Annotated in this window: 48 protein-coding genes, 1 tRNA gene and 1 pseudogene (1 of these 50 only partly in view); 19 read left to right on the top strand and 31 right to left on the bottom strand. The window is 69.0% G+C overall.

Annotated features, from left to right (window positions below; translation table 11 throughout):
• The 3 genes from ACFFIC_RS27280 to ACFFIC_RS27270 form a co-directional block, all read left to right on the top strand.
• Positions 1-1,011, top strand: the 3' portion of a protein-coding gene (locus ACFFIC_RS27280; protein WP_377056381.1) for a glycosyltransferase. The gene continues 168 nt to the left of window position 1, outside the view; only the last 1,011 of its 1,179 coding nucleotides appear in the window; its start codon lies off the left edge, out of view; it ends in the stop codon at positions 1,009-1,011.
• Positions 1,012-1,098: 87 nt separating this feature from the next.
• Complete coding sequence (gene gmd / locus ACFFIC_RS27275; RefSeq protein WP_377056379.1) at positions 1,099-2,082, top strand: GDP-mannose 4,6-dehydratase; 984 nt, start codon at positions 1,099-1,101, stop codon at positions 2,080-2,082.
• Positions 2,083-2,091: 9 nt separating this feature from the next.
• Positions 2,092-3,063, top strand: coding sequence for an NAD-dependent epimerase/dehydratase family protein (locus ACFFIC_RS27270; protein ID WP_377056377.1), 972 nt, complete (start codon positions 2,092-2,094; stop codon positions 3,061-3,063).
• An 18-nt stretch (positions 3,064-3,081) separates the two neighbouring features.
• Here ACFFIC_RS27270 and ACFFIC_RS27265 read toward each other — a convergent pair whose 3' ends face one another.
• The 6 genes from ACFFIC_RS27265 to ACFFIC_RS27240 are packed head-to-tail and all read right to left on the bottom strand — an operon-like array spanning position 3,082 to position 8,646.
• Positions 3,082-4,443, bottom strand: coding sequence for an MFS transporter (locus ACFFIC_RS27265; protein ID WP_377056375.1), 1,362 nt, complete (start codon positions 4,441-4,443; stop codon positions 3,082-3,084).
• A 6-nt stretch (positions 4,444-4,449) separates the two neighbouring features.
• Positions 4,450-5,754 carry a 1-(5-phosphoribosyl)-5-[(5-phosphoribosylamino)methylideneamino]imidazole-4-carboxamide isomerase gene (hisA, locus tag ACFFIC_RS27260; RefSeq protein ID WP_377056373.1) on the bottom strand — a complete coding sequence of 435 codons (1,305 nt, stop codon included), beginning with the start codon at positions 5,752-5,754 and terminating at the stop codon, positions 4,450-4,452.
• Positions 5,751-6,401 (bottom strand): imidazole glycerol phosphate synthase subunit HisH, encoded by a 651-nt coding sequence (gene hisH / locus ACFFIC_RS27255; RefSeq protein WP_377056371.1) that lies wholly within the window; start codon positions 6,399-6,401, stop codon positions 5,751-5,753. The genes hisA and hisH overlap by 4 nt, the downstream gene beginning before the upstream one ends.
• Positions 6,398-6,763: a DUF2628 domain-containing protein gene (locus ACFFIC_RS27250; protein WP_377056369.1), complete on the bottom strand. Its 366-nt coding sequence runs from the start codon at positions 6,761-6,763 to the stop codon at positions 6,398-6,400. The genes hisH and ACFFIC_RS27250 overlap by 4 nt, the downstream gene beginning before the upstream one ends.
• A complete protein-coding gene (gene hisB, locus ACFFIC_RS27245; RefSeq protein WP_377056367.1) occupies positions 6,763-7,368 on the bottom strand; it encodes an imidazoleglycerol-phosphate dehydratase HisB in 606 nt (201 codons plus the stop codon). The genes ACFFIC_RS27250 and hisB overlap by 1 nt, the downstream gene beginning before the upstream one ends.
• Positions 7,369-7,425: 57 nt before the next feature.
• Positions 7,426-8,646: an energy transducer TonB gene (locus tag ACFFIC_RS27240; protein ID WP_377056365.1), complete on the bottom strand. Its 1,221-nt coding sequence runs from the start codon at positions 8,644-8,646 to the stop codon at positions 7,426-7,428.
• Positions 8,647-8,804: 158 nt separating this feature from the next.
• On the opposite strand from ACFFIC_RS27240, the gene hslV reads away from it, so the two are divergent.
• Both hslV and hslU read left to right on the top strand, forming a co-directional pair.
• Entirely contained in the window at positions 8,805-9,359 is a 555-nt protein-coding gene (gene hslV / locus ACFFIC_RS27235; protein WP_377056363.1) for an ATP-dependent protease subunit HslV, read from the top strand.
• A gap of 2 nt (positions 9,360-9,361) precedes the next feature.
• A complete protein-coding gene (gene hslU, locus ACFFIC_RS27230; protein WP_377056361.1) occupies positions 9,362-10,699 on the top strand; it encodes an ATP-dependent protease ATPase subunit HslU in 1,338 nt (445 codons plus the stop codon).
• A gap of 40 nt (positions 10,700-10,739) precedes the next feature.
• On the opposite strand, the gene ACFFIC_RS27225 is transcribed toward hslU, so the two are convergent.
• Both ACFFIC_RS27225 and ACFFIC_RS27220 read right to left on the bottom strand, forming a co-directional pair.
• On the bottom strand, positions 10,740-12,011 hold the full coding sequence (locus ACFFIC_RS27225; RefSeq protein ID WP_377056359.1) for a PepSY-associated TM helix domain-containing protein: 1,272 nt from the start codon (positions 12,009-12,011) through the stop codon (positions 10,740-10,742).
• Positions 12,012-12,186: 175 nt separating this feature from the next.
• Positions 12,187-12,636, bottom strand: a complete 450-nt coding sequence (locus tag ACFFIC_RS27220; protein WP_377056357.1) for a hypothetical protein — start codon at positions 12,634-12,636, stop codon at positions 12,187-12,189.
• An 83-nt stretch (positions 12,637-12,719) separates the two neighbouring features.
• Between ACFFIC_RS27220 and ACFFIC_RS27215 the strand changes: the two genes are divergently transcribed.
• Complete coding sequence (locus ACFFIC_RS27215) at positions 12,720-13,547, top strand: EcsC family protein (protein WP_377056355.1); 828 nt, start codon at positions 12,720-12,722, stop codon at positions 13,545-13,547.
• A gap of 10 nt (positions 13,548-13,557) precedes the next feature.
• Here the strand turns inward: ACFFIC_RS27215 and ACFFIC_RS27210 are convergent, their stop codons facing one another.
• The 4 genes from ACFFIC_RS27210 to ACFFIC_RS27195 form a co-directional block, all read right to left on the bottom strand.
• Positions 13,558-14,550: an asparaginase gene (locus tag ACFFIC_RS27210; protein ID WP_377056353.1), complete on the bottom strand. Its 993-nt coding sequence runs from the start codon at positions 14,548-14,550 to the stop codon at positions 13,558-13,560.
• Positions 14,547-15,305 (bottom strand): glycosyltransferase family 2 protein, encoded by a 759-nt coding sequence (locus ACFFIC_RS27205; RefSeq protein ID WP_377056351.1) that lies wholly within the window; start codon positions 15,303-15,305, stop codon positions 14,547-14,549. Before ACFFIC_RS27205 ends, ACFFIC_RS27210 begins: the two co-directional genes overlap by 4 nt.
• Positions 15,302-16,069 (bottom strand): lysophospholipid acyltransferase family protein, encoded by a 768-nt coding sequence (locus ACFFIC_RS27200; protein WP_377056349.1) that lies wholly within the window; start codon positions 16,067-16,069, stop codon positions 15,302-15,304. Before ACFFIC_RS27200 ends, ACFFIC_RS27205 begins: the two co-directional genes overlap by 4 nt.
• 87 nt (positions 16,070-16,156) lie before the next feature.
• Positions 16,157-17,176: a DUF2891 domain-containing protein gene (locus ACFFIC_RS27195; protein WP_377056347.1), complete on the bottom strand. Its 1,020-nt coding sequence runs from the start codon at positions 17,174-17,176 to the stop codon at positions 16,157-16,159.
• Between the two features lie 788 nt (positions 17,177-17,964).
• On the opposite strand from ACFFIC_RS27195, the gene ACFFIC_RS27190 reads away from it, so the two are divergent.
• Positions 17,965-18,543, top strand: a complete 579-nt coding sequence (locus ACFFIC_RS27190; protein ID WP_377056345.1) for a YqaA family protein — start codon at positions 17,965-17,967, stop codon at positions 18,541-18,543.
• A gap of 237 nt (positions 18,544-18,780) precedes the next feature.
• Here the strand turns inward: ACFFIC_RS27190 and ACFFIC_RS27185 are convergent, their stop codons facing one another.
• Entirely contained in the window at positions 18,781-19,434 is a 654-nt protein-coding gene (locus ACFFIC_RS27185; RefSeq protein ID WP_377056343.1) for a hypothetical protein, read from the bottom strand.
• Positions 19,435-19,767: 333 nt separating this feature from the next.
• Between ACFFIC_RS27185 and ACFFIC_RS27180 the strand changes: the two genes are divergently transcribed.
• The 8 genes from ACFFIC_RS27180 to ACFFIC_RS27145 all read left to right on the top strand — a co-directional run bounded on the left by ACFFIC_RS27180 (position 19,768) and on the right by ACFFIC_RS27145 (position 27,532).
• Positions 19,768-20,883, top strand: coding sequence for a THUMP domain-containing class I SAM-dependent RNA methyltransferase (locus tag ACFFIC_RS27180; protein ID WP_377056341.1), 1,116 nt, complete (start codon positions 19,768-19,770; stop codon positions 20,881-20,883).
• A 253-nt stretch (positions 20,884-21,136) separates the two neighbouring features.
• Positions 21,137-23,005, top strand: a complete 1,869-nt coding sequence (locus ACFFIC_RS27175) for an ABC transporter ATP-binding protein (RefSeq protein WP_377056339.1) — start codon at positions 21,137-21,139, stop codon at positions 23,003-23,005.
• Positions 23,006-23,139: 134 nt separating this feature from the next.
• On the top strand, positions 23,140-23,436 hold the full coding sequence (locus ACFFIC_RS27170) for an AtpZ/AtpI family protein (RefSeq protein WP_377056337.1): 297 nt from the start codon (positions 23,140-23,142) through the stop codon (positions 23,434-23,436).
• Positions 23,437-23,459: 23 nt separating this feature from the next.
• Positions 23,460-24,215, top strand: coding sequence for a F0F1 ATP synthase subunit A (locus ACFFIC_RS27165; RefSeq protein ID WP_140885573.1), 756 nt, complete (start codon positions 23,460-23,462; stop codon positions 24,213-24,215).
• 40 nt (positions 24,216-24,255) lie between these two features.
• Positions 24,256-24,495, top strand: coding sequence for an ATP synthase subunit C family protein (locus tag ACFFIC_RS27160; protein ID WP_209375035.1), 240 nt, complete (start codon positions 24,256-24,258; stop codon positions 24,493-24,495).
• Positions 24,496-24,563: 68 nt separating this feature from the next.
• Positions 24,564-25,340 carry a F0F1 ATP synthase subunit B family protein gene (locus tag ACFFIC_RS27155; protein WP_377056335.1) on the top strand — a complete coding sequence of 259 codons (777 nt, stop codon included), beginning with the start codon at positions 24,564-24,566 and terminating at the stop codon, positions 25,338-25,340.
• Positions 25,340-25,846: a F0F1 ATP synthase subunit B family protein gene (locus tag ACFFIC_RS27150; protein ID WP_377056333.1), complete on the top strand. Its 507-nt coding sequence runs from the start codon at positions 25,340-25,342 to the stop codon at positions 25,844-25,846. The genes ACFFIC_RS27155 and ACFFIC_RS27150 overlap by 1 nt, the downstream gene beginning before the upstream one ends.
• A gap of 108 nt (positions 25,847-25,954) precedes the next feature.
• On the top strand, positions 25,955-27,532 hold the full coding sequence (locus ACFFIC_RS27145; RefSeq protein ID WP_377056331.1) for an ABC transporter substrate-binding protein: 1,578 nt from the start codon (positions 25,955-25,957) through the stop codon (positions 27,530-27,532).
• A 39-nt stretch (positions 27,533-27,571) separates the two neighbouring features.
• On the opposite strand, the gene ACFFIC_RS27140 is transcribed toward ACFFIC_RS27145, so the two are convergent.
• Together ACFFIC_RS27140 and ACFFIC_RS27135 are read right to left on the bottom strand one after the other, a co-directional pair.
• Positions 27,572-28,675, bottom strand: coding sequence for a PA0069 family radical SAM protein (locus ACFFIC_RS27140; RefSeq protein WP_377056329.1), 1,104 nt, complete (start codon positions 28,673-28,675; stop codon positions 27,572-27,574).
• 137 nt (positions 28,676-28,812) lie between these two features.
• Positions 28,813-29,439 (bottom strand): Tat pathway signal protein, encoded by a 627-nt coding sequence (locus ACFFIC_RS27135; protein WP_377056327.1) that lies wholly within the window; start codon positions 29,437-29,439, stop codon positions 28,813-28,815.
• A gap of 414 nt (positions 29,440-29,853) precedes the next feature.
• Here ACFFIC_RS27135 and ACFFIC_RS27130 point away from each other — a divergent pair, with 414 nt between their 5' ends.
• The 3 genes from ACFFIC_RS27130 to ACFFIC_RS27120 all read left to right on the top strand — a co-directional run bounded on the left by ACFFIC_RS27130 (position 29,854) and on the right by ACFFIC_RS27120 (position 32,470).
• Positions 29,854-31,443, top strand: coding sequence for a tetratricopeptide repeat protein (locus ACFFIC_RS27130; RefSeq protein ID WP_377056325.1), 1,590 nt, complete (start codon positions 29,854-29,856; stop codon positions 31,441-31,443).
• Between the two features lie 32 nt (positions 31,444-31,475).
• A complete protein-coding gene (locus tag ACFFIC_RS27125; protein WP_377056323.1) occupies positions 31,476-32,327 on the top strand; it encodes a 4-(cytidine 5'-diphospho)-2-C-methyl-D-erythritol kinase in 852 nt (283 codons plus the stop codon).
• A 68-nt stretch (positions 32,328-32,395) separates the two neighbouring features.
• Positions 32,396-32,470: transfer RNA gene (locus ACFFIC_RS27120), tRNA-Gln, on the top strand.
• A gap of 519 nt (positions 32,471-32,989) precedes the next feature.
• Here ACFFIC_RS27120 and ACFFIC_RS27115 read toward each other — a convergent pair.
• The 13 genes from ACFFIC_RS27115 to ACFFIC_RS27055 all read right to left on the bottom strand — a co-directional run bounded on the left by ACFFIC_RS27115 (position 32,990) and on the right by ACFFIC_RS27055 (position 52,505).
• On the bottom strand, positions 32,990-34,348 hold the full coding sequence (locus ACFFIC_RS27115) for a glycosyltransferase family 4 protein (protein ID WP_377056321.1): 1,359 nt from the start codon (positions 34,346-34,348) through the stop codon (positions 32,990-32,992).
• A 33-nt stretch (positions 34,349-34,381) separates the two neighbouring features.
• Complete coding sequence (locus ACFFIC_RS27110; protein ID WP_377056319.1) at positions 34,382-35,638, bottom strand: hypothetical protein; 1,257 nt, start codon at positions 35,636-35,638, stop codon at positions 34,382-34,384.
• Between the two features lie 13 nt (positions 35,639-35,651).
• A complete protein-coding gene (locus ACFFIC_RS27105) occupies positions 35,652-37,958 on the bottom strand; it encodes a polysaccharide pyruvyl transferase family protein (protein WP_377056317.1) in 2,307 nt (768 codons plus the stop codon).
• A gap of 30 nt (positions 37,959-37,988) precedes the next feature.
• Positions 37,989-39,140 (bottom strand): polysaccharide pyruvyl transferase family protein, encoded by a 1,152-nt coding sequence (locus ACFFIC_RS27100; RefSeq protein WP_377056315.1) that lies wholly within the window; start codon positions 39,138-39,140, stop codon positions 37,989-37,991.
• Between the two features lie 17 nt (positions 39,141-39,157).
• Positions 39,158-41,050 carry a glycosyltransferase family 2 protein gene (locus tag ACFFIC_RS27095; protein WP_377056313.1) on the bottom strand — a complete coding sequence of 631 codons (1,893 nt, stop codon included), beginning with the start codon at positions 41,048-41,050 and terminating at the stop codon, positions 39,158-39,160.
• 5 nt (positions 41,051-41,055) lie between these two features.
• Positions 41,056-42,117 carry a hypothetical protein gene (locus ACFFIC_RS27090; RefSeq protein WP_377056311.1) on the bottom strand — a complete coding sequence of 354 codons (1,062 nt, stop codon included), beginning with the start codon at positions 42,115-42,117 and terminating at the stop codon, positions 41,056-41,058.
• Between the two features lie 86 nt (positions 42,118-42,203).
• Positions 42,204-43,502, bottom strand: coding sequence for a glycosyltransferase family 4 protein (locus ACFFIC_RS27085; protein WP_377056309.1), 1,299 nt, complete (start codon positions 43,500-43,502; stop codon positions 42,204-42,206).
• 350 nt (positions 43,503-43,852) lie between these two features.
• Positions 43,853-45,331, bottom strand: coding sequence for an HlyD family type I secretion periplasmic adaptor subunit (locus tag ACFFIC_RS27080; RefSeq protein ID WP_377056307.1), 1,479 nt, complete (start codon positions 45,329-45,331; stop codon positions 43,853-43,855).
• Positions 45,328-47,019, bottom strand: a complete 1,692-nt coding sequence (locus ACFFIC_RS27075) for an ATP-binding cassette domain-containing protein (protein WP_377056305.1) — start codon at positions 47,017-47,019, stop codon at positions 45,328-45,330. Before ACFFIC_RS27075 ends, ACFFIC_RS27080 begins: the two co-directional genes overlap by 4 nt.
• Positions 47,016-48,683: an ATP-binding cassette domain-containing protein gene (locus ACFFIC_RS27070; protein WP_377056303.1), complete on the bottom strand. Its 1,668-nt coding sequence runs from the start codon at positions 48,681-48,683 to the stop codon at positions 47,016-47,018. Before ACFFIC_RS27070 ends, ACFFIC_RS27075 begins: the two co-directional genes overlap by 4 nt.
• A gap of 70 nt (positions 48,684-48,753) precedes the next feature.
• Positions 48,754-49,503, bottom strand: a complete 750-nt coding sequence (locus ACFFIC_RS27065) for a hypothetical protein (RefSeq protein WP_377056301.1) — start codon at positions 49,501-49,503, stop codon at positions 48,754-48,756.
• Between the two features lie 30 nt (positions 49,504-49,533).
• Positions 49,534-50,829, bottom strand: a complete 1,296-nt coding sequence (locus ACFFIC_RS27060; protein WP_377056299.1) for a glycosyltransferase family 4 protein — start codon at positions 50,827-50,829, stop codon at positions 49,534-49,536.
• Entirely contained in the window at positions 50,826-52,505 is a 1,680-nt protein-coding gene (locus ACFFIC_RS27055) for a glycosyltransferase (RefSeq protein ID WP_377056297.1), read from the bottom strand. The genes ACFFIC_RS27060 and ACFFIC_RS27055 overlap by 4 nt, the downstream gene beginning before the upstream one ends.
• 366 nt (positions 52,506-52,871) lie before the next feature.
• Between ACFFIC_RS27055 and ACFFIC_RS27050 the strand changes: the two genes are divergently transcribed.
• Positions 52,872-53,192 (top strand): hypothetical protein, encoded by a 321-nt coding sequence (locus ACFFIC_RS27050; protein ID WP_377056295.1) that lies wholly within the window; start codon positions 52,872-52,874, stop codon positions 53,190-53,192.
• On the opposite strand, the gene ACFFIC_RS27045 is transcribed toward ACFFIC_RS27050, so the two are convergent.
• The 3 genes and pseudogenes from ACFFIC_RS27045 to ACFFIC_RS27035 all read right to left on the bottom strand — a co-directional run bounded on the left by ACFFIC_RS27045 (position 53,174) and on the right by ACFFIC_RS27035 (position 56,514).
• Positions 53,174-54,010 carry a calcium-binding protein gene (locus ACFFIC_RS27045; protein ID WP_377056293.1) on the bottom strand — a complete coding sequence of 279 codons (837 nt, stop codon included), beginning with the start codon at positions 54,008-54,010 and terminating at the stop codon, positions 53,174-53,176. The two genes, ACFFIC_RS27050 and ACFFIC_RS27045, sit on opposite strands and share 19 nt — an antisense overlap.
• 156 nt (positions 54,011-54,166) lie before the next feature.
• Complete coding sequence (locus tag ACFFIC_RS27040; protein ID WP_377056291.1) at positions 54,167-54,910, bottom strand: winged helix-turn-helix domain-containing protein; 744 nt, start codon at positions 54,908-54,910, stop codon at positions 54,167-54,169.
• Between the two features lie 1,022 nt (positions 54,911-55,932).
• Positions 55,933-56,514, bottom strand: a pseudogene (locus ACFFIC_RS27035) (transposase).
• Positions 56,515-56,835: the final 321 nt, after the last annotated feature.

The raw sequence follows: 56,835 nt of genomic DNA, 5'->3' as shown, positions 1-56,835 counted from the left end.
GCCACCCGGCGCTTGGCGGCCGGCCTGCGCGACCAGGGCTTCGCGGTGGCGGAGGCCGACCTGACGGGACCGCTGCGCCAGGGTCCGGCGGGGTTGCTCCCCGTCGTGCGGCCCGGCCCGGGAACCCTTCTCGTGCACGTGAACGGTCCGATGCTGCCCTGGGCGCTGCTTTCCCTCGGCCGCAAGGCCGTTGCGGGCAAGCGGGTGATCGGCGTCTGGAACTGGGAGCTGCCAGTGCTTCCCCCGGACTGGAACCGCGGCTTCGCGGCCTGCCACGCCATCTGGGCCGGAACCGAATTCGTTGCTGCCGCCTGCCGCCGCCCGGGTGGGCCACCCGTCTCCGTGGTGTCCTACCCGATGCCCCCGCCCACTCCCTCGCGCCTCGGCCGCGCCGATTTCAGCCTGCCCGAGAAGGCCTTCGTCGCCCTCACGGTGTTCGATGCCACCTCCTCCCTCGCCCGGAAGAACCCGCTCGGCGCCATTGAGGCCCATCACCGGGCCTTTGGCACCTCCCCGGACCATGTTCTCGTCATCAAGACTCACGGAACCGCCCATGCCGGCCCGGGCTGGGCCGAGGTTGCCGCGGCGGCGGCCGCGCGCCCGAACCTGCGCGTGATCGACGCTGCCCTGCCGCGCGCGGACCTTTGGGCGCTCATGGCGGCCAGCGATGTCCTGCTGTCCCTGCACCGTGCGGAAGGCTTCGGCTTCGCGATCGCGGAGATGATGGAACTCGGCCGCCCCGTTGTGGCGACCGGCTGGTCGGGAAACACCGATTTTATGCAAGGGCCGGGGTGCCACGCCATTGGGTATCGCCTCGTTCCCGCCCATGATCCCCAGCACACCTACGACATGCCCCAGGCCCGCTGGGCCGAGCCCGACCTGGACGAGGCCGCGGCCGCCCTCCGCCGGATCGCGTCCGATCCCGCCCTGCGGCGCCCGCCTGCCCAGCGCCTCCCCACCCCCGACTACCGCGCGGCCCTGAGCCTCCCGGACGCGGCGTCCACGGGCTGAATCGGCGATGTTGGGAAAGGTGGTCTAGCAAGGCCGCGGCAGGGCCGCTAAAGCCACCCGGCCCGAAAACCAGCGAAACTGGAATCCATGCCGCGCGCGCTTATCACCGGTGTGACCGGACAGGACGGGGCCTATCTGTCCCAGCTCCTTCTTGAGAAGGGCTACGAGGTCTTCGGGCTTCTCCGCCGTTCCTCCTCGGGCGACGTGATCGACGAGCGCCTGCGCTGGCTCGGGATCGCGGGCCAGGTTCGCATGATGGACGGGAACCTGATCGACCTGTCCTCCCTGCTGCGCATGCTGCAGGAAGTCCGGCCGGACGAGGTGTACAACCTCGGCGCCCAGTCCTTCGTGAAGACCTCCTGGAACCAGCCACTGCTGACCGGGCAGGTGACGGCGCTGGGCGCCGGCAACATCCTCGAGGCGGTTCGCATCGCCTGCCCGGAGGCGCGCTTCTACCAGGCTTCGTCCTCCGAGATGTACGGCCTGATCCAGGAGCCGGTGCAGAGCGAGACGACGCCCTTCTATCCCCGCTCCCCCTACGCGGTCGCCAAGCTCTACGCCCACTGGATGACGGTGAACTACCGCGAGAGCTTCGGCCTGCACGCCTCCTCCGGCATCCTGTTCAACCACGAGAGTCCGCTGCGCGGCATCGAGTTCGTCACCCGCAAGGTCACGGACGGCGCGGCCCGCATCAAGCTCGGCCTCGGCACCGAGCTGCTCATGGGCAACCTCGACGCCAAGCGAGACTGGGGCCATGCGCGGGACTACGTGAAGGCGATGTGGCTGATGCTGCAGCAGGAGAAGCCCGACGACTACGTGGTGGCCACCGGCCGCACGGTTACCGTGCGCGACATGTGCCGCATCGCCTTCGCGCATGTGGGCCTGGACTACGAGAACTTCGTGAAGGTCGATCCCGCCTTCATGCGCCCGGCCGAGGTCGATGTGCTGCTCGGCGATCCCTCCAAGGCCCGCGCCAAGCTGGGCTGGACCGCCGAAACCAGCCTTGAGGACATGATTAAGGAGATGGTCGAGGCCGACCTCGCCCGTCACCGCGCCCGCCAGCTTCGCTAGAGACCGCCAATGCGGCCCAAGCGCATCCTGGTGACAGGGGCCGGCGGCTTCGCCGGCCGCCACCTCCTGCCCACGCTGCGCGCCGCCTTCCCGGACGCCGCGCTGGTGGGGGCACGCCGCAGCCTGGCCGAAGGGCCGGTGCCCGACGCCGATGAGACTGTTGCGCTGGACCTCGACCAAGGCGCGAGCCTGGCGGATGCGGTGGCTTCGGTGCGGCCGGACGCCGTGCTGCACCTGGCCGCCTATGCCGATGTTGGCGCCTCGTTCCGCAACCCTCTCGCGGTGTGGCGCACCAACGTGCTCGGCACCGTCGGGCTGGGGGAGGCGGTGCTGCGAGCGGCGCCCGAGGCGCCCTTTCTGGTCGCCTCCTCGGCTGAGGTCTACGGCCTGTCCTTCCAGTCTGGCACCCCGGTGGCGGAGGATGCCCCGTTCGCCCCCGCCAATCCCTACGCCGCCAGCAAGGCCGCCGCCGACCTCGCGGTGGGCGAGATGGCGCTGCGGGGGCTGCGTGCCGTGCGGATGCGCGCCTTCACCCATACCGGCGCCGGCCAGACCGATGGCTTCGTGGTGGCGGCCTTCGCCCATCAGGTCGCGCGCATCGAGGCCGGGCAGCAGCCGCCCGTGCTCCGCACCGGCGCGCTCGACCGCTGGCGCGACTTCCTCGACGTGCGCGACGTTTGCGCCGCCTATGTGGCCGCCCTCTCGCGGGCCGACTCCCTGCCGCCGGGCATCGCGATGAACATCTGCTCGGGCACGCCCCGCCGGATCGGCGATATCCTGGAAGCCCTGCTGCGCCTCTCGGGCGTGAAGGCCGAGGTGGAGCAGGAGGCGTCCCGCATGCGCCCGACCGACGTCCGGAGCGTGCAGGGCGACCCGGCGCTGGCGCGGCAAACCCTGGGCTGGTCGCCCGTGGTGCCCTGGGAGGAAACCCTGGCCAGCGTTCTCGCTGATTGGCGCGCCAGGGTGGCCGCCGGCGAATAGCAAGCTGCCCGGGCGCGGCTACCGGGCCAGGCGCCCCAGGCTCACCGCGGCGCCACCTGCCGCGAAGCCCGCCGCCGTCAGCAGCAGCGGCACCGTGGCGGCATCGCCCCCGAACAGCCCAAAGCCCAGCGCCACCACCGCCGCCCCCAGCGTCGTGCCCAGAAGGCGCGCCTGCGCCAGCATTCCGTTCGCCGCCCCAGCCCGCGCGGTGGGACCGGCCGTCAGGATGGCGCGGTTGTTCGGGGTCTGGAAGAAGCCGAAGCCGATGCCGCAGAGCACCATGCGCCAGGCGATGTTCAGGTCCCCCGGCGCATCCGGGAGCAGGGCCAGCGCCAGCAGCCCCGCCGCGAGGCAGCCGAGGCCGATGCTGCTGAGGATGCCCGCCGGGTAGCGGTCGGACAGATAGCCCGAGAGCGGCGCTACCACGACGATCACCAGCGGCCAGGGGGTGATCAGCAGCCCTGTCCTCACCTCGTCGTAGCCAAGCCCGTGCTGGAAGAAGAAGGGCAGTGACACGTAGGCGACCGTCTGCGCCGCGTAGGACAGGATCGAGGTCACGAAGGAGAGTGAAAAAAGCCGGATGCGCAGCAGATCCAGCGGCACAAGCGGGTGCGCCCGCCCGCGCTGGTGGCGCAGCAGGACCGCCATCAGCCCCAGGCCCGCGACGACCGCGGCCAGGCCCAGCGCGAAGGAATGGCTCAGCGCATCCACGCCCAGCACCAGCAGCACGATGCCGGCTCCATTCAGCAGGGCACCGACGATGTCAAAGGGCCGCCGCTGCCGGCGGCTGGCGGGCAGGAAGGCCAGGGCCACTGTTATGGCCAGGATCCCGATCGGGATGTTGACCGCGAAAAGCCAGCGCCAGTTCGCCACGGCCAGGATGCCGGCCGCCACGCTGGGCCCGAGTGCCGTCGAAACCGCGACGGTCAGCCCGAACAGGGCGATGCCCCGCCCGATCAGCCGGCGCGGAAAGATCGTCTGCATCAGCACGCCGCCCACCACGGAGGAGCAGGCGCCGCCCAACCCCTGCAGGACGCGAGCGAAAACCAGCCAGTTGAGGTCCGCGGCCAGGGCGCAGCCCAGGGAGGCCAGGGTGAAAAGCAGCGTTCCCGCCAGATAGAGCCTCTTCGCCCCCTGCCGCTCTCCCACGGCCGCGAGCGGCAGCAGCGCGATCGCCGTGGCGAGCTGGTAGCCGTTCACCACCCAGACCGAGGCGGCGGGCGTGCCGCCCAGGTCCGCCGCGATGGTCGGCAGCGCCACATTGGCGATGGAACTGTCGAGCGTGCCGAGGAAGGTGCCGAGCAGGACCCCGGCCACCGCCCAGATCCGGCGGGGCATGGGCAGGCCGTCATCCACGGCCGTGGCGGTCTCCCGCGTCATCTGGGTTCAGACCGCCGCCAGGGCTTCGGCCGCCGTCAGCCGCCCGTCGTAAAGCGCGCGGCCGATGATGACGCCGGCGATCGTGCCCGTTGCCCGTAGGGCATCGAGGTCCGCCCGCCCCGCCACGCCGCCGCTGGCGATCACGGGGGTGGAAAGGCGCGCGGCGAGCGCCGCCGTCGCCGTGACGTTGACGCCGCCGAGCATGCCGTCACGGTCGATATCCGTGTGGATGATGGCCGCGGCTCCCGCATCCTCCAGCATCAGCCCGAGGTCGAGGGCCGTCAGCGTTCCCGTCTCGGCCCAGCCCTCCGTGGCCACGAAGCCGTCCCGCGCGTCGATCCCGATCGCCACGCGGCCCGGATGGGCGCGGCAGGCCGCGCGGGCGAAGTCCGGGTCCTTGGCCGCGGCGGAGCCCAGGATCACGCGGGCGATCCCGGCCGAGAGCCAGGCCTCCACCGTCGCCATGTCGCGGATGCCTCCGCCAAGCTGCACGGGCCGGGTGGTGGCGGAGAGGATGGCCCGCACCGCCTCGGCATTGGCCGGCCGGCCGGCGAAGGCGCCGTCCAGGTCCACAACGTGCAGCCAGGGAAAGCCCGCCTCGTCGAAGCTGCGCGCCTGGGTGGCAGGGTCGCCGTAAACCGTGGCCTGCGCCATGTCGCCGCGCTTCAGGCGCACGACCTGACCGCCCTTCAGGTCGATGGCGGGATAAGGGGTGAAATCCATGCGGAGGCCGCGCTCACTTCTCGGGGGGAACATCGCGCCCTTGGGGCGGCCGCGCACGGGCTCCAGCGCCTTGTAGTAATGGTGCCCGGCCACGGTGCGCCCGTTGATCCGCGCATAAGCCGGGTGGGTGCCCCAGCGCGTGTAGCCAAGGCCCTCGAACAGCGCGATCGCCGTTCGCTGCGTCTCGCGCACGTCGAGGTTCAGCACGCGGTGGCCCAGCGCCGCCGCGCGCTCCTCCACGCGGCTGACCATCAGCCGCGCCAACCCGTGGCCCCGCGCATAGGGCGCGATGTAGGCGTGGGTGAGCTGGGCGGACCAAGCCTGCGCCTCGTTGTAGCGCGGCGGCCGGACAAGCTGCGCGGAGCCGACAGGGTGGCCGTCCAGTCGTGCCACGAACAGCTCGCGCTCCGGCACGAGCAGCACGCCGCGGAAATGCCGCGTCAGCGCTTCACGACCCTGGGGTGTGACCCAGCCGAAGCCGCCGCCCTCGATGATGGCCGCGTCGGTGGCCTCGCAAAGATCCGCCAGGTCGGCGTCGGACAGGGAGTCGATGCGCTCGACGAGCAGCGTGTGGGTCGTCTGGGTCATGGCGTCCAGCGGAGGAAGTTCCGCAGGATCCGCAGCCCCACGGGGCCCGACTTCTCTGCATGGAACTGGGTGCCGGCCAGGTTGTCGCGCCCCACCACGGCCGCGACCTCGCCGCCATAGGCGGTGCTGGCCAGCAGCTCTGCCCGCTTGCCGCCGCGAAGGGCGTAGGAGTGCACAAAATAGGCGTGAGCGTCTTCGGGTAGCCCCGCGAGGAGCGGGTGCTCCCCCCGGGCGTCCAGGGCGTTCCAGCCCATCTGTGGCAGGGGAAGCGGACTGCCGCCTTCGCCCCGCGGGTCCATCGGCGCGATCTCGCCGGCGATCCAGCCAAGCCCGGGCGTAAGTCCGTGCTCCAGCCCGCGCTCGGCCATCAGTTGCATGCCCACGCAGATGCCCAGGAAAGGCCTGCCCCGCTCCAGCGCCGATTCCCGCAACGCCGCCTCCATCCCGGGCAACGCCGCGAGCCCGCGCGCGCAGGCCGCGAAGGCCCCCTGGCCCGGAAGCACCACGCGCTCGGCCGCGCGGACCGCCTCCGGATCGGTGGTGACCGAAAGGTCGAGTCCGATCTCTTCCTCGCGCGCCGCGCGCTCGAAGGCGCGGCGGACGGAGGCGAGGTTGCCCGAGCCTGGGTCGATGACCGCGACCTTCACGCCATGGTTCCGCGGGCCAGGGCTGGGCAAGTGGAGATCAGGCGCAACAAGGCTTCCTCCTCGTCTCGGCCCACAACCACGCCCCTGGTCGCGAAGCCGCGGCGACCCAGTGTCCAGCGACGCAGGTCGTGGGCGTGCCACCCGAGCAGCACCTGCAAGGCCAGAACTGCCCATCCTTCCCAGAGGTCGGGAAGGAACGCCAAGGCCACGGCCAGAAGCACATAACCCAGCAGCGCCAGCCAGAGCCCGTGCCACAGCAGCCAAAGTGGCCCGAACAGAAGGGCCCCGAGGGAGAAGCCCTCCCGGACCAGTCGTGTGGCGGCCTCGGTTCCGGCGCGGGCGTGAACCGTGAAGACCCGCATCAGGCTTCCAGCATGCCTTTGGTCGAGGGGATCGTGCCCTCCGCGCGGGGATCGGCCTCCACGGCCATGCGGAGCGCCCGGGCAAAGGCCTTGAACAAGCCTTCCGCGACGTGATGCGCGTTGGTGCCGGCACGCTGCGTCAGGTGAACGGTCATGGCGGAGTTCATGGTGACGGCACGAAAGAACTCCTCGAACAACTCCGTGTCCATCTCACCCACCTTGTCGCGGGTGAAGCTGGCGGACCAGGCCAGGTAAGGGCGGCCCGAGATGTCGATGGCGCATTCGGCCAGCGCCTCGTCCATCGGCACCAGCGCCTGGCCGTAGCGGCGGATGCCTCGCTTATCGGCCAGCGCCTTGCGGATCGCCTGACCGAGAACGATGCCGACGTCCTCGGTGGTGTGGTGGAAATCGATGTGCAGGTCGCCCTCGGCGCGCACGGCCAGGTCGATCATCCCGTGCCGCGCCACGGCCGTCAGCATGTGGTCGAGGAAGCCGATCCCGGTCGCGATCTCCGCGCGACCGGTGCCGTCCAGGTCCAGCTTCAGGTGGATCCGGGTCTCGGCGGTCTCGCGGGCGATCTCGGTGCGGCGGGGAAAGGCGTCCATGGCGGCTCTTTAGACCCCTCGGGGGATGGCGGCCAGCGGCCCAGCCGGCTTATCGGCTCAATGCCGCCGCAGGATATAGTTGATGGTCAGGTCGATTTCCGCGCTGTCCTCCCGGGTGCTGGTGGGAAAGGGCGGAACCGAACGGCCGCGCAGCAGGGCCTGCGCACCCGCGTCCAACCAGATCGAACCGGAACGTCCGATCAGCTGAAGGCCGGAAACGCGGCCGGTCCGGTCGACCGTGAAACGCACCACGGCAGTGCCGTCCTCTCCGGCCTCGACGGCTTGGCGCGGATAATAACCGTGCTCGCGTAGCCAGGCCATGAAGGCGGAGCGCCAGTCGGCGCCAAGATTGGCGCCCCTGATGCGAAGCTGCGCGTTGGGTGCGTCTGCCTGCGGCGAGGCGACCGCGGCCGCCGCGTCGCGGTCGCGCCGCGTGCCGGAACTTCCGGGGGCGGAGGGCGGCGAGGGCCGGCCCAGCGCGACCGGCGGCCCTTGGCTGAGGTCGAGCGCTCCCGCGAAGGGAGAAGCGGGCCGCGGCCGGGACTGCGCCTGCTGCGGCGGGGTTGGCCGGGGCGTCGGGACGGCACGGGCCTGCGCGGGCTCCGCCGGCGGCTCCGGTGCGGGGGGTGGGGGTAGGGGAAGCGCCGCCATCTCCGCTTCCCGCGGTGTTTCTGCCGGTGGCGGCGGAGGCGGCATGGAAAGCTCGGCCGGCGCGGGCTGCGAGGGAAGCGGCACCGGCGGCAGCGCGCGGGCCATCGGCGGCACGGGCTGCGGCAGGGCGAGCGCGGGGGGGGGAGGGGAAGGCGGCGCCTGTGCAAGGGGCGGCGGTGAGGGCGGCGCCGCGCTCGGCGGCGCCGGAACCGGCGGGGTGGCCTGCGGTGCGGGTGGAAGCAGAGGTGCGCCGGGTGGCGCAGGCGGCGCCTCCGCGACCCGCGGTGCCGCATCGGGCGGCGGCGGTTCGGCCACGCGCGGCATGGGCGATGGCGGAATGGGCAGCGCCCCGGTGCTCGGCGGCTCCAGAGGCGCGGGCGCACCCTCGGCAGGGGGCGCCGGAAGGTCCTCCGGCGCGCCTCCCTCGTAAACCACGTCGACGGCGGAGGGCGCCGAAGGCTCGGGCATGCGTCGCGGCGGGAGGCCCACGAACAGCCACCACAGCACCAGAAGGTGCAACAGCAGCGACAGGACAAGCCCGGGCCGGCGCCAGGCCGCGCGCCCCGCGGCACGGCGGGCCCGACCCGGCGGCAGCGGGCCGATCGCGGACAAGCCCGCCGCGCTCATGCCCCTGACACCCTCAAGCCAATCCCCTCAACGCCACCCTGGCACCGCCGTTCCGTCTGTCACCCCGCCAGATAAGGCGCCCAGCGCGGGCGCGAAACCGGCCCGATTGCAACAGGCGGGCCGGATCGCCACATGGACGCCTTCACATGGCAACCATCATGAATACCACAGAACACGATCCACTCGGCTGGCACGGCACCACCATCCTTTGCGTCCGCAGGAATGGCCAGGTGGCCATGGCCGGCGACGGCCAGGTCTCCATGGGCCAGACGGTCGTCAAGAACAACGCCCGCAAGGTCCGCCGCATCGCCGGCGGGCGGGTCATCACCGGCTTTGCGGGCGCGACCGCGGATGCCTTCACCCTGCTGGAGCGTCTGGAGGCGAAGCTCGAGCGCTTCCCCGACCAACTCGAGCGCGCGGCCGTCGAACTCGCCAAGGACTGGCGCACCGAGCGCTCGCTGCGGCGCCTGGAAGCCCTTCTGGCGGTGGCCGACAAGGACCGCTCCCTGCTCATCACCGGTCAGGGTGACGTGATGGAGCCCGAGGACGGGGTCATCGGCATCGGATCGGGGGGAAATTACGCGCTGGCCGCCGCCCGTGCCCTGATGACGGTGGAGGGCGTCACCGCGGAGGAGGTCGCCCGCCGCGCCATGACCATCGCCGCCGATATCTGCGTCTATACGAACGGGCGCTTCGTGGTGGAGACTCTCTGAAAATGCCCTTGGACAGCACAGCCGTGAACGAAGCCGTCAACCTTTCCCCGCGCGAGATCGTGTCGGAGCTGGACCGCTACATCGTCGGCCAGCACGACGCCAAGCGCGCGGTGGCCATCGCGCTCCGCAACCGCTGGCGGCGCCAGCAGCTCGCTCCTGGCCTGCGCGAGGAGGTGGTGCCCAAGAACATCCTCATGATCGGCCCGACCGGTTGCGGCAAAACCGAGATCGCCCGCCGTCTGGCCCGCCTGGCCAACGCGCCCTTCCTCAAGATCGAGGCCACGAAGTTCACCGAGGTCGGCTATGTCGGCCGTGACGTGGACAGCATCGTGCGCGACCTGGTGGAGGCCAGCATCACCCAGATGCGCGAGGGTGCCCGCGCCGAGGTCCAGGCCAAGGCCGAGCTGAACGCCGAGGAGCGCCTGATCACGGCCCTTGTCGGAGAGGGTGCCTCGGGCGAGACGCGGATGAAGTTCAGGAAGCTTCTCCGCGAGGGCGGGCTGGAAACGAAGGAGGTCGAGGTCCAGGTCGCCGAGCAGGCGGCGCCGATCGGCGCCATGGACATCCCGGGCATGCCGCCCGGTGCCCAGAACATCCAGGAGATGATGGGCAAGATGTTCGGCGGCCGCTCGCGCGCGCGCAAGATGACGGTGGCCGAGGCCCGCAGCGCCCTGCAGCGCGACGAGGCCGACAAGCTGCTCGACCAGGAGGCACTGACCCGCAACGCCGTGCTGCACGCCGAGCAGAACGGCATCGTTTTCATCGACGAGATCGACAAGGTCTGCGCCCGCACGAGCGAGGGCGGCTTCCGCGGCGGCGATGTTTCACGTGAAGGCGTGCAGCGTGACCTGCTGCCGCTGATCGAGGGCACCACCGTCAACACGAAGCATGGGCCCGTGAAGACGGACCACATCCTCTTCATCGCGTCCGGCGCCTTCCACCTCGCCAAGCCCTCCGACCTGCTGCCGGAGTTGCAGGGCCGCCTGCCGATCCGGGTGGAGCTGAAGGGCCTGACGCGCGACGACTTCCGCCGCATCCTGACCGAGCCCGAGCACGCACTGACCACGCAGTACACCGCGCTGCTGGGCACCGAGGGCGTGACGCTGGACTTCGGCGCCGACGCGATCGACGCCGTGGCCGAGATGGCCGCCGACATCAACGACCGCGTCGAGAACATCGGCGCGCGGCGGCTGGCGACGGTGCTGGAGCGGCTGCTGGAGGAGGTTTCCTTCACCGCCTCCGACCGGCGCGGCGACACGGTGCGGGTGGACGCGGCGATGGTGCGGGACAAGGTGGGAGCGCTGGCGTCGAGCACCGACCTGTCGCGCTTCATCCTTTAGGCGGCAAACCGGGGAAGGTGCTGCTCTCCCGAACGGCCCGTTACCGCGTGGGAAGGGAAGGGGGCTCCGCCGGGGAGGCCTCTGACGGGGCCGCGGCAACCGCCGCGCCCCGCCGGCGGGCCCGCATGGCCACACCCTGCCGGGCCACCCGCTTCATGCGCCGCCGGCCAAGATAGAGCAGCACTCCGGTGATGCCGAACAGGGGCATCGCCAAGCTCGCGACCATCATCAGCAACGTTCCCGCCGGCCCGAAGAAGCTGCCGCTGTGCAGGGCCAGCATGCTGCCCATCAATCGGTGCCCCAGCGGCTGTTCACCGTAGCGACGGTGTTCCACCACCTGTCCGGCCGCATCGATGGCGATGCTGTTGCGCGCGTCCTCATGCGCGGGGTCAGCGTCCACATAGGTGATGCGAAGTGGCTGTCCCGGCGATGGGACGCGAAGCTGCGCCGTGCCGTAATCCGGCCGTTCCCGCAGGAAGGCCGCCCAGGCGCTGTCGAGGTCTAAAGGCGCGGGCCGCCCTCCTTCGCCCCGCCGCCTTGCTTCCGCGCCTCCCGCCTGGGCTCCCGGCCGCGGTGGCCCGGCCTCACCGCCCGGCCGAGGTGCGCCGGTGATGTCGTAAAGGGCGCTGCGGTACCAGTCGAAGGACCAGTAGAGCCCGGTCAGCCCCGCCAGAAGATAGAGTGGAAGCACCCAGGTCCCGATCACGGCGTGCAGCCGCCACAGCAGCGCCTTGCCGCGCAGCCGCGTGTCGATCCGGAACCAGGCCTGCCAGTTCAGCACCCGGCGCGGCCAGCGCAGGTAGAGCCCGGTGAGCGAGAGCGCCACCAGGGCGATGGTCGAAACACCGACCACGATCCGCCCTTCTGCCCCGGCCAGCAGCCAGCGATGCAACTCGCGCGTCACGCGGAAGAAGCTTTCCCCAGCAGGGGTGCCGAGAAGGGAGCCATCCCGCGGATCGACCTGGCGGACGTCGCGGCGCGGGCGCCCGCCCGACGGCGCCTCCCGCGGGGCGAGAAAGGCGCGAGCCGGCCGGTCGGGCGCGGCGGAAAGGCTGAGCGACTGAACTCGCAGGCCCGAGGCCGCCTCGATCCGGCGGATCAGCTCCGCCGGCGGAAGCGGCGCTTCCTGGCGCGGCGCGACGGACAGCACCCCCGGGTTCATCGCCCGCAGGATCTCATCCTGGTAGGACAGGAGGCCTCCGGTGAAGCCGACCACCATGAGCACCATTCCGGCGGTGATGCCGATAAACCAGTGGATTTGGAACCAGACGGTTTTCCAGCTCGGCAGGCGTGCCCGTAACGCGGCGCTCATTGCAAACCTGCCGCGACAGCGCAGATCGTCCGGGAGAAGCCGATACCAGCGGAGCAGCAGAATGCGCGACAGGCCACGAGCAAGGCTCCCCAGCGTTTCAGGCGGAAGGCTTCCGGCCGTCTCGTTGCTGGTAATGCGAATCGCTCTCAATAACAAGCTTACGAAGGGCGGCTGCTCAGCCGTTCAGATGAGTGGCGAACTTGGCCATCCAGAAATTCGGAACGGCGTGTCCTGCGCCCGAACGCAGTCGGATCGTCCAGAGCGGCTCCGCCGTGTCTGCGGTCTTGATGATGAAGTTCCATCCCACGCGCTTGTCGGTGGAGTTGTAGATCGCCTCCGTTCGCCACTTGCGCACCAGTGCATAAGGGAGGAGCCGGGTGACGCGGCGGGAGGCGATGCCGAGCATCTCGTCCCTGGCGCTGAACAGAAGCGTGGTGTCGCGACCTTCCAACCGGTCCTCCAGCCCCGGGCATTCCCCCACCAGCGCCGCCACGGCCTTGCGCCGGCAGGCCCGCACATACCAGGCCCACCACCCGGCCCCGCCCAGCAGGACCATCATGCCCAGCCCCGCCACCATCACCGCTGTCGCCAATCCCCGCGCCGCCCCGCCGCGGGATAGGGCCATCACCGCAGAGGATCAACGAGCAGCCCCCAGCTTCATCCCTGGCGCTGATGCAACCCGGCACCCTGCCCGCCATTTGTTGCAGCATGAGCACCACATCCTCCGAGCAGCCTTCCACAACGCTGCCTGCCCTGCTGACCCTGCCCGAGGATGCCCAGCTCGGGCTGGCCAAGGCCGTGGCCACGCTGGAGGGCCCCTCCGTCGCCGCCCGCCTCGCCGCGATCGCCGGCACGCCGGTGGAGGCGTTGAAGGCAAGGCTGCCCCCCAATTTCCGCGATCAGGTGGACAACGCAGTCCGCCGGGCGCTGGAAAAAGCCTGGTCCACCGCCGTCGGCACCGAGCCGCGCCGCACGCCCTTCGGCATGGACGTCGCCTGGTTCCATCGCGGCGTCGCGGCGGCCAGCGGGGCCGCGGGCGGCGCCTTCGGATTGCTGGGCACGGTGGCGGAACTGCCCTTCTCCACCACCGTCCTTCTCCGCCAGATCGCCGCCGAGGCCGCGGCCGCTGGAGAGGACCCCCACATGCCCGCGACAGCCGCCGAGTGCATGGCCGTCTTTGCCATCGGCAGCCCCGCGAACACGGAAGACGACCTGGCCGAGACCGGCTATTTCGCCGCACGCATCGCGCTGGCGCAGATGCTGCCCAACGCGGCCAGCAGCCTCGTCTCCGGACTGGTGCCGGGTTTCTTGGGGGCGATCGCGGCGCGCTTCACGGGAACGGTGGGTCTCAAGCTCTCGGCCCAGGCCGTGCCGATCATTGGAGCGGCGGCTGGCGCCGCGATCAACCTCGCCTTCCTGGAACACTTCCGAAGCATCGCCCAGGCCCATTTCCTGGTGCGACGGCTGGAGCGCACCTATGGCGCCGACCGCGTGCGCGCTGCCTACGACGCCCTGCGGGATGGCAGCACGGCTTGAGGAACGTCCGTCAAGGCAGCGGCAGCGCCGCCACTTCGCCCACCACCCGGTTGTTGCTGTCCAGCACCGGTGCCTCCACCACCCGCGCCAACTCCGCCGCACGATCCCCAGGCAACAGGCCAAGCCGCCCCAGGATGGCCGCGAACACCGCCATCTTTCCGCGCGTCGCCCCGTCCGCGATCTTCACGGCGATTCCGAGGCCTTTCCCGGGCACGAAGCCCAGGACGAAGCCTTCTGCCCCTTCCTTCAGCACCACGCGCCCTTCGACGGCAGCGACGATCTGCTCCGTCGGCCGGCCCCGTCCGGACAGATGCGCGGGATGCTCGCGCATCGCGCCGAGCACTCGCTGCACCGCCGCCTCGCGCCGTGCATCCGGCACAGCCAGCGCCGCGTAGCGCGCGGCGGCGCGGGCGGCGTCCGACACCGTCATGGCCAAGGCGGGCAACCCGCACCCGTCGGTGCCGCGCGGCAGGGCGCCCGCATCCCGGCCGATGAGGCCCGAGAGGGCATCGAGCCAGTGCCGCTGCGCCGGATGATCCGGCGCCTCGTAGCCGTCCGGCCGGCCGAAGGCCTGGGCGGCCGACAGGAAGCCGCAATGCTTGCCCGAGCAGTTATGGAACACCCGACGCTTTCCGCCCGCGCGCGCGGCATCGACAAGGTCCCCCTCGCCCGCGGGGAAGGCCGGCCCGCAGACCAGCGCCGCCTCTGGGTGCCCCATCCGCCGCAACCAGTTCTCCACCATCGTCACCTGAAACGGCTCCGCCCGGTGGGACGCGCAGGCCAGGGCAAGATGGGCGGGATCGAGCCCGTCCGCAGCCCCGCTTTCGACGAGTGAAAGCGCCTGGAACGGCTTGAGCGAAGAGCGCGGAAAGGTGAGCAGGTCCGGGTCGCCCCAGGCGTGGAGCAGCCGCCCCTGCGCGTCCGCCACCACCGCCACACCATGGTGGGTGCTTTCCGCGACACCCCCGCGGCGAACCTCGACCAGGGGCTGAATGCTTGTCATGGGCGGCCTCGTCGAAGGATGAGCGCCGGCAGGCGCAGGAGAAAGCCGATCATCAGCCGCGTGTGCATGCCGGTGAGCAGCAGGTTGTCCCGGCCATAGCGGAAGTGGGAGGTGCCCCCCTCGGCCGGGCCGAGATAGCGCACCGCAGCCGGGATGTTGATGGCCGGCACCCCGCGCCAAGCCAGGCGCACCGCTGCCTCCGCGTCGAAGTCGTAGCGCCGCATCCAGGGTGTCCGGCGCATGATCTCCAGCAGCGGCGCGATGGGATAGACGCGGAAGCCGAACAGGCTGTCGCCGATCGCTTCCCCGCCCGGCGTCGACCAGAGGGTCTCCAGCCCGGCCCACCAGTTGGAGACCCGCCGGCCGCGCACACGCAGCAAGGGCGCCTCGGGCCCGAACACCGGGCAGCCGAGGATCATCGCTTCCGGACGCGCGGCGGAGGCCGCCATGAAGTCTGGGATGCGGTCCGCCGGGTGCTGGCCATCGGCATCCATGGCCAGAACATGCGTGAAGCCCTCCCGCGCCGCGGCCTCCATGGCATCCCGCAGGGCCGCCCCTTTGCCGCCATTCGCCGGGCGTTCGATCAAACGGAAGCCCGGATCGGCGATACCGCGCAGCGCCTCGGCCGAACCGTCCGTGCTGCCGTCCGCCACCACCCACACCACCGGCCAAGCGGCATGGGCAGCGGCCGCCGTCTCCATCAGGCGCGGCCCGGTGTTATAGCTGGGGATCACAACGAGATGCGTGCGGCTCAACGAAGCGGAACCTCCAGGGCGGCGGCATGGCGCCGCCGAAGGCCCTCTGCAAAAGCGGCTGCGGAGCCTTGCACCGCGCTCCGCTCCCCCAGCCGCGCACGGTAGCGCAGCGGGAAGTCTGGCCGCCGCCAAAGCGGCCAGCCTTTTCCGAGATAGCGAGTGTTGCTTTCGATCAGCACCGTCTGCACGGGCGCGCCGGCCCGGCGTGCGATCAGCGCGAAGCCAGGATGAAAAGGATTGAGCCCTCCGTCCGGGCTGCGCGTGCCTTCCGGAAACACCAGCAGGTTGGCCCCGGACCGCAGCGCCTCCGTGGCGCGGGCGATCACCCGGCGCGGATCGTCGTTCGGGATGTAGCCCGCCAGTTGCCCGCCGCCGAGCGCCGGGTTCCGCTCCAGCCCCGCCTTCATGATGCAGACGGCATCGGGCAGGTGCGACACCACCAGCATCACGTCGAGCATGGAAAGATGGTTGGGCGCGACCACCAGCCCTCGCGCCTCGCGCAGGGGGGAGAGCGCCGAAAGGTCCAGTTCCACGATCCCCAAGCGCTCCATGGCCCGGAGAAGCCATTGGAACCCTCCGGTGATGACCCGCCGGCCCAGGCGGCGCCCTGTGCGCGGGGGCAGCAGGACGGAGAGGGGACAGGCGATCAGTCCCCAAACGAGAAAGCTGCTGCCCACCAGCAGGACCGCCGCGTAGAAGGCCAGGGTATCGCGCAGCCTGCGCGGACGGTCGGGCGGCGGCAGGGGCGGTGGCGACGCTTGCACTCGGTTCCCTCTCGCAAACCGGGCCAGGGGGCCGCCACTGGTCCTGGTCCGGTTCGGGGAAGAATACACCGGGAGGCCGCGACTGCCCTACCCCTCCAGCGCCAGCACCGCGAAACTGGCCAGCCAATGCTCGCCCATGTAATGCCCGGCGACGTGTGGCAGCCCGGCATCCAGGTGAACCGCCGCCGCCGACAGCATGGCCTCCCGCCGCGCATCCCCCTGGGGCAGCGCCGCCGCCAACCGGCGCCAGCACCAGGCGCGGGACAGGTTCAGCCCATCCAGGTGCGCGATCTTGCCGTCCGTGCGGTCGGAAACCCTGGCGGGTTCGAACAGCACGGCGGGCTGGCCGCGCACCAGATCGGGCAGGAAGGCGTCGAACCAGGGGAGGAATTCGCCCGGTGGCAGCAGCCGGGCCAGGAGCGCGGCCTCCGTCAGGGTTGGCGAAAGGAAGTCGTCCCCGCCCGGCTCTCCCCAGGCTGGGCAGGCCCGGTCGGTGGCGAACAGGCGCCGCGCGTGAGGGACAAGCGCCGGGCCCATGTGGTCGGCGGCCATCAGAAGGGCGAAGGCCGTGTTGCCGTGGCTTCCCGTTCGCACCGCATAGGTGGCCAGAGGCAGGAAATCCTCGAATCGTCGGGCGAAGGCTTCGGCCAAGGGCGTGATCCGGCTTGCCCACGGCTCCCCAGGGTGCCGGCCCAGTTCGGCGGCCAAGGCCAGTAGCCAACCCCAGCCATAGGGCCGTTCGAACCCGCGGGCGCTCGGAGCCCGAAGATAGGCGCACTCACCCGCCAGGGCCTCGGCAGTCAGGCGGCGGTGAAACAGGGCCCGGATTGCCGATGCGGGTGCCATTTCAGGGAACCGGCGCAGCAACCGCGCCAGCATCCAGTGTGAATGGACGCAGGAATGCCAGTCGAAGCTGCCGAAGAACACCGGGTGCGCGGTGGATGGAGCATACCCGTCTTCCGCGGCCGCAAGCACGTGGTCGGGCTTGTGTGGGTACTCCCGCTCCACATGGCCAAGAGCGATGGTGGCCAAGCGGGCGGCGAGTGGCTCTGTCAGGTGCGGCACAGGATTCTCCGGCGAAGCAACGAGCAGACACTGCCTGGCCATTCCTTTGATCGGAACCCGTGTTCATCTGGTGCCCAGGAAGATCCGGATGGCGGGGGCCGCATTCGTCGTCTGGAAGCGGTTCTCGGGCATGCCGGAGAAGCCAGGCACGACATGGGACCCTTGCACGGTTCTTACCAACATTGCTGCAGGAGCAAGGCTTCGACGCAGGACGAGCCTGGCGCAAGGTGCGCCTCGCGATCATCCGCACAGCCACGAGATCAGGGCTGTGGAGATGACCGACCATTGGAGGGCACGGCGCGATCGTGCAGGGCCTGCTGAGCCAACTGCCGCAGGCCGAGCAAAGCCGAACCGGCAGCGGCGACAATGCCTGCGACGCCCTTTGGGGCACCATGCATCCGCGCCGCAACGGCATGCCGTGGAAGGCGCGCACCGCCGGCGCCGAGAAGCGCGACCAAGCATTCCACGCCACCAGGCATCTCGGGCCGCGGCGCTGGACACGCTGGAGCGGGTTGCCACCGCAGGAGCCTGGCCGGGACGATCATGCCACGCCTCAAGCGGCCCGGCACGCCCTCGCCCACAAACCCTGCCCGCGAGGCGCGGAAGTCCAGCACCGGGCCTTCCCCGACACCTTCGACCGCCCTGTTCAGGCCAGATATCATGGTTGCCGACCCACGGAGGCATCAAAGGCCGGACCGTCTCACCAGACTGATCTCCGCGACACCGGCATTCCAGTAGGAGCCGCTCGACGGTCGAACCCAGGCGGTTTCTTCGTCCGTTCCTCCTTCGGCCCTTGCCGCCTGCCCAGCCACATGGGATGGCCTCATCCCATGTTGCGCGCCCTGTACGACCGGATCATCGCCCTCTCCGCCCATCCCAGGGCACCGAGCCTGCTCGGTGTTGTCTCCTTTGCGGAAAGCAGCGTCTTTCCCATCCCGCCCGACGCCATGCTCATTCCGATGTGCCTGGCCCGGCCGGAGCGCGCCTATCGCTACGCTTTCATCTGCACCGTCACCTCGGTCATCGGTGGCCTTCTCGGCTACGCCATCGGCGCTCTGTTCTTCGAGGCCGTGGCCCTTCCTGTTCTTTCCGCCTACGGCCACGCCGACGCGCTGGCCACCTTCACCGGCTGGTTCGATCGCTGGGGCGCCGCCGTCATCCTCATCAAGGGCCTGACGCCCATCCCCTACAAGATCGTCACAATCGCATCCGGTGCTGCCCACTTCTCGCTCTGGATCTTCTTTCTCTGCAGCATTCTCACCCGCGGCGCCCGCTTCTTCCTTCTCGCTTTTCTGCTGCGCCGCTACGGGCCTCCGGCGCGGGAGTTCATCGAACGCCGCCTGAACCTCATCGCCGGTGTCACGGCGCTGGCGATTATCGGCGGCTTCCTGGCCTTGCGCTTCGTTTGAGGGAAGCGAAGAACAGAAAGAGAGTTCCCCGAAGTTCCTTGTTCAGATGGGCTGTCTGACGCAGGGATGGCGCGGTCGGTCCGACTTCGCCCTGTTGCTCCAGCCGCTTCCGGAAACCTCGCCCGAACCGCCTCAACCGTAGCAAAGCTCCCCCCGTGCCGGAGGGCCCTGCTCCCGGGCAGCCTCCATGCCGCGAAATGGACCCACGGGCCATCGATGCTGAACGGATGGCGCCCCTCAGTCCGCTGCAAAGCAGTAGAACAGCCCGGCGCCGCCGGTTGTGCGCAGGCCCGCCAGGTTGCAGCCGCGGGTCGCATGGGAGGAGTTCCAGGACCTCGCGGGCGCGTCGTCCTGCAGGCCCATCCGGTCGTGGTGCCCGACGATCGCCGAGCCTTCCGCCCCACCGAGCGTCCAGTTGCCGCAGGTCCGGTCCTGGTCACCCGCGAAAGCGGTGCCATCGGGCTGCGAGCCGGTCAGAACATCGTGGTTGTTCGGGTTGTCGCCGCGGCCGTTGACGATCTCGCCGCGCTCGGTCAGCGCCGTCTGCTTCGTCAACCGGTTTGCATCGCTGTGCAGCGAGGCGAGGTCCTGCGCGACCACCTCACCCCTCGCGTTGCGCCAGGGGCCACGCCCAATGCGGTCCCGCGCATTCACGGCTGGGCTGCCACTGGTGGCGGAGGTGCTAAGATAGGCACGCCAGGTGTGATTGCCCGCGCCGACCGCCAATGCGAGCGATCGGCACTGCGCGTCCGCGCCGGCCAACCCGCCGAGATTCGCGCCCTGTCCGGGATTGGTGGATGTGACGAAGAAGGTCATCTCGCTCGCCTGTTGGGCTTGGACGGCCGGAATGGCGAGAAGAAGCGTGACCGCGAGCGCGGTGGTCCGATGCATTTCTTTTTCCTCCCGTGTAGACTTGGTGGCCACGGCCGGGCCGCTAGGCAACAGCGATGCGTGAAAGGCTAGCGGTGGCAGGAGGGACTTGCCATCACTCTCGCCGGCATGGGGGGTCCGGGTAGGTCTCGGGCCATTCTGAAGATCAGAACTTGGGCAGTTGTCACGTTCGCGTCCCCCTCAATTGCCTGCCAAGGGGGGGGAACATCCATATCCTGAGGGCACCTGAGAGAACGGCGGCTATCTCCCATCATCCCTTCTACCCTCGCAAAACGGCCGGCCCGAAACCGCTGGCCGGAGACTGAAACGACACCCCCATCTGCCGCAGGCCCAATGACCCCCACTGCTGATTTTGAGATTTTCCTCACCGCCCCACCCGGTCTCGAGCCTGTCCTCCATGATGAAGTCCGCACAAAGGGATTCGGGCACGCCCGCGCCGTCCCCGGCGGCGTCACCATCCGGGGCGGCTGGCCCGAGGTCTGGCGCGCCAACCTCTGGGTTCGCGGCGCCGGCCGCGTCCTGGCCCGCATCGACCAGTTCCACGTCACCCACCTTGCCCAGCTGGACTCCCGCGCGCGCCGGGTTCCATGGGCCACCGTCCTCCGCACGGACATGCCCTTCCGGGTGGAGGCCACCTGCAGTGCCTCCCGCATCTATCACTCCGGCGCCGCCGCCCAGCGCGTGGAAACCGCCATCCGCGAAACCTTGGGCGCTCCCCAGGCTGCTGAGGGCTCCATCCTCGTGCGGGCGCGCATCGAGAATGACCTCTGCACCCTGAGCGTCGACACTTCGGGGGAGCCTCTCCACAAGCGCGGCTACAAGGAGGCCGTCAACGCCGCTCCCATGCGCGAGACCATGGCCTCCCTCTTCCTCCGTCAATGCGGCTATCTCGGCACCGAGCCTGTGCTGGACCCCATGTGCGGCTCCGGCACCTTTGTCATCGAGGCCGCCGAGATCGCCGCCCGTCTGAATCCCGGCCGCGCCAGGTCCTTCGCCTTCGAGCAGCTCGCCACCTTCGATTCCGAGGCCTGGGCCCAGATGCGCGCGGTGAAAAGCGCTCGCCCCCCGACTTTTCCCTGCTACGGCCGAGACCGGGATGCAGGCGCCATCACCATGAGCTGCGCCAATGCCGCGCGTGCCGGCGTTTCGGAGGGCACCGGATTCCATCAGTCCCCCATCAGCGAACTTACCCCGCCCGAAGGCCCGCCGGGCCTCGTGATCGCCAATCCGCCTTACGGCGCCCGCCTCGGCGAAAAGGACAAGCTGCTGCCTCTCTACCGGGCCTTCGGCCGAGTTCTGGCAACCCGCTTCGCGGGCTGGCGCGTCGGGATCATCACGAGCGAGCCGAGGCTGGCCCAAGCCACCGGATTGCCGTTCCTGCCGGTTGGTGCGCCGGTCCCGCACGGAGGCTTGCGCGTGTCGCTGTTTCGAACCGGTCCCCTGGCCTGAGCCGGGGAAGCCGCACCAGGGATACCTGCTGCATCAACAGGCAGGATTCTGGCGTGAAGCCCCCGTTTGCCTGGGGAAGCCTTCTGGGGAGATCGGGGGGGGATTTGTGGCGCGTTCACCTGTGACCGATCTGTGTCCGCCTTCACGCCGGCCGCTCTGAGGCACGCCCGCCCTCCAGTGCTGGTTTCGGTGGGACGGTGAGGCACCCGGTCCGGCGGTGGCGCTCCTCCCGCCCCAACCCCACATTCTCCGGATGCCCTTTCGCGCCTTCGAATCCTTCATCGACCCGATTGCCCCACCGGGCGTCCGGGCCGCGAGGGCCTTCGGCACCCCGGTTCCCGAAGCCCCGCCGCCCGCCACCTTGCTGGGCTTCTACTGGCACTTCGCCCGCCAGGCCCGCGCCCTGGTGGTGGCGCTTTTCGTCACGGGCATGGTCGTGGCGGTGCTGGACAGCCTGATCCCGGTGTTCATCGGCCGGGTGATCGCCCTTCTTGGCGCCCATGCGCCGGACCGCCTTTGGGCCGAGGCCGGGGGGAGCCTCGTCCTCATGGGCCTGGTTCTGCTGGTGCTCCGCCCTGGCGCGATCCTGGCCCAGAACCTCGTCACCAATCAGGGCATCAACCCCGCCTTTACCAGCCTCATCCGCTGGCAATCCCACCGCCTGGTTTCCCGCCAGGGCTGGCCCTTCTTCCAGGAGGACTTTGCCGGGCGCATCGCCAACCGCGTCATGCAGGCGGGACCCGCGCTGCGGGAATCGGTGGTTCAGAGCGTCACCGCCGTCTGGTACATCCTCGTCTATGGCTCGAGCGCCGTGCTCTGGCTGGGTGGCGCCGATTGGCGCCTGGCCATGCCCATCCTCGTCTGGTTCGTGGCCTATGCCGCCCTGCTGCGCTTCGTCGTTCCCCGCATGCGCGACCGCTCGCGCGCGGCTTCCGAGCAGCGCAGCCTGCTGACCGGCCGCATCGTGGATGCCTACACCAACATCCTTTCCATCAAGCTCTTCGCGCGGGCGGAGCGCGAGGACGCCTTCGTGCAGGACGGGGTGCTCGGCCTGACAGGCGCCTTCCAGCGCCAGTCCCGCATGGTCACCGCGAACGCTGCCCTGCTCTCCGTGCTGAACGCGGCGCTGCTGGTGGCCATGGCCGGCACCGCGATCGCCCTCTGGGCCCAGGGGCAGGTGGGGATCGCCTCGGTCGCGACCGCGCTGCCGATGGCCTGGCAGATCAGCAACATGTCGGGCTGGGTGGCCTTCAATGTCGCCGGCATCTTCGAGAACCTCGGCGTGGTGCAGGAAGCCATGCGCAGCATCGCGGCCGAGCCCACCGAGCCCGACCCGCCCCGCGCCCGTCCGCTCCGCGTCACCCGCGGCGCCATCCGCTTCGAGGGCGTGCGGTTCGGCTATGGCCGGCGCGACGCCTCGGTGCTGGACGGCTTCGACCTGGACGTCGCTCCCGGGGAGCGGGTGGGCCTTGTCGGCCAGTCCGGCGCCGGCAAGACCACCACCGTCAACCTCCTCCTCCGTTTCTTCCATCCGGAGCAGGGGCGCATCACCATCGACGGCCAGGACATCGCCGGCGTCACGCAGGAAAGCCTGCGCGCCGCGATCGGGCTGGTCACGCAGGATACGGCGTTGCTGCACCGCTCCATCCTCGACAACATCCGCTTCGGGCGCCCGGACGCTTCCCTGCCGGAGGTGGAGGAGGCCGCCCGGCGGGCCGAGGCCGCCGGCTTCATCGCGGCCTTGTCCGACTGGCGCGGCCGTTGCGGCTATGACGCCCATGCCGGGGAGCGCGGCGTGAAGCTCTCGGGCGGGCAGCGCCAGCGGGTGGCCATAGCCCGCGTGCTGCTGAAGGATGCGCCCCTTCTCGTGCTGGACGAGGCGACGAGCGCCCTCGATTCGGAGGTGGAGGCCGCGATCCAGGAGCAACTCTCGGCTTTGATGGCCGGCAAGACGGTGATCGCCATCGCCCACCGCCTCTCCACCATCGCGAGCCTCGACCGGCTCGTGGTGCTGGAGGCCGGGCGGGTCGTCGAGACCGGGTCGCACGCCGCCCTGCTGGCCCGGGGCGGGGCCTATGCCCGGCTCTGGGCGCGGCAATCGGGCGGGTTCATCGGCGCCTGAGCCCTTCGCGGGCGCGGGTGTGCCGCGCAATATGCGCGGCGGTCGGGCTTCGCCGCACCGCACGCGCTTGACACCACATGGACGTCAATTTAGGGACCCCCTGCCTTCCGGGGGGAAAACCGCGGGAGAGCAAGGTGGAACACCGGGACGGCTTCGACGACCGACTTCGGCAGGCCAGGGCCAAGCAGGGCCTGGACCCCGACCCCGCCAAGGCGGAGGGCGGGTTGCCGACGGGCTCGTGGGGAATTGGCTTCCGCGCGGGGGTCGAGGTCGTGGCGGCGCTTGTCGCGGGCGCGGGTCTGGGCTTTCTGCTCGACCGCTGGCTCGGAACCTTCCCCTGGCTCTTCCTGGTCTTCTTTCTCGTGGGTGGTGCCGCCGGGGTGCTGAACGTCTATCGGCTGTTCAAGCCCCGCCCGAACGCCAAGCCTTGATGCCGTAACGCAGGGACCGACACGTGGCCGCCGAAGGCAAGACGATCGACGCGCTGAGCCAGTTCGAGCTGGTCCCGGTCCTGGGCCCCATCGGCCGGGCCGTGGGCTTCTCCCAGTCCAACGCGCACATGTTGCTCGCTGTGGGGCTTATTACCCTGCTGTTCATGGTTGGCATGCGCCACCGGGCCGTGGTGCCGGGCCGGCTGCAGGCTGCGGCCGAAATGCTCTACGAATTCGTGGAGGGCGTGCTCATCGGCCAGGTCGGGCACGAGGGGCGCCGCTACTTCCCCTTCGTCTTCGCGCTCTTCATGTTCGTGCTGTTCGGCAACATGCTGGGCCTGCTGCCCTACGCCTTCACCTACACCTCGCACATCGCGGTCACGCTCGGCCTCGCGGTGCTGGTCTTCCTGGTGACGACGATCGTGGCGCTCGCGATCCACGGCAAGAAGTTCTTCGGCTACTTCTTTCCCGAGGGGGCGCCGCTCTGGCTTGCGCCCATCATCATCCCGGTCGAGGTCGTGTCCTACATCTCCCGGCCGATCTCCCTCTCCATCCGTCTCTTCGCGAACATGGTCGCGGGACACGTGATGCTGAAGGTCTTCGCGACCTTCATCGTGCTGATCGGCTCGCTGGGCGCCGTCGGCTTCCTGGGCGCCGCCCTGCCGCTCGCGGTGAACGTGGCCCTGATCGGCTTCGAGATCCTCGTCGCCTTCCTTCAGGCCTACGTCTTCGCGATCCTCACCAGCATCTACCTGCACGACGCCGTGCACCTGCACTAAGCGACGTGCCGGCAACATCTTCCAGACAAGGAAAGCTCAGATGAACGACCCCGCCGCCTATCTCGGCGCCTACAAGGCGCTCGGTGCCGGCCTCGCCGTGATCGCGCTGTTCGGCGTCGGCCTCGGCATCGGCAACATCTTCTCCTCGCTGATCACCAGCGTCGCCCGCAACCCGTCCGCCCGCGACGCCGTGTTCCCGATCGGCATCCTGGGCTTCGCCCTGACGGAAGCCGTTGCGCTCTTCGCGCTGCTGATCGCCTTCCTCATCCTCTTCGCCTGAGCGCAGCCGCGGCGCGGATGGGCGGGCCCTCTGGAGGCCCGCCCATCCGCTTGCCGGGGAACGGAGACATGATGCCTCGCCTGCCCTACGGTTCGTTCTGGCGCCTTGCCGCCCTCGCACTGGTGCTCTCGCAGGCTCCGGCCGCGCTGGCCCAGCACGTCACGGCGCCGGCGCCCACCGGCGCGGTCCGCACGGACGAGCCGTTGCCCGGCCAGCGACTGCCGAGCCCACCCGTGCAGGCGGACAGCGACCGCGCGAATGCGGTGCGCGAGGCCAACCGCACGGCGGCCGAGTACAACGCCGCCGCCCATGATGCCGCCGATGCCGGTGGCATGCCGCAGCTCGACTTCGCGAACCCCCTGACCATCGCCCAGGTGGTCTGGCTGTTCGTCATCTTCGGGCTGCTCGTCTTTCTCGCCTCTCACTACCTCCTGCCGCCGGTGGCCGAGGTGCTGGAAAGCCGCCGGGCCCGTATTGGCGCCGACCTGGACGCGGCGCGCGACGCCCGCGCTGAGGCAGAGGCCGCCGAGGCCGGTCAGCGCGACAGCACCGCCCGCGCCCGCGCCGAGGCCCAGGCTTCGGTCGCTGCCGCAGCCGCCGCGGCCCAGGCCGATGCCGCCAAGCGTGGCGAGGCGCTTGCCGCCAAGCTGAACGCCCAGATCGCCGAGGCCGAGACCCGTATCGGGGCGGCGCGCGACTCCGCCATGGCCGCGCTGCGCGAGGCCGCGACGGACGCGACCGAAGCGCTGGTGAAGCGTCTCTCGGGGCTTGAGGACAAGGCGGCTGTCGAGGCCGCAGTCGGCCGCGAGCTGACGGCCCGCAACATCACCTCGGGAGCGGCGTGATGCACCATTACGAGCACTTCTGGCTCGACCCGAAGTTCTGGGTCGCCGTTTCCTTTGTCATCTTCCTGCTGCTGCTCGGCCGGAACGTCTGGGCCAAGGCCATGGCCGCGCTGGACGCCCGCGCCGAAGGCGTGCGGACCGAGCTGGCCGAGGCCACTCGCCTCCGGTCCGAGGCGGAGGCCATGCGCAAGCAGGCCGAGGCCGATCGGGCCGCTGCGATTGCCGAGGCGGAAGCGATGATCACCCGTGCCCGCGCCGAGGCCGACCGTGTGGCCACGGCCGCAACCGCCGAAGCCGAGGCAAGCGCCGCCCGCCGCGAGCGGATGGCAATGGACCGCATTGCCGCCGCCGAGGCCAGTGCGCTGAGCGAGGTGCGGCAGGCCGCGGCCGAGATCGCCGCTGCGGCCGCGCGGTCGGTGATCGCCGAGAAGCTGACCGCCGAGGCGGACGCCACCATGGTGGACCAGGCCGTGGCGGACCTGCCCCGGGCGCTCCGCGCGGCCTGAGCGGCATTTCTCTTGCCGACTGACCGAACGGGGGCCGCGAGGCCCCCGTTTGCATTTGCGCCCCTTCCGACTAGCCTTCCGGCGAATTCCGAAAGGGGAGACCAAGGGATGCGACGATACCTTCTGGCCGGCGCCGCGGCGTTGATGCTCTGCGCGGGCATGGGCGCCGCCGATGCTGCGACCTTCCGCTGGGCCAATGACGGCGACGTCAACTCCATGGATCCCTATGCGCGGAACGAGACCTTCCTTCTCTCCTTCACGGCCAACATCTACGAGCCGCTGGTCCGCCGGAACCGGGAGCTGAAGATCGAGCCGGCCCTGGCCGTCTCCTGGACCCAGCCTTCCCCGACCGTGTGGCGGCTGAACCTGCGCCAGGGCGTCAAGTTCCACGATGGCTCGCCCTTCACCGCGGACGACGTGGTCTTCAGCGCCGCGCGCGTGCGTGGCCAGGGCTCGAACCTCACATCGGTGCTGTCCTCCGTGAAGGAGGTGCGCAAGATCGACGACTTCACCGTCGAGTTCGAGACCAACACCCCCGACCCGATCTTCCTCGACGAAATCACCACCTGGACGATGATGTCCAAGAAGTGGGCGGAGGCGAACAACGCCACCTCTGCGGTGGACCTCACCACCGGCCAGGAGAACTTCGCGACCCGGAACACCAACGGCACCGGTCCCTTCGTGCTGGTCAGCCGCGAACCGGATCGCCGGACGGTGCTGCGCCCAAACCCGAACTGGTGGGACAAGCCGGAGCACAACCTCGACGAGGTGGTGTTCAACGTCATCGGCAACGACGCGACCCGCATCGCTGCCTTGCTCTCGGGCGAAGTGGACATGGTCTACACCGTGCCGCCGCAGGACACGGAGCGGCTGAGCCGGGCGCCCAACGTCCGGATCCACCAGGGCCCGGAACTGCGCACCGTGTTCATCGGCATGGACCAGGCGCGCGACGAACTGCTGAAGTCCGACGTGCGCGGGCGCAACCCCTTCCGCGACGTGCGCGTGCGCCGGGCCATGCAGCAGGCGGTCGACCTTGAGGCGATCAAGGCGCGCATCATGCGCGGCCAGTCGCGCCCGACCGGGCTGATGATCGGGCCGGGCGTCAATGGCTGGACCGAGGCCGAGGACAGGGTGGTGCGGCCCAATGTGGACGCGGCCAAGCGCCTGCTGACGGAGGCCGGTTATCCCAACGGCTTCGGCGTGACCATGGACTGCCCGAACGACCGCTACGTGAACGACGAGGCGATCTGCACGGCCGTGGTTTCGATGCTGGCGCGCATCGGCGTGCGCGTGACGCTGAACGCCCAGACCCGCGCGCGCTACTTCGCGGAGATCCTGGCGCCGCGTTACCAAACCAGCCTTTACCTGCTCGGCTGGACGCCCACCACCTATGACGCGCACAACACCTTGTACAACATCATGGGCACGCGTGGCGGCACGCGCGGGGTGTTCAACTCGGGCGGCTGGAGCAATGCGCGTTTCGACGCGCTGACGGATCAGATCGGGGTAGAGCAGGATCCGGCGAAGCGCCAGCAGCTGATCAACGAGGCCATGAAGATCCATGCCGACGAGGTCGGGCACATCCCGGTGCACCAGCAGGTGGTGGTCTGGGCGGCGCGGCAGAACATCTCGCTGCAGCTGATGGCCGACAACTATTTCCCGCTGCGCTACGTGCGCGTCCAGTAAGCACGTCTTCCGGGGAAGGCTCCGCGCCTTCCCCGGGTATTACAGCAGCACCAGCTGGCGCTCCTCGGCAGCCGGCACCGCGAAGCGGGAGCAGTCGAGCGAGCCGTTCTCCCGGGCCTGGTCCATGCCCAGGCGCTTCACCGCGACCGCGAAGCGGCGCGCGAGCATGTCGGCATAGGGGCCGGTGCCGGTCTGACGCAGGCCGAAACGCGGATCATAGGTCTTTCCGGCGCGTGTCTCGCGGATGAGGGCGAGCACACGGGCGGCCCGGTCCGGCATGTGGGCGTTCAGCCAATCCTCGAACATCTGCCGGATTTCAAGCGGAAGGCGCAACAGGACGTAGCCCGCCGCGCGCGCGCCGTGGGCGTGGGCGGCGTCCAGCACCTTCTCCAGCTCGGCATCGTTCACACCAGGGATCATCGGCGCGGCCAGCACGCCCACGGGAATGCCCGCGCGGGACAGCTCGTGCATCGCCGTCAGGCGGCGCAGGGGGGTGGCCGCCCTGGGTTCCATGATGCGCGCCAGGCGGTTGTCCAGCGTGGTGACGGATAGGCAGACCTGGACGAGGTTGCGGGCCGCCATCCGGGTGAGGATGTCCATGTCGCGCAGCACGCCGGCTGACTTGGTGACGATCGTGACGGGATGGCTGAAGCGGTCCAGCACCTCCAGCACCTGCCGTGTCAGGCCAAGGGTGCGTTCCACCGGCTGGTAGGGATCGGTGTTGGAGCCCAGCGCGATCGGGCGCGGCACGTAGCCGGGCTTGCTGATCTCCTTCTCCAGCAGGCTCGCCACCTCGGGCTTGAACATAAGGCGGGACTCGAAATCGAGTCCGGGGGAGAGCCCGATCCAGGCATGCGTTGGGCGGGCATAGCAATAAATGCAGCCGTGCTCGCAGCCCTTGTAGGGGTTCACGGAGCGATCGAAGCCAATATCAGGGCTGTCGTTCCAGCTCAGCGCCGAGCGGGCCGCATCGCGGGTCAGGGAGGTGGCAAGTGGCGGCAGATCGGCCAGCGTGGCGGCAAGGGTCCCCCAGCCGTCATCAAAGGCGTCCGTGCGTGCGCGTTCGAAACGGTTCGGTGGATTGGAAACCGCACCGCGGCCCCGGTGGAGTGGAAGAGGGCTGCCCAGGCTGCCGTCCGGCATGGTGGCCTCCTATGGAGTTCGCCTTGTGTTACAGTTTATTTGGGCATTCACCCCACATCCCGTCAAGAACAATACAAGAACGTTGCTGTGAAAAGAAGCGCTGCGCCGCTCTTGTCGCCGCAACGCGGTTGTCGTCCTCAGCGCCAGATCACGTCGGTGCGGCTGCAGGTCTCCACGCCGCGTCGCTCGGCCGCGCTGCCATTGGCATAGACCACCCGGATATCGGCCGCGCACGAGCCACCGCCGGGCAACCGGATGTAAACGGATGCACCTGGGCTCATGACGTCAGTGCCCAGGCGGTCCGATCCCCAGCTCGATTGCGAGGAGAGGGAAATGTAGAGTTCACGGATTGTCTGACCCGATCGATTTACGAAATTGAAGGACGGATCACCTCCTCGCGGCGCGGCGATCGTGGCGCCCGTACCTGCGGCAGCCGTGGTGCCGGTGCCCGCACCGCCGAACGCGATGGTGTTGATCGAGCAGGCGTTCAGACCCATCCGCGTTTCCTCCCGCCCGCTGGCATAGGTCACGCGCACGTCGAGGACGCAGTCGCCGAAGTTGGGGGTGACGTAAACCCTGTTGCCGGAGGGCAGCACGCCGTTCCCGAGGATGTCCGGACCCCAGTTCGAAAGGCGGGAGGCCGAGACGTTGGCAGTTTGGATGGTGTCGCCGGTGTTGTTAACCAGCCAGAAGCGGTTTTGTGCTTCGGCGGGGCTGGCGGCGAGGCCGGCAAACAGGGCAAGCGCCACGATCAGGGCACGCATCGTATCCTCTCCTCGGGTTCGGTAATGTTACGTAATGGTATATAAAGCCGGCGGGAGGAAACATCGCCGTTTTGTGACCCATTTGCTGGAAACCTCCTGTCTGCCGCATGAAAGTCACAGTTCCGGTGGGCATTGATTGCGTTGCAAGGTCGGGCTGGCGTCTCACGGGTCAGTGATCCTACGCTGCGCCGCATGATGCCGTTTCAGGGCCAAGTCTCTTCTCTGGTGTTCTTCGCCATGGGCAGCCATGTCCGAAAACACGGGCAGATCATGCTGCTGGCCGCTGCCCTGCTGGCTGGATGCGCAGCGGGTGGTCCCTCCGGCGGGCCGTCTCACGCCGAAGGAACGGGCGCTTCGGAGGCATCACCGGCGCCGGGAGGCGCGCGCGCCCGGCGCGCCGCAGCGGTACCTCCTGTGCCTGCGCCCGCGGGTGTGTTCGGTCCCTATCTGGCAGGGCGGCTTGCCTCCAACGAGAGCGATGCGGCAGCGGCGGCGGACGCTTTGCTGGCGGCGCTCGCGGCCGAGCCGGACGAGCCTGAAATCCTTTCTCGCGCTTTCAGCGCAGCGGTCATGGACGGCCGGCTGGACGCGGTGCGCTTGGCACGCAGGCTGCCCGAGAGCCAGTTGGCCGCGATGCTGTTGGCAGGGACCGACGCCCAGGCTGGCCGCTGGGAGCGGGCGGAAGCGCGGATTCGTGGCCTTCCGCGCCAGGGCAGCGCACAAATCCTGCAGCCGCTTCTGCTGGCCTGGACCCAGGCCGGGCGGGGCAGCGCGGACGCAGCGCTCGCAACGCTGCACCCCTTCATCGAGACCGGACCATTGCGCGCCGTCGCCGCGCTGCATGGAGCCATGATTGCCGACCTGGCGGGGCGCGGCCGGGAGGCGGAGCGACTGATCCGAATCGCGGTGGCACAGTCCGGTGAGCCGAACCTGCGGCTGACCACCATTGCCGCCGGCATTCTGGCCCGCGCGGGGCGCGAAGCGGACGGTGCGCGGTTGTTTGACGCCATGGCCGTTGGTTCGGACGACATCGCGTTGACAGCTGGCCCGGCGCAGCGGCGGGCGGCATTGTCCGGCCGCGCCGTCGCCTCTCCGGTGGAGGGAATGGCCGAGGCACAGGTGGCGCTTGGGGCGACGCTGCGCCGGCAAGGAGCCCCGGAACTGTCACTGATCCTGGCGCGCTTGTCGCTGCGGTTGCGCCCGGGCTTCGCGCCCGCGCTGATTCTGGCCGCCGAAAGCCTTGCCGACGAGCGCCACGTGGCCTCTGCGCTGGCGGTGCTGGAAAGCGTAGGAGAAGACGATCCCATGGCTCCTCTGGCCTGGCTGCGCCGCGCCGCGCTGCTGAGCCGGGTGGACCGAAGCGAGGAGGCCGTGGCGCTGTTGGGCCGCATGGCGGAAGCCTACTCACGCGCACCACAGCCAGCGGTGGCTCTTGGCGATATCTTCCGCGCGAAGGGGCAGCCTGACCAAGCGGCCGCCGCCTATGGCTTGGCCATCGGGCGACTGGGGCAGCCCGGCCCGGCGGACTGGCCGCTCTTCTACGCCCGCGGGATCGTACGCGAGCTGGCCGGCGATTGGGCGGGGGCAGAAGCCGACTTGCGGCAGGCCCTCACACTTTCCCCCGAGCAGCCCTCGGTGCTGAATCACCTAGCTTATGCCTGGGTGGAACGGGGAGAAAGGCTGGATGAGGCGCGGGGCATGCTGGAGCGCGCCGCCGCCGCACGGCCGCAGGACGGCAACATCGCAGACAGTCTGGGTTGGGCGCTGTTTCGCACCGGTGACCTGGCGGGTGCCATTCGCTGGCTGGAGCGCGCGGCCGAGCTGGAATCGCGGAGTGCCGTGATCAACGACCACCTGGGCGACGCCTATTGGGCGGCGGGGCGGCGGGCGGAGGCTCGGTTCCAGTGGCGGAGGGCGCTGGGCATGGAACTGGAGGCGAGCGAGGCGGAGCGGGTCGAGGCGAAGCTCCGCGACGGCCTGCCCTCCGCCACGGCCCTTCGTTGAGAATGGGAAATGTACCGGAAGCGGCGCACAGCATGATGGCGGCGGAAGACGCGACGGCCAAGGTGAACCTTTACCTGCACGTCATTGGGCGCCGGGCGGATGGGTACCACCTGCTGGACAGCCTGGCGGTGTTCGCGGGCGCCGCGGATGGGCTGTCAGTGCTGCCCGGCCAGAGCCTTTCGCTTGAGGTGCTGGGACCGGAAGGTGGGGCACTGGCGACCGAGCCGGACAATCTGGTGCTGCGGGCGGCACGGCTGCTGGCTGACGCCGCGGGACGCCCTCTGCCTGGCGCGGCATTGCGCCTGGATAAGCGCCTGCCCGTGGCCTCCGGCATCGGCGGCGGCTCGGCCGACGCGGCGGCCGCCCTGCGTGCGCTGGATCAATTCTGGGACCTGGGGATGGGCGCGGTGCGACTGGAGGCGCTTGCGACCAGCCTGGGAGCGGACGTCCCGGTTTGTGTGGCCTCGCGTCCTGCCCGGATGGGAGGCGTGGGAGACATATTGTCGCCTGCACCCCGCTTGCCACCCTTTGGGCTGTTGCTGGCCAATCCGCGACTGGCCCTGGCGACTCCCAGAGTTTTCGCCGGGCGAGTCGGGCCATTCTCCGCCCCTGCGACGCTGCCGGCCGGGTGGACGGATGCCGCCGCCATGGCCGCGGCCTTACGGACGTTGCGGAACGACCTGGAGGCGCCTGCCATCGCCCTCTGCCCCCCGGTTGGCGAGGTTCTCTCAATCCTTGGCGCGTTGCCGGGCGCGTTGCTTGCCCGCATGAGCGGATCGGGGGCGACGTGCTTCGCGGTGTTCGCGGACGGCGCCGCCGCAGCGCGGGCGGCGGGTGCGCTGCCGCCCGGCTGGTGGCGCTGGGGTGGTCACGCACGATCCTGAAGCGGGAGATGCGAAACGGGGGTTTACGGCGGCCGCTTCGGAGGACATGTTCCGGCCCGTTGGCCTGTTGGGGCGTCGCCAAGTGGTAAGGCAGCGGTTTTTGGTACCGCCATTCCCAGGTTCGAATCCTGGCGCCCCAGCCAAGCCTTCTCCGTTCTCCTCGCAGTATCGCCAGCACATGCCACGCTGCATGAAAAGGCCAGTATTCGCCGGCCTTTCGACCGGGCTGATCTGGGCGGCGTGTTATGAAGATGCTTTCGTGCGGTGGAAGGCTGTGGATGCAGTCCGGTGTCTCCGCTGCGCAGAAGTGCAGCACCGGGGGCACAGAGGCGGAGACCAGAGACGCCAGGGTTTTTCAATGCGACTGAGCGGCTTTGGCAGTGTCTGGAAGCGTGCCTCTCGTCGGGAGCGCGAGCGGTCGCGAGGAGACGGGGCTCCTCGCCGGCCCACTGGTCTCGGCCGGCGCTGAGGAGACGTTGCGCCTGCCCGCCGAGCGGCAGGCGGGTGTCCCCTGCGCTCCACCAGTTCGAAGCACACCGGAGCACGCCTCACGTCAGTGCACCTCGCACGAGTGAGTCAGAAGTTCGTGAGACGGGTATGGGACAGCGGCCACAAGAACCATTCAGAGTCCGAAAGCGTTTCCAACCGTTCTCTTTTGCTCGTCAAGACCAGCCCTGTTCCGTTTTCGCATGCGACCTGCATCGGTTCACGTCAACGGTGGCGTCTGGTGCGCACATCGTCTCTGGCTCAATTCCACTCTCGGTGGTTGGTGAGTGATCCGGATCTTGGAGGTCCTGAACCTTTCCGCTCGCGACAGCGTCTAGGAGAGCGACATTCCGCGGCAGGCAGACGCGTTGCAGATCGAAGCGATCGATCGTCGTTTGTCGCGCTGCCGCAGCCAAGTCTTCGGCCCAACGAGGGTCTTCCAGAAGTGTGATGATCTTCTCCTTGAGGAAGTCCTTGTCGCCAAAGGGAACCAGCAGCCCGTTTTCGCCATCCCGGATCACTTCCTGGACTGGAGCGGTGGCCGAGCCGATGACCGGGCAGCTGCTGGCCATTGCTTCGATAAGCGACCACGACAGCACGAAGGGATAGGTCAGGTAGACGTGCGCGGCGCTGATGCTGAAAAGGGCGCGAAGCTGCGGGTGTGGGATCCGTCCCACGAAGTGAACGCGCCCCAGGTCCAGCTGGGGTCCGACTTCCGCGAGCAGTTCCTCCCGCCAACTCGGTGCGCTGGCCGGGCGTTGCCCGTACTGTGTCTCGTCGCCACCGACGATGACCACCTGAGCCCTCGGGCGGAGCCGAAGCACCTCCGGCAAGGTGCGCATGAAGGAGGGAAAGCCGCGGTAGGGTTCCAGGCCACGGGCAACAAAGGTCACGACCTCCTCTTCCCGGCCGAGACTTCGCCCATCCGGAAGAGTGAAGCGGGCGTTCGGATCGCGCTTCGCCAAGTCCGTGTCGACCCCTTCATGGGCAACGGTGATCCGCTCCTGCGCCCAGCTTGGAAAGCGGGACCGCTGCCACTCCGTGGGCGTCTGGCCCCAATCGGCCGCCTCAAGGCAGAGGAGGTGGTTGGCGTTCAGCGTGCGGACACGCGCTGCCTCATCGAGGCCGACCGGCTGATCGGACGCGAAGCCCACATCGGCCCCGTGTGCCGAGTAGAAGAACTCGAAGTAGTAGAGCAGCTTCGCCTTTGGGAACACGTCGCGCAGGTAGAGGCCTTCGCCCCAGCCAGGGTGGCAGCAGACCAGATCCGGTTCGAAGCCGCGGGCCTTGAGAGCGGCCGCTGCCCGGGCTGCTGCCTGACCGCGACGGACGGATGCTTCCAGCGGGCGCAGGTACCGGTGGGTCGCATCGCCGGCCCCCTCGGGTTTGCTGTAGTGGAAGTGCCTCACACCCTGGATCGTGCCGAGGCGTTGCTCGCCAAGTGCTGCGACTTGGTGACCCTTGCGTCCGGCCAGTGCGGCCGCGACGTGCCGGTACTGGCCCGGAAAGCTCTGGTGAACGAAAAGCGTCTGCATCGGCTCAGTCCTCCCGATGCTCATGCCGGGTGGTCACGGGCTGACCTTCACGGAAACCCGGACCAAGTCGCGATCCAGCCCCCGCTTCCTGTTCATCAGGTTCAGCCGCGTCAGGTAGAGGTGAAGGTCAGCTTTGCCCGGCTCCTCTGCCGCCCGGTCGAAGACCGGGGATGGACTGGCATGGTCCACGAGGGAAGGATACTCGTAATAGACCCCGGCCTCCGGCTGGCTTCGGAAAGGACGCATGGCCCAGAGCTGTTCCGCCGGCGCCCAGTTCCGCAGGTCGCGCGAGCGGCTGTAGAACACCCCTTCCGGCGTACCCGGCGGCGCGTCGCGGGGCGCGGCCCGGGTGAAGACGGCAAGCCACCAGGGCCCAGCCGGACTGGCCACACGGATGACCGAGCGGACCGGCGCGCCGCCGAAGACGGCACTGCCGACGATATCGCAGGGGCGGGTGGGTGAGGCGGCACCGTTCTCGGAGCGCGGGGCGTATCCGCCCCGCGAGAGAAGCTCCCAGCCTTTCAGCGCCTCGGTCAGCCTGGCCCGGAGTAGGCAATTGCCGCGGGGCTGGCCAGGCACGCCTTCGGTATAGACGAGAGCAAAGGCATGCTCGCCTTCGATCAGGGCATTGCTGACCGAGAAGAAGCCGGTGCGTGCGGTCGCGGTCGGGTCGTAAGGATAGGGCGAAGCGGCTACCACCAGGCCACGGCCTGCAGGCCCGTCTGGCGCTGGGACGGGCTGGAACCGCCAGTCGCCTTCTTCAGCCACCACCGCCGTGATCGCCGAGTACCAGCAGCGAAAGGCGGCCGGACGCCGCCCGGACCCGTCAAAGGGAGCGGCACAGCGTCCGGAATGCCTCCAGCCCATGTACTCGTGGCTTGCGAGGCCGACGACCTGTCCAGGGCGTCCAGGCGATGCCGGCGGCAAGGGCAGGAGGGCCTGCACCCAGAACCGATCCTGGAAGCGGGTGGGATCGGCGGCCTCCGCGCCCTGGCTGCTGGCCGCGCAGCTGGGTGCCAAGTGGTCGAAGTCGGCGCCGAGCAGAGGGATGTTGATGAAGTGCGCGGCCAGCAGGAGCACGCCGGACCTTGTCCGCAGGGCACGTGCCGGGGAATCCGGCAGGTTCATGTCGCCACAGCGCTGCGTCGCCCACCGGAAGACGGTCTCAGGCTGAGCCTCGGCCGCGATCTCCAGGCGCGGCGGCGCGTCCGGGGTTCCACCTGGCTCCGCTCGCGTGCCTGTGGCGGAGCAGGCGAGAAGGGCCAGGCCGGCGAGGAATGCTGGACGCACGGCGGAGGGCGGCTCAGCCGAAACGCGGCGGAACGACGAGGAATCGCTCGGCGCGCTCGAACAGCAGGACGTCCGGCCGCTCCTGCTCCAGCATGCTCTGGGCCAGGCTTGCGTTCCAAACGGCGGTCGTGGAGGCGAAGCGCTCCGCCAGGGGCGGGATCAGCCACTCACCGAAGCTGTCGTGGAGCATCAGGAGGTGGCCCAGGGCGGCCTGCTGGGCGGCGGGGCGGAGTTCCCGGCGACGTCCCGTGTTCAGCACCCCGTTGTCCTGCACGACCCGGGCCGCCGGGCGCTGCCGAAGCACCGGCTGTTCCTCCACGCAGACGCCTCCGAGCTTGGAGAGAAGATCGGCGTTGCGGTACTCGACCTGGAATGCGTCAGGCCCGGGCTGAGGGCCTGCGGTGTTGGGGTCGAGGCCGATGGCCTCGTAGACTGCGTCCAGCGCCACGGACGCCCCATAGTCGCTCCAGTGAGAATCCCCCTTCGGATAGGTTGCGACGTCCGTCCCGGCGCGGCGCATGGCCTCCAACGGGTAGATGACGCGCGTGGCCCGGAGGTCGAGCCGCGCCGCGAGCGCCTGAACCTGTCGCACCGGCCGCCCCTCGGACACCGAGATGCCGTCCGGGAGGTGCTCGGCGAAGACGCATTCCTTGTTGGGCGCGATCAGGTAGAGCACGCGCACGCCATGGCTGACCGCCGCAGCGTCGACGCCACGGAAGAAGCGCTCCCAAAGGTCGAGTTCTCCAGGCAACAGGGTGCGGCGGCCCTGGACCTGTTCCAGCACGCCATTGCTGTCGTTCTGCAGGAACAGGTAGCCGCCTTGGCCGCGAAGGACCTTGGTCTCGTCCTGCGCGGCGAAGCTCGTCACGACCGGGGAGTTCCGGAGGGCGGCGCCGGTGTCGGTGAACAGCGCCTCGACCTTTGCCACGTCCGGAACCTTGGCGTCGGCCGGGATCTTCACTTCGAAGGCCCAGGCGTGGCCGCTGATGTCGGGGCGAGGGGTGCTCGGCGTCACCGTTCCGATTTCCTGCCCGTCCAGACGCACGGTGATACGGGGCGCGACGGGGCCACTGGAGGCGACCCAGCCTGCAATCCGACGGCGATTGTACTGCTCCAGGAAGCCCCAGCTGGTCGGCTTGGGTGCCGAGGGCGCCGGTCCGGCGGATGCTTCGGTCGGCAGGGAGGCGGCCTCACCGGAGGCAAGGCTCTGGAGAACCGTCCCTGGGGTGACGCCGTGCTCGCCCAGCAGCCGCACGAGCCGGCCGGCGAGTTCCGCTCGGCGTGCATCGTAGACAGGGGCGCAGGCTTCCACGCCCGCCTTGAGAGCTGCTTCCGCGCCGCCTGCGGCCAGCGCCGCGGCCTTGACGAAGGGGAGCCCCATGGTCTGGGCAAGCTCCTCCGTGCGGAGGTCGAAGCTGATCACGAGGGCCGCCCGGCCAGCCTGCCAGCCCAGGGCGGCGCCGTGGATGCGCGTTCCGATGACCGCGTCGACGGCCTGATAGGCTTCCAGCCAGGCCTCGGCCGAGAAGTAGCCCCGGAGGCGGCCGGCCCAGAGGTCGCGCTCGGCCTTGTTCATTTCCGTCAGGAGGCCGGCCTTCCCGTCGAGCCAGGCGGCCACCTCAGGCGCGTCGAGTTCCCGCCGCGCGAGCATGATGGCGGCCAGCGGGTCCTGAGCGATCAGCTGGGTGACGCGGTCCTCGCCGAACTCGTCCAGCAAGGCGCGCTCGCCCTTGGCATTGTACGAGTAGAAGGTTGGTGCCAGGGCAACCGCCTGCAGAGGCTTGGTGCGAAAGCGCTCTGCGATCGATGCCCCGAGGTGGGGGTTGGGATGGATGAAGTTCGACGGGCAGCCGAGAACCTCGAAGTTCTGGACGCCGTAGCGCTCGAGAACGGCGGCCGTGTAGCTGCCGCGCAGCATGATACGGGCGCAGCGCTCGCGAAACAGGTGCAGCAGCCGCTCCGTCCCGGGCTTGAGCTGCACCTCGCTGACGGAGCGGAAGGCCTGCGCGCCGAGCCCGAGCACCATGAGAGGCAGGCCCGTCGCTTCCAATCGGTCGGCAAGCTCGCCCAGATCGAAGCCGGAATAAAGGAAGTTGGCGGCCGGCACGCAGATCAGCCGGCAGCGCTCCCGCACGATGGCCGGGTCGAAGGAAAAGGGAACGGTGATGCGCTCGTTTCCCAGCACCCGGTGAAAGGCCGCGTACTGGAAGGCAAGGTTGCCGGTGTTGGCTCCCGTGGCCGCAAAGGCCGCATCCGTTCGCCTGGCAAAGGACGAGCCAATGGTTCCGTCCGTGCCGAGCACGGCAATGGGCTTCATCATGTCTGTGAGCCTTGTTCTCGTTGCGACTGCTTAGGCATCAAGGAAGCGACGGAGGTGCCGGGACGGCTTGAGCCCCACTGCCTCGACAGCGGTCAGGAAGCCCGCCGCCGCCTCGGAACGGCCGGCGTCGAACCGCTTCCCCGAGAAGCCGGTCGCGGCGAACATGTCCCGCACCGAGTGGCGGTGCTCGATGAATTCCCGCGGCGACAGCTTCGGAACCTGCATCTGCTCGGCCAACTCGCGCGTGCGGGTGTCGTGGCAGATGCAGATGCTGGGCAGCCCCGCCAGGACGCCCATCATGGTGCCGTGGATGCGGGTGTTCACGCCGGCGGAGTAGCGCTGCAGGCTGTGGGCCCAGCCGCTCACCGATGTGGGAGCCTCACCGTGGGCCCGGAGGAAGGCCGTCAGCGCGCCGCTCTCTCCGAGGCCGAGGAAGGCCGCGCAGCGGGCGAAGTACTCGACCTCCGCCGGCGTGCCCAGCTCGGCGCCGAAGGCCGCTTTGATCAGTTCGAGCGGCCGCTGGATGATATAGGCCGATCCGGGGTTCAGCCGCACCAGACGGACGAGTTCGCGCTCGATGCCAGCCAGGGCGGGCTTGATGCAGGCTCCGTGCACCGCGAGGGGACCGCCTTCCTGAGGAAGGGCGGCGATCCGTGCCTCGAGCTTGGCGCCGAGGGCTTGGTCGGGGTTGATGAGGAGCGAGGGGCAGCCCAGGACCGTGGTGTTCTCGACGCCCAGGGAGCGGCAGAAGTCCTGGGTGAACTGCCCGCGGACCAGGATCTTGGGCGACAGCCGGCCCACCTCGCGGAGGAAGTCCAACGTGCCCGGCTTGAGCTTCGGGGGAACGTCTTCCTTTTCGGCCTGGGCACCCAGGCCAAGGATGAGCACAGGTCGCCCGAGCGCCCGGATAAGATCCGCCATCCGGCCCAGATCGGCACCGTCGTGGAGGAAGTTGGCGGCCGGAATCACGACGACCTCGACGTCAGCCGCCACGTCCGACGGCCGCGTGTCGCGGGAAATGAGCTGGACGTCCGTGGCGTCGAAGAGCAGGCGGGCGGCGTGCCAGAAGGCCAGGTTGCCTACGTTGCCTCCCGTGGCGAGAAGGAACTGCGAGAGCGACAGGTTCCAGGCGTTATCGACCTGGCCGAGGTTCTCGGCGAGGTAGGCGACTTTGGTGGCCATTTTGGCGTGTGCCCTTTTCAGCGGCGAAGAAGCGGGCGAGGCGGCTGAGAGCGGCCGGCTTCCTCGGGAAACCAGCGGCGGGTGTGGGTCCAGGCGTTCAGAAGCGTCGCGTGGTGCCGCCAGAGATTATCCGGCGTGATCTGCGACTGGCGCTCAAGGTGATAGAGCTGCGCGCGGCGATCGAGGGCGCAGCGCAGCCCCTGAGAGCGGACGCGCAGGCAGAGGTCGGTGTCCTCGAAGTCACCGATCGCATAGACCTCGTCGAAGCCACGCAGGCTGTCCGCCAGGCTTTTCCGCAGGACCATGCAGGCGCCGGTGACCGCCTCGACCTCCTCTGGGCCGCTCTTGCCATTCGGCACCACCCTCAGCCCCTTTCGGGGATGCATGGGGAAGGGCCAGTTGGCCTGCTGGGGCAGGCGCTCGAAGGTGATTCCCTCGTGCTGCACCGTGCCGTCCTCGAACAGCAGCTGTCCGCCGACCATCCCGAGGGTCGCGTCCTTTCGCAGCTCGGCAATCATGCCGTCCAGCCAGCCTGGAGCTTCGGGGGAGGGCATGACGTCGGAGTTCAGCAGGCAGATGAACTCGCCACGGGCCGCCGCCATGCCGAGGTTGTTCGCCGGGCCGTAGCCGAGGTTTTCCTCAAGAAGCAGGATCCGGAACGGAAGCCCGAAGCGACGGTGCGCCGAGTGCGCGAGGTCCAGCAGTTCGCGCTTCCGTGGCGGGTCGTCGAGCACGTAGATGAACTCGTGAGCCGCATTGCCCGGATGCTCCGAGAGCAGGGCCATCTGGTAGGTCAGGAAGTCCATCCGCCCATAGAGCGGAATGACGACGCTGCAGACCGGGGACTGTGGGCCGGTTCCGAAGCTCACCTCACTCACCTTCCTTGGGCGCGCCAGGCGCGCCTGGTGGATGGCGGTGAGAGCTGGCCCGAGAACCCGGTCGAACGCCGGTTCGATCTCGTCGGCGGACGGGCGCACGGCGTCCAGGATGCGGCGGGCGGCGGAGGCACCCGACCGTGTGGGCGCCGGGATCCGCATATACCCGATTTCCCCGGAATGGAGTTCCACCTCCAGATAGGGCGCCTGCCCGGCTCCACCCGGCCAGGGGACACCGCAGGCGGGTGCATAAGCGACGAAGCCGCAGCGCGGATCGCTGATACCCATGGTGGAGGAGACGGCTTCGACCACATCCGGCCGCTCGACCGGGATCCAGCGCTCCGTCAGGGAGCTCCGGTCGCGGGCCTCAAGGGGACCATGCACCCGAATGGAGGCAATGGCGTTCGTGGGGTCAAGGCACCACCCCAGCAGAACGAGACCGCCAGGCGGTACGGAAATGGCCTCGTCGAGCCCGATTCGCACCGGCGCGGGCAGGTCGTGGAGCGTGTCCATCCCGGCATAGGCGCGGCGGGAGAGAAGGCTGAGCAGCCGGTTCCGTTCGGGACCGGCAAAGGCGTTCATCACGCCAGGCCGGATGCGGGCCTCGACGTCGCTTTCGCGAAGATGCACCACCGGGCGCACCGGCTGCAGCCGGAGGGCGGGCGGCGCGGGGCCGGCTTCGTGATCCTCGGACGCGATGGCGAGGTGGATCCCGGAGAGTTCGCCCAGGGGCTGCCCCGGGGCGCGGACGAACACCACGATGCCGACACCGCGGCGCCCGAGGTCGGGGCGAGCGAACCAGGCCGTGACGGATTCCGTTCGCTCGATCCGTCCCTGCTGGAAGAGCACGGTGACCTGCGGTGGCCGCGCGTCGGGCTTCCAGCGTCCGCGGGACCAGCCGGAAAAGAGCCAGCCGCCCGCGGCGGGCGCATAGCCATAGAAGTCGATATAGCCGTCCTCATGGTGGGGGCGGCTGGCAGGAGCCGGTGCGGCGACGATGGCCGGCCGGGCTTCGGTCGCAAGATCGGTGGACATGGGTGTCAGACCGCCAGCATCGCGCCGGAGCGATGCGGCACCACGAAGGTGCCGGCTTCCGGGCATTCGAGAATACGGGATGGGCTGATCCGCGAGGGCAAGCACCAGACCTGAAGGGCGCCGGTGTGCTCCTGCGGCGTACGAAGCCGGTGAACCGTGCCGGGCCCGAGGATCAGCAGGTCGAGGGGGCCGACCTCAACGGTCCGCACGGACGCGTCGAAGCGACGGGCGATCTCCAGAGCCGGATGGGGCCGGTTGCTGACCGGGTCCGGGAGCCAGCGGGAGCGGCCGTCGCCTGTGAACTCGGGCAGTTCGTGGCTGCCTGCCACGATGTCGGCCAGGACATGGCCAGAACGGACCCCGCCCACGCACGCGACCACAAGTACGGTTTCAGCGGGCGACGGAAGGCGCTCCGCCGAGCTGGCCTGTGAGAAGCCCGCCGTGCCCCCGTCGCCACGGGCGAAAACGACCCGATGGGCAACCGGAGTGTCGTCCAGCATGGCCTGGATCAGCGCCAATGCGGGAGGCTGGAAGACGATGCTCGGCGTTATTTCGAGCATCTGCCGGTCGGCCGGCGCTGAATGGGGGGCGAGGGGGCCGTTGCAGGTCACGCCGTCGAGCGTGAAGCCACCCTCGCCAGTGATCGGCTGGTCGATCGCTCCTCGAAGGACGGCGTAGCCGTCACCGATGATTCGCTGCAGCGGCTCGCGGATCCCGGCCGGGGTCGATCCGATCGCAACCCGTCCCGCCAGAAGGCGAGCCGCGTCCGTGCGATCCGTCCAGAGGCCGCCGAGCACGCTCCGCTGGCGGCCGGCGCCGGGATAGCGGGCATGGATCGCCCCGAAGTACTCGCCGACGCCGGTAAGGCCGGTCCGCGGCAGTTCCACATCGCCGCCTCGTGGCCGGATCGAGATGAAAGGCAGGAGCTGCCGCTCGATGGGAGCGTCGTAGAAGGCCATTGTGAAGCCGCAGCGGCCATCGCCGAGGCCGGCTTCGGCAAGGTCGGAGCGGTGCTGGTCGGCGACGGTTTCGCCGATTACGCGCCCATCAAGGAGGGCTTGGATCACGAGCGTGCGGGCGGGCCCCGTGCCGCTCGCGAAGGCCCAGCCCGAGGCACCTTCCGCCGAGATGCTGTCGACCGATCCCCGGATGGTCATGCGAGCTGCATCTCCGGCAGGGCGGGAATAGTCCGGCCATCCGCATCGGCCGCGGCGCGCACGCTGCAGGCGCGGTAGAGCGCAAGGGTGGAGGCCGAGGTCTGGTGCAAGGTAAGCGGCCTGGCGAGGGTGCGGTCGAGGGCGAGCAGCCTGTCGGGCTGTGCGGAGAGCTCGGTGAGGAGGGCCGCGAGGGAACGGGCGTTTCCCGCCCGGAAGTGGAAGCCGTCCACCCCGTTCCTCACCTTCTCGGCCATCCCGCCGATATCGGAGGAGATGACGGGGCGCCGCGCGAGGAAGGCCTCCTGGATGACAAGAGGTGAATTCTCCCACCAGACCGAGGGCACGATCACCGCATCGACGCTGCGCATCAGCGAGTGGACACGGTCATTCTCGTAGGGCCCGTGCACATGGACGTTCTTCGGTGCATTCGCGAGCCTTGCTTCAAACAGGGCGCGGAACTCCGGCGGCTGACCGGAGTGGTCACCGTGGACGTCGATGTGAATTCCCGTGATGCCCGCCTCCTCCAGGATTTCCGCAGCGTCGAACAGGACGTCGATGCCCTTCAGACGCGAGATCTGGCCGAAGAAGCCGATGGAGAGAGGGGTGTCGGCGCGACGGGGGCGGGTGGGAAGGGAGGGCGCGTCGGGCACGCCGTTCTCGATGACGGTTATGCGGGAGGGCGCGATGCCCCAGGCAATGTAGCGATCGGCCAGGAACTGGCTGGGGGAGATGAAGTGGTCCACCATCCGGAAGAACCGCTTGATGAACAATTCTCGAAGGAAGAAGTCCTGCTCGGACCGCTCCGGAAAGCAGCGGTTGCAGTCGCGGGGCGAGGACCGGTCGCACAGGGCCATGCCCGGGCGCTTCACCATTTGGCCGAAGTGATTGCAGATGGCCAGGTACTCATGCAGCGTCACCACGATGTGCGCCTCAGGCAAGACGCGCCGGATGGTCAGGAGCGTGTCCACGCCGAAGTTCGTGTAGTGGTGAAGATGCACCACGTTCGGACGCAATTCCTCCAGCAGGCGGGCCAGTTCGACCGGCCATTCGGGGTCCGGGTTGCTGTGCGTGAAGTGGTCGAAGCCAGCGCCAGCATAGACGTACTCATTCGCGCCGAAGGGCTGGGACAGCCGAGCCCCGAGGCGCGCAGAAACGCGCCCGCCCGAGGCCGCCAGGAACCAGGAGGCCTCGACCTCCGGGGAAGAGCGAAGCGTGTTGTGGAGCTGATAGGCGGCGATCTCGGCGCCGCCCTTTGACACCGCGGGGTGAAGATGCGCCATCGTCAGCAGGCGCACAGGGAACGGCTTGGACGCCGGTGGGCGAGGCTTGTTCACGTGTGCGGCCGACTGCCGCTCGGTGCGCATCTGCCGGCGTGTCGCACTGGAGTTACTCACCGGGTTCACACTCCATGCAGGATCGCGATCCCAGACGAAAGGGATGTGACGCCACGTGTATTGTGCCGTCTCGACGATCGGTTTGCAGGGCGGAGAGAACACGCAAAAGAGAGCGGGGGACAGCCGCATTGTGTCGCAGTTTGTCGTCGGATTGTCGTCGCGGCCCTCTGTCGCGCCGATGGCCTGGTCGGGCGCGAGCGGCCCAGGCGCGCGCTCTGCGGCGCCTGGTTGATCGTGGCCAGGAAGGGGGATTAGTCGCGCAGCGCGCGGCGAAGGCTGTCCCGGAGAGGCCGCAGCAGGTAGTCGAGAACGGTGCGCTTCTCGCCGAGAACGAAAACCTCGGCAGGCATGCCGGCAGCGAGGGGCGGGATGGCCAGGTTGCCTTCCTTCCCTTCCACGGAGGAAGCCGGGTTCAGGACGGCACGGGCCAGGAAGAAGGCACTGCCCTGCGGGTCGGTCTGCCGGTCGGCCGATACGTAGGTGAGGCGGCCGGTCATCAGCGGAACTTCACGCTGCCGGAAGGCTGAGAGGCGGACGTTCACGTGCTGGCCGACGGCCACCTGTTCGATGTCGTTCGGCGCGATACGGACCTCGACAACCAGGGCGGCACCTTCGGGAACAAGGTCGAGTACAGGTTGCCCCGCCCCGATCGAGCTGCCGGGGGTGAAGTACTTGATGTCCGTGACCGTGCCGGCCTCGGGGGCGGTGACCTCGCGACGGTTCAGGACGTCTTGGGCGGCCCGCAGCCGCTCCACCGCGTCCGTCGTGGCGGCATTGGCCTCCTGCAGATCCCTCGCGATCTCGGACTGGCGGGTGAGATTGAGGTTCTCGGCCTCCAGGACAGCCTGGGCCTGAAGTTCCCGGGCCTGAGCTTCCTGGGCAGTGTACTGGCCGAGGCTTCCCAAGGCTTCCGCTTCGTTGCGGCGCAGTTCCAGGGCGCGTGTGCGGGTGGCAAAGCCGTTTGCCAGAAGCTGGTTTACGCCCGCGAGTTCATCCCGGAGCGCCCCGAGCCGGGTGCTGGCCGCCGTCTTCTGCGCCCCCAGGGCTCGGATCTGGTCACCGTACTGGGCCGCATGCCGGCGCGCCGCGGCGAGCGAACCGTTATAGGCGGCCCAGCGAGCCGCAAAGAGCCGCTGCTCCGCCTGCATCGCGGAGGCCAGCGACTGCTCGAGAAGCGGGCTTGGGGCTTCCAGAACGGGTGGGGTCAGGGTCCGGTGCCCGGCCTGCTCGGCCGTGAGCCGGGAGATGCGCGCCAGGCCGGTCACGTAAAGGGCACGGGCCTGGTTGGCGGCGGCCTCGGCCTGGGTCACGTCGAGCCGGAAGAGAACCTGGCCCGCGCGCACCTCGTCGCCCTCGTTCACGGCCAGCTGGCGCAGGATTCCCGGCTCCAGCAGCGTGACCGTCTTGCGTCGGCCCTCGGCGACGAAGGATCCGACACCCATCACCGCGCTCTCGAGCGACGTCGTGGCCGCCCAGCCGAAGAGGCCTCCCACTCCGATGCCGAGGGTCAGGACGGATGCCAGGGCAATCCGGCGCAGCGATGGGGCGCCGATCACGGCTTCAAGGTCGGGGTCGTGGGGTGCGGGTGGCGTGGACTGCGCTCGAAGCACCGGCGGCGCGTCACCGGGCGTGGCCCTGACCGGGAAGGTGCCGCGCGGGGTGGGGCGAGCCATGACATTGCCGGATGGCGCGGGCAGGACTTCTCGTGGGGTGCTGGCAAGGTCGCTCATGCGTTCGTTCCCCGTGCAACTGCCTCGAAGTGCCATCCGCCGTCGGCCGCCAGGTCGAGCCAGCCGCTGACGATCCCCTCCCACCCGGCGGGGTCGTGCGTCACAAGCAGGGTGATCGTTCCCTGGTGCTGCGCCTGGGCGACGGCGGCCCGCAGATCCCGGATCAGGTTCGCGTCCAGCCCGGCTTCGGGCTCATCGAGCACCAGGAGGGATGGAGTACCAAAGAAAGCCCTCGCCAATGCCACCATCTGCTTCTGCCCGCCGGAAAGCCCGGAGGTGAGCCCTGCTGGCGTGCCATAGCCATCCGAGAGGCGGCCGATCATCGCATGCGCGCCGACGAGGCGCGCCGCCGCAACGGCCTGCTCAGCGGGCGCGTCCGTGAAGCGCCGGATGTTGTCGAGGACGCTTCCTTCAAGCAGCTGCGCCCCCTGGGGCAGGTACCCGACGCGGGATGCAACGACGGCCAGACCGTCGCGCCCAGGAAGCGCGTAGGTCGCCTCGCCAGCCAGACGCACGACCCCTGCCTCTGGCAGCGAGAGCCCGAGGATGGCCCGGAGCAGCGTCGACTTGCCGACGCCGTTTGGCCCGCGGATGCCGATAATTTGGCCGGCGCAGATGGAGAGATCCAGGTCCCGCACCAGGGAGCGGAGCCCGTCTGGGGTGCGCAGGGTGAGGTGCTCGACGCTCAGGCCGGCCGGGGCGGAGGGGTTGGCCGGGGGCGGCGCCGGGGTGGCTGTGTCGGCGATAAAGCGCGAAAGGCGCTGCCACGCCACCACGCCGAAGGCCCAGTCACGCCAGGTGGCGACAACGCGGCTGACGGGCGACGACGCCATGCCGGCGAGCATGGTGGCCGCCAGAATGCTGCCGGGCGTGGCGTGATGATAGGTGACCAGCCAGATGCCGACGCAAATGGTCGCCATCTGCAGAACGAGGCCGACAAAGGTCGCGAGTTCCTGGATGGCCCGCGCCCGTCGCTGGGCGGCGTCCGCGATCTCGATCGAGCGTTCGGCGTCGGGGCGCCAGCGACGCAGGATGGCGGGCAGCATGCCAAGGCCGTCGATCATGTCGCGGCTTCGCAGCCGGCCGGTCAGGGCGGCCGTGACACGGGCCTGCTCGTTGCTGGCGGCGCGGACCAGCTTCCGGGTGGTGAGGTCGGCCAGGGCACCAAGGAGGGTGAGGATCGCGCAACCGAGGAGGGCAAGACTGCCGTAGTAGGGATGCAGCACGAAGAGCAGTCCCACGGCAGCCGGCACCATCAGCAGGTCCATCAGGTCGGACGCCACCGCGCCGCCGAGCAGCCGGCGAACCTCGCCGGCGTCCCGCAACGCGGCAAGCCCGCGCGTTCGGTCGCCGGCGAGGGCTCCACGAACGGAGGCTCCCAGCGCCTGGAACTGCAGCTGCCGCCCCGCCGCATCCGTGGCGGCGGCGACCAGGGCGGCGCGCAAGTAGCGCAACGCGCCGCCGAGCAGCACGATCAGGGCGTAGGCCACGGCAAGGGCGACCAGAGTGTCGCCGTTCCTGCTCTGCAGCACACCATCGAAGACGTGCATGGTGAGCAGCGGCGCGGCCAGCATGGCGCCCAATGCGCCGATCGAGAGAAGCAGGCCGAGGACCGCGATCCAGAGGCCTTGCAGGGTGATCTGACGGGGTGCTCGCACCGGTCGCGGATAGGCGAGGATATCGCTCATGCGGCGGGCTTCGGATTGAAGGTGATGACCTTGGCGCTTCCCGAGGCAGCCGGACGGGCCTCCGCCGGCCGCAGCGTGCCATCAGCGCTCAGCACCAGAAGCCGGTCCGCGATCGCGAGGATTGGTGCACGGTGCGAACTCAGTACCACCGCGACGCCTTGATCGCGGAGTTGGCCGAGGAGGCGGATGAAGGCTGCTTCGCCCTCGGTATCGAGCCAGGCGGTGGGCTCGTCGAGGATCACGAGGCGCGGTTCGCCGTAGACCGCCCGGGCGAGAGCGATTCGTTGGCGCTGCCCCATCGAGAGGCCGGAATCGCCGGCTCCGGCCACGGGGGTGGCGTAGCCGGCGGGAAGACCCGCGATCATGCGGTCCGCTCCGGTGATCCGCGCCGCGCGCAGCACCGCCACCAGGTCCGGAGTGGCGGAAAGGCGGGCGATCGCCTCGGCAATCGTGCCGTCGCCGAGGGAAGGGTCCTGCGGCAGGTACCCGACGTGCCGCGCCAGGTCCTCGCGGGACCATTGGCTGACGGCGTGGCCGTCGAGGAACACCCCGCCCGCGGTTGGCCGGATCATCCCCATCATGAGCCGGAGAAGCGTCGTCTTGCCGCTTCCGGCCTGTCCGGAGATGGCCGTGACCGAGCCGGGCTCGACGGCGAGGCTCACCTCCCGAAGCAGGGGCCGTGGGGTCCGCGGCTGGAGGTAGGTAAGCCGCTCCAGGACCAGGCGGCCCTCCGGGCAGTCAAAGCTCTCGCCCTGGTCGGCCGCATGGTCCGTTCGCCTGCCGAGCTGTTCGCCAAGCCGCTTCCAGGCGGCGGCGGCGGCGGCCCAATCCTGGTTCGCGGCCCCAAGATGGGTGAAGGGTTCGATGAGCCTTCCGGTCAGAAGCATGGCGGCCATCACGCTGACGCCGAGGTTCTGTCCCTGGAGGGCGAAGGCGGCTCCCAGGATCATCACCAGTCCGGCCGAAAGCCCCTGCAGCGAGGAGGTGGCGGCCGTGAGGCGCCGCCCGGTTTCCTGTGCGGCCCGGAGGCGTTCGCTTCCCTGGCTCAGGTCGCGGAGCCAGCGCCGCGCCAGGGTGGGCCGCATGCCCATGGCCTCGACGGCCTCCGCGCAGCGCATGGCGTCCGCCACCAGGCCGGCGGTGCGGCCCGACAGGGCGTTGGTGGTGGAAAGAGCGCCCAGCGCCCGCTTCTCGGAATGCAGGCTGAGGGCCGCGGCGATGACGCAGCTGCAGAACGCGACAAAGGCGAACCAGGGCTGGAGGCACCACAGGATGAGCAGCGTGACGGGCGCGAGCGCGATGTCGAGCGCCGCGGCGCATAGGCTGTCGCTGACCGCGCGGCGGATCTCCTCGATGTCGGCAAGTAGGCTTCCGCAGGTCGAGGCAGGTTCGCCCGACCGCGCGGCCGCGGCCAGGATGGCGGGGGCCGAAAGTCGGCGCGCCAGCCGGTTGCCGGCCGCGAGGAGGGTCAGGGAGCGTAGGTGGCTCAGGGCGATGAGCAGGGCCGTCGCGAGCAAAAAGCCGGCGGCGAGGCCAACCGCCGTCGGCATGCTGCCCGTCGGCACCACCAGCCTGTAAACCTCCATTCGCAGGAGCAGGCCGACGAAGGTCACCACCATGGCCGTGCCCCCGATGAGGAGGGCGAGGCGAATGGCTCTGGTCACTTCCGCCCGGACGACAGCCAGGATGTCGTTCGCCTCCGCTGGCCGCGGCCTGCCCTGCTCCGCCATGGCGTCAGGGGCCCAGAAGCAGGAGGGTAGCCCCGGCAAGGGACCATGCGGCCGCGCCACCGGCGGCGATGCCGATCACCAGTCCAAGGGCAATCTGCCAGGGATCGAGCCGGCGCCGCGATGTCTGGACCGGCCTGCCGGCCCGCTGATGCAGGGCCGCCAGTTGTTCGTCGGCCATGAGGCAGCGCATCTCGAGTGTCTCAACCCGGGCTTGCAGCTCTTCGAGCGCCGTAGCGGCAGCGGCCGGGCCCTGCACCGGCATCTGGCTCGCAAGAGCCTCAACGTGCTGTCGCAGCCGAGCTTGGCCGCCCGAGAGCGCCCGAACCATGTCGGCGAGCGACCTGCCGTCCTGGGCCGGGCCGGCCTGATCGCCTCCTGCCGGCACCGAGGAAAGGGCCGCTGGATCGCGGCGGACCGCCCGGATCGGCAGAGGCAGTTCCTCGCCGCTCGCGGACAAAGCGACGACGGAGATCTCGCTGCGGCGCTCCAGCGTTGCGGGAGTAAGGGGAAGGTCGAAAGCGTAGCGGCCGTCGCCGATCTGCCCGCTTGCGAGGTCAGGGCGCTCACTGTCGGCAATCGTCTGCGCCACAACTTCGGTCCCGAGGCGCAGTTCGATCCGAAGCCGCTCCCGCGGGGTCGAGCGGTTCCACGCCCAGCCGAAGAGCCGCCCGGGCTGGACGTTGTCGATCAGCCCCTGGATTTCGGCGGTACGGGTGAGGGGGCCATGCTCAGCCATGGCAGCGCTCTCGGACATCGTACTTCCTCGTGGGGAGGTGAATGACGCTCAAGCCGCGACGGCGGCCGGCAGGGCAGGGCCGGGACGCAGGAGGCGCCGGTAGAGGTCCAGATGGGCCGCGGCCATGACGTCCATGCCGGACGGCGCCTGCAGGCTGTTCACCAGCGAGTGCCACAGGTCGGGCTCATTGGCCGCCCGCTCCATGACCTCGGCCCAGCCCTCCGGATCCCCGATCGGTGCGTGAAGGCCGTCCAGTCCTGGCCGAACCAGCTCGGCCATGCCGCCGGCATCGCCGCAGATGACGGGACGGCGATGGTGCAGGGCCTCCAGGATGACCAGGGGGGCGTTCTCGTACCAGATGGAGGGCACCACCACCCAGTCGGCGGCGCCCATCCGCGCCGGTAGATCGGCCGCTGTATAGGCGCCGTGGTGGCGGGCGGCCGGGGCCGCAGCGAGCGCGGCGCTGAACTCTGCCAGGAAGGCTTCGGGCTGGTAGGCGGTCCCGCCATGAAGCGACAGCTTGTGCGCCACCCCTGTCTTGCTGAGGCGGGCCGAGGCGTCGAGCGCCACAAGGGAGCCCTTGAAGCGGTTGATGTGGCCGAAGAAGGCGAACCGGTCTCGCCGGCCACCCGAGGCGAGCGGCCGGTGAGCGACCGGCCGCGAGTGGGTGGGAACGGCATTGGGCAGTACGCTGATGCGCCGCGCGTCCCACCCCGCCGCGACGAAGCGGTCCTTCAGGAACTGGCTGGGCGCGAGCAAAGCGTCGATGCTGTTGCAAGCGTCCTGGAGGGAGATCTGCCGCAGCATGAAGTCCGTTCCGGAGCGGTCGGGAAGGCAGCGCCGGCAAGCATCCAGTGCCGGACCCGGGCAGAGCCGCCCCTCGGTGGTGAGGAGCTGCCCTTCGCGGGGGCAGATGGCGAAGTAGTCGTGGAGGGTGAGGACCAGTTTGGCCCGGCGCGGTGCCAGCCGGCGGAGAAGGGCGATCGTCTCCACGCCGAACTGCAAGGGGTGATGAATGTGGATGATGTCGGGACGCAGCCGCTCCAGCAGCGGCCCCAAGGTCGCGGCGAGCCCGTGCGTGTCGATTTGGCTGAGGAAGAAGCGGTCGAAGTGCGGCAGGCGGATCAACGCCTCGTCGGCATGCCCGCCAGGGGCTCCTTGAAGCAGCGTTCCCGGCTTTGCGTCCCGCAGAGAAGCCGTCACGGCCGCCAGGAACAGGCCGTCGACGCCGGGCGTGCCGTCGCAAATGGAGCGGAACAAGTTCCGCGCCACGACCTCCGTCCCTCCGGGCTGGAGGTCGGGGTGGTTGTGGGCGAGGACGAGGATGCGGAGGGGAGAGCTCATCGCTTGGCTCTTGAAGCTCCATCGGCGGCAGGAAAGCCAGCCATGAGGGCTGTGATCGCCCCGTTCCAGCGGCAATGGTGAAGTCGCCGGTTGTGTGCGCAGGCGAGGGTTCGGGCATAGCCGCCGTGACCCACGATCGACTGCCGCTCGAAGTGGTAGAGTTCCGCCGACGGGACGTAGCGGATGGTTCCCCCGAGTTCGCGAAGCCTCAGGCAGAGGTCACTGTCCTCGTAGTCACCGACGACGTAGTCGGTGCAGACCCCCCCGACGGCCTCGAAAGCGTCCCGCCGGACCAGCAGGGCGGCGCCCGTGACGCCGGGAACCTCGCAGCCGCGCATGACGAAGGGGTGCCGGCGGGGCAGACCTTTTCCGTAATGGCCGTTCAGCCAGTCGCCTTGTGCGCCTTCGCGGGCGAAGAACAGTCCAGCGTGCTGGACCGAGCCATCCTCGAAAAGGAGCTTCGGACCCACCGCCAGGGTGGCCTTGTCAGCGTCCAGCGGGCGCAGCATCGCGCGCAGCCATCCGGGAATGGTGGGAATGATGTCGGAGTTCAGCAGCAGAACGGTGTCAGCAGCCGGGCTTGCCGCGGCGACGCCCGCGTTGCAGGCGCTGGCGTAGCCTGCGTTCGCCGCCATGACGACCATCGTGACCGGCAGGTCGTAGATCTCGTTCAGGCCGCGAAGCTGGTGCTCGAGTTCAGCCCGCTGTTCCGGCGAATCCAGCACGAATACGACATGCGCATCCTGGCGCAGAGCAGGGTCCCGGGCAAAGGCGGCGATCTGGAAGCGGAGGAAGCGAAGGTTCTTGTAGAGCGGGATCACCACGGCGACGCGCGGCACGGCAATGGGGCTGCCGATATGGACCACCTCGGCGGGGCCGAGGGCAGCAAGGGCGGCCCGTTGCAGCCTCTCGACCGCCGGCATGATGCAGCGGTCCAGCAGTTCGGGCCGAAGGGCCGAAGGGTGGACGGAACGAAGCACCAGGTCTCGCGCTGCGACAGGCGGCAAGAGGCCGGGAGGGGCGGTCAGGGAAAGTGCCTCGCCCGAGACAAGGCGGAGGTCCAGGCCCCACTGGGGAACGGGTCCGCCGGTGGCGCGCTCCACATTCGGCACGTGGGCCAGAAAGCCGGGACGGGAACCGCCGCCGCCATGAACCGCGTTCACGAACCGGTCCGTGAGATCCGGGCGAGCCATCCGTTCCAATGCGGTCGGCGGTATCGTTTGGCTGATGCCGGTCAGGGGATCACGCAGCGCAAGGCCGCCGGCGACCAAGCCGAATGGATCGCGCAACCAGCCGCCGACGAAGACGCCCCCGTGTCCGTCCGAAACGGCCATCTCCAAAGCGCCGCCGACCGGCCGGAGCGGATTGTCGAGCGCCTGCGAGGGCACGAGCGGCGTGAGCAGGCGGCGATCCCGGAGCAGCCGGGCCAGCCGCGTGTTGTTCGGCTCCGCGGCAAGACGACGGGCAAGGGCCCGCGCCAGGACCCGCTCCCTTGTGTCGCCTTTTGCAGCCGAGGCGAGCAACTGAGGGAGGCCCGCAGGCCGGCGCAGCAGGGTGATGGGCATCCTCCGGGATGCACCCGGAGATGGCGACGGCAGGAGCATGACCGGAACATCGTGCCGCAGGGGGGTCTCGACCATGAGCAGCCCGGCCACCGGCGGCGCAAGGCGCCGCACCTCCGTTCCTGTCAGCAGGTACCAGGGCCCGGGCCCGCTTTCGCCGGACACGCCCCAAAGGGACAGGCCATCGTCGGCCTCTGTCGCGAGCGGTTGTAAGCGGAGCGTCTGAGGCGAGGGCTCGGGGGGCGCAAGGTGCACCGCGAGCTGATGAAGGAAGTGCGCGATGCCGCGGACACGGCCTGCCCGGAGGACATTCGTGCAGGTCTCCACGAGAAATGCCAGGAGGTCGCCACGCTCCTCACCCGCCGGGGCGCTGAGCGCGGCGACCAGGTCGGAAAGGTGATCAAGGCATCTGATCGGCAGAGAGAAGGATAGGCTGCTTCCGCGCCGCACCCGAATGGCAGCGCTGTCTCCACGGATGCTTTGGACGACTTCTCCACTCACGCGACAGAGGATCGCCTGCCGGGATGGATGGCCGCCGATCTCAGTGGCGGCGACCGGCAGTGGCACGGGCTGATCGTCGATCGTGAGGTTGACCGAACCTCCGCCCGCACTCGGGGGGGAACGATAGAGAATTGCGAGCACCCCTCCTGGCAGGAGAAGCGCCTGACCGGAGAGGCCGTGCTCAGACGGTATGGCACCGGGCGCTTCGTGACCCGGTGCCGCCATAAAGCCCACAGGCAGGTTCGTGTCCATCAGTTCCTGCCTTCTTCAGCGGGCGCCGATCAGACGATCTTCACGTAATTGTCGAGATTGCTGATCAGGTCGCTTGCGGAGACGCCGACCAGCTTGATGCTGTCGCCGCCCAGGCTGATGATCGCGCCGCTGTCGTCCTCGGTGACATGGCTGGCGAGATCCGCGGCGCTTGCGATGCCCGTGCCGTTGATGTTCGCCATGATCTCGAGGTGATCGGTTCCGCCGTGGAAGTCGAGCACGACGTCCTTGCCGAAGCCGGAGGCGAAGTAGAAGGTGTCCTCGCCCGAGCCGCCGATCAGGGTGTCGTTGCCCATGCCGCCGGTCAGGGTGTCGTTGCCGCTGCCGCCGACCAGCAGGTCGTGTCCGCCCTGACCCGCGAGGCGATCGTCACCAGTGCCGCCGTAGATCGTGTCAGCGCCGTCGCCGCCGTTCACGGTGTCGTTGCCCGAACCCGCGTCGATCAGATCGTTGCCAGCCCCGCCGGAGACGAAATCCTGGCCGCTGCCTCCCAGGAGCGTGTCGTGCCCGGCACCGCCCATCAGGGTGTCCCGGCCCATGCCGCCGCTGAGCCAGTCGTCACCCGTACCGCCATCGAGGACGTCGTCGCCTGCCTCGCCGTGGAGGATGTCCTTGCCTGCTTCACCGTAGATGACGTCGTCGCCGGTTGCGCCGTAAACCGTGTCGTGGCCCGTGCCCGCGAAAACGAGGTCATCACCCCTTCCGGCATAGACGATGTCGTTGCCGCCGAAGCTGGTGATCAGGTTATCGAAGGTGAAGCCGGAGTGGTTGTCGGCGGTGATCGTGTCGTCACCAGGAGTGCCGTACCAATCGGCGCTGCCGCCCGGGATTGAGGCGTAATCAGGCATGTCTCGATCACTCCGTTCTGAATGCCGTGGCCTGCTGCCACCGGACCTATGCAATCTAGCAACGAATAATTTGCACGCTTAGGTTGTGATACACATTGCGACACTCGCCTTTTGCGGGTGATTTTTCCTGGGGCAACTTCTGATGCGTGATAGTCGTCAGAACCCGGTGAACAGGTAGCCCACGCCGCGCACCGACTTGATGGAATCAACGTTTGGACAATGCGCTGCCAGCTTGCGGCGTAACCGGGCAGCAAGGTTGTCGATGCCGCGGTCCTCCGGGTACCAAGGCCGGCGGAAGACCTCCTGATAGAGCAGCGAACGACTCACCGGTGTCCCCCGCTTCCGCGTCAGCACATGCAGGAAGTCGAATTCGGCCGAGGTCAGTTCACACGGCTTGCCACTCGGCGTGTACAGTTCACGCCGGTCGAGAGAAAGCCGCCACACTGGGCGGCGCAGGACGGGTGCGGGCGCGGCTTCCTCGACCTCCGTCCTGTCCTCACCGAGCTCTCCTGAGGACTGGGCAGTCCTTCGCATAATGGCGCGGATGCGGGCGACGACTTCCCTTTCCGTGAAAGCGGCCGGGATGCAGTCGTCTGCACCATTGTCCAAACCGGCGATACGGTGGAGATCACTGTTCGACTCGCGCGCACGCAAAACGCAGGGCACAGCGGAAATCGAGCGGACCTGCCGCAAGATGTTCATCGCCGAATGTGGTGCGGTCCCGCTCCAGTGGAGAAGAACCAAGCTCGGCGGCACGTCCGACAGGCGGGACAGAAGCGGATCGGCATCGCTGTACGCCTCTGCCGGCAAGCCTTGGTTGGTCAGGTATGCGGCAATCTGTCCAGCACGCGACCTGTCCCCATCATGCACAAAGACTGGTCTGTAGCCCGGCCGTTCCAAGTGTGCTGCTCCCTCGGTGCAGATTTGCTGCAGTGCACGCACAACCTACGCGAGCAGTTTGCCCTCACCAAAGACTTTCACGACCTCGTGATGATTCCTTACAATGTCTTTGGTTCCTGGTTTCCATTTGACTGTCACCGAAAAGAAGCAGTCAGGGAGGAACCTCCAGGGAACATCCAGGCTGGCCATGGGAAATGGTGGTCGCTTGCTCTGCCCAGCGGGACAAGCTGGCTAAAAGTGCAGCGGCAGTTTCAAGCTTCCAGCTATCAACTGCGTACCCTCGGGAGAAACAGAAGGCAGCGCGCTCCTCGGCTTGGGAGTTGAGCGTTATCAAACTTGGCGGCAGCAGGGTGCACCGGCCAGATTAAAGTGTGGATGCATGACCGCCTCAATGCATCCAAAGCTCTTTTCCAATCGTAGGGTCATGGTAGTAGATCCGACATGGAGGAGACACTGGTCCAGAACATCGAGAGTGCATCAACCAGCACCCCTACGTTGGAACTGGCGAGGCTGGTTTGTTGCCTGATCGCGATCGCGCAGGCTGCTTCTCGCGGCATGCCCGGGGCAGAAACCGCCTCCTCGCATTGTGGAGACGGACAGGGCAGATCGTCTTCACCAACTTGAATATGGACCCTCACCGATCTGCCTCTTTGACTTCCGGTTCCACATCACGAGGGTCAGAGGGCAAAACGGCAACTACGGATCCACGCAAGCTCGGTCGACTTGACGGCTTCAAGGCGACGGAGCTGCCTGATCGACAGGAGGATCGAGCGCGATCAAGCCCGCGCGGTGCCTCCGCTGATGTCGGACTACACCCCAGATGCCTGCGCCCTTTCGGCGCGATGCTTGCTCTCGGTGAGGTCGTCGCGACGAAGATGAGAAAGGTTGTTATCCCGGAGTTGGCGGAGTGGAAGTGCTGCGCTTGGTAGGCTGACTTGACCCGCTTCATCCGCCGCTCTCATTTTGTGTGGGCTGACGCGAGTTCCCTGCCTTGTTTTTCAGTTCCCTGTGTCGGCGGTGATCTATTTAAAAAAAACCGACCAGAACCGCCTGATCTCGCCGAGGCAGATGAACGCGGTGGCAAGGATGGGGAAGGCGAGGTGGATGTTGGCGCGGCGCTCGTGGCGGACAATGGATCGGCGAAAGCGGCCCATCTAGGCGAACCTACGCTCGACACCCGGCAGTTGTGCTGGTTGGCCTCGCTGATGATCAGGCCAAGCGGTATCTTCGGCGTTCGTGACAAGATGGTGCTTCGTGCTGGGCTTGCCGCGATCCGTCGGGTTCGGGCCGGGCATCTCGCCGCTCGTTTTCCTGGGACCGGTGTGCTGTCGGGCGCCGCACGGTTCCAACGGATGCGGCCTGCCGTCTCCAGCCGGTCGAGGAGAAGCCCGCCCAGACGCCCACCGCTTGCCAGTCCCCTAGCCGCAGCCAATCTCGGCGGGACGGTGTTCCCAGAACATGCCGATCGTCAGCACAAAGACGATCCCCATCAGCGCCGGTTGGTCCGGCACACGCGGGCGGGCCCCCTTCGGCTTGGGCTGCTTGCGCGCCAGCAACGGCTTAACCGCTGCCCAAAGGTCATCGGGTACAAGCGGCTTCGCCATCTCCCATAACGCCAACCACCCAGTTCCGTCTGGCGCTCTCATTGGCCACAGTCGGCTCCGTGTTTAGAGGAACCGATTCGAGACTTCGGCCGTCTCCGGCGTGGTGGGCGGCCTGCCGGATATGCTGCCACAAGCGGCACGACGGCCGGCCGTTCGTCTGACATCCGGCTGGCTTGGTGAGTGAAGCGCACCCGTTTTCCGATGCGGGCACCCCGTCTGCCGGAGCGGGACCGCTCCTGAAGAGAGTGTCCCGCGAAAGGCAGTCACATCGCCCAGTCGAGGTGCTGATGACCCTCTTCCGAGTTCACGAAATGGAGCAGC

Source organism: Muricoccus vinaceus (genome assembly GCF_042433125.1).
GTDB classification, from domain to species: domain Bacteria; phylum Pseudomonadota; class Alphaproteobacteria; order Acetobacterales; family Acetobacteraceae; genus Roseomonas; species Roseomonas vinacea.
This window is presented reverse-complemented; position numbering and strand designations above follow the sequence as displayed.

Excerpts from the sequence above, each read along its gene's own strand:
- hisA (WP_377056373.1), bottom strand. The coding sequence starts at position 5,754 with ATGACCCAGACGACCCACACGCTGCTCGTCGAGCGCATCGACTCCCTG.
- hslV (WP_377056363.1), top strand. The coding sequence starts at position 8,805 with ATGAATACCACAGAACACGATCCACTCGGCTGGCACGGCACCACCATC.
- ACFFIC_RS27175 (WP_377056339.1), top strand. The coding sequence starts at position 21,137 with ATGCCCTTTCGCGCCTTCGAATCCTTCATCGACCCGATTGCCCCACCG.
- ACFFIC_RS27190 (WP_377056345.1), top strand. The coding sequence starts at position 17,965 with ATGTTGCGCGCCCTGTACGACCGGATCATCGCCCTCTCCGCCCATCCC.
- ACFFIC_RS27265 (WP_377056375.1), bottom strand. The coding sequence starts at position 4,443 with ATGACGCGGGAGACCGCCACGGCCGTGGATGACGGCCTGCCCATGCCC.
- ACFFIC_RS27095 (WP_377056313.1), bottom strand. The coding sequence starts at position 41,050 with ATGTCCACCGATCTTGCGACCGAAGCCCGGCCGGCCATCGTCGCCGCA.
- ACFFIC_RS27140 (WP_377056329.1), bottom strand. The coding sequence starts at position 28,675 with ATGCCGGACGGCAGCCTGGGCAGCCCTCTTCCACTCCACCGGGGCCGC.
- ACFFIC_RS27045 (WP_377056293.1), bottom strand. The coding sequence starts at position 54,010 with ATGCCTGATTACGCCTCAATCCCGGGCGGCAGCGCCGATTGGTACGGC.
- ACFFIC_RS27185 (WP_377056343.1), bottom strand. The coding sequence starts at position 19,434 with ATGCATCGGACCACCGCGCTCGCGGTCACGCTTCTTCTCGCCATTCCG.
- ACFFIC_RS27060 (WP_377056299.1), bottom strand. The coding sequence starts at position 50,829 with ATGAGCTCTCCCCTCCGCATCCTCGTCCTCGCCCACAACCACCCCGAC.
- hslU (WP_377056361.1), top strand. The coding sequence starts at position 9,362 with ATGCCCTTGGACAGCACAGCCGTGAACGAAGCCGTCAACCTTTCCCCG.
- ACFFIC_RS27065 (WP_377056301.1), bottom strand. The coding sequence starts at position 49,503 with ATGTCCGAGAGCGCTGCCATGGCTGAGCATGGCCCCCTCACCCGTACC.
- ACFFIC_RS27105 (WP_377056317.1), bottom strand. The coding sequence starts at position 37,958 with ATGATGAAGCCCATTGCCGTGCTCGGCACGGACGGAACCATTGGCTCG.
- ACFFIC_RS27160 (WP_209375035.1), top strand. The coding sequence starts at position 24,256 with ATGAACGACCCCGCCGCCTATCTCGGCGCCTACAAGGCGCTCGGTGCC.
- ACFFIC_RS27145 (WP_377056331.1), top strand. The coding sequence starts at position 25,955 with ATGCGACGATACCTTCTGGCCGGCGCCGCGGCGTTGATGCTCTGCGCG.
- ACFFIC_RS27125 (WP_377056323.1), top strand. The coding sequence starts at position 31,476 with ATGATGGCGGCGGAAGACGCGACGGCCAAGGTGAACCTTTACCTGCAC.
- ACFFIC_RS27240 (WP_377056365.1), bottom strand. The coding sequence starts at position 8,646 with ATGAGCGCGGCGGGCTTGTCCGCGATCGGCCCGCTGCCGCCGGGTCGG.
- ACFFIC_RS27195 (WP_377056347.1), bottom strand. The coding sequence starts at position 17,176 with ATGGCCAGGCAGTGTCTGCTCGTTGCTTCGCCGGAGAATCCTGTGCCG.
- ACFFIC_RS27080 (WP_377056307.1), bottom strand. The coding sequence starts at position 45,331 with ATGAGCGACCTTGCCAGCACCCCACGAGAAGTCCTGCCCGCGCCATCC.
- gmd (WP_377056379.1), top strand. The coding sequence starts at position 1,099 with ATGCCGCGCGCGCTTATCACCGGTGTGACCGGACAGGACGGGGCCTAT.
- ACFFIC_RS27135 (WP_377056327.1), bottom strand. The coding sequence starts at position 29,439 with ATGCGTGCCCTGATCGTGGCGCTTGCCCTGTTTGCCGGCCTCGCCGCC.
- ACFFIC_RS27155 (WP_377056335.1), top strand. The coding sequence starts at position 24,564 with ATGATGCCTCGCCTGCCCTACGGTTCGTTCTGGCGCCTTGCCGCCCTC.
- ACFFIC_RS27075 (WP_377056305.1), bottom strand. The coding sequence starts at position 47,019 with ATGAGCGATATCCTCGCCTATCCGCGACCGGTGCGAGCACCCCGTCAG.
- ACFFIC_RS27215 (WP_377056355.1), top strand. The coding sequence starts at position 12,720 with ATGAGCACCACATCCTCCGAGCAGCCTTCCACAACGCTGCCTGCCCTG.
- ACFFIC_RS27210 (WP_377056353.1), bottom strand. The coding sequence starts at position 14,550 with ATGACAAGCATTCAGCCCCTGGTCGAGGTTCGCCGCGGGGGTGTCGCG.
- ACFFIC_RS27100 (WP_377056315.1), bottom strand. The coding sequence starts at position 39,140 with ATGGCCACCAAAGTCGCCTACCTCGCCGAGAACCTCGGCCAGGTCGAT.
- ACFFIC_RS27270 (WP_377056377.1), top strand. The coding sequence starts at position 2,092 with ATGCGGCCCAAGCGCATCCTGGTGACAGGGGCCGGCGGCTTCGCCGGC.
- ACFFIC_RS27220 (WP_377056357.1), bottom strand. The coding sequence starts at position 12,636 with ATGGCCCTATCCCGCGGCGGGGCGGCGCGGGGATTGGCGACAGCGGTG.
- ACFFIC_RS27225 (WP_377056359.1), bottom strand. The coding sequence starts at position 12,011 with ATGAGCGCCGCGTTACGGGCACGCCTGCCGAGCTGGAAAACCGTCTGG.
- ACFFIC_RS27250 (WP_377056369.1), bottom strand. The coding sequence starts at position 6,763 with ATGCGGGTCTTCACGGTTCACGCCCGCGCCGGAACCGAGGCCGCCACA.
- ACFFIC_RS27180 (WP_377056341.1), top strand. The coding sequence starts at position 19,768 with ATGACCCCCACTGCTGATTTTGAGATTTTCCTCACCGCCCCACCCGGT.
- hisB (WP_377056367.1), bottom strand. The coding sequence starts at position 7,368 with ATGGACGCCTTTCCCCGCCGCACCGAGATCGCCCGCGAGACCGCCGAG.
- ACFFIC_RS27150 (WP_377056333.1), top strand. The coding sequence starts at position 25,340 with ATGCACCATTACGAGCACTTCTGGCTCGACCCGAAGTTCTGGGTCGCC.
- ACFFIC_RS27115 (WP_377056321.1), bottom strand. The coding sequence starts at position 34,348 with ATGCAGACGCTTTTCGTTCACCAGAGCTTTCCGGGCCAGTACCGGCAC.